The organism is Allobosea sp. GW822-FHT05A11, assembly GCF_058800455.1.
The window spans coordinates 794084-849106 of sequence record NZ_JBXAMI010000002.1; the positions used below are offsets into that span (position 1 = coordinate 794084).

Sequence of the window (55023 nt, forward strand, 5' to 3'; positions counted from 1 at the left end):
GTAGCCGAACAATTCGCTCTCGATGACGCTGTCGGGCAGCGCGCCGCAATTCAGCGCGACGAACGGTTTTTCACGGCGACGCCCGAGCCGGTGCAGCAGGCTGGCGACGACCTCCTTGCCGGTGCCGGTCTCGCCGAGCACGAGCACGTCGACATCGACATCGGCGAGCTCGCGGATGGTCTGGCGCAGCCGCGTGATCGCAGCGGTCTCGCCGATCAACGCAGTCTCCTCCTCGCCCTGCTCGGCCAGCGCGCGAAGGCGGCGATTTTCGAGGACGAGCGCACGCTTCTCGGCGGCCCGCCGGAGCGTCTCGACGAGGCGCTCGCCGGCATAGGGCTTGGCGATGAAGTCATAGGCTCCCTCGCTCATCGCACCGACGGCAGTGGCGATATCGGCATGACCAGAGATCATGATCACCGGGATATCGGGATCGAGCGCCCGCAAGCGCCGGAACAGCTCGATCCCGTCCATGCCGGGCATGCGGATATCAGTGACGACGATGCCCGCGTAATCCGGCCCGATCCGCTCCAGCGCCGCCTCCCCGGACGGCAGCCCCACCGCCCGGAACCCGGCGAGGCCCAAGGCTTGGACATTGGCGTCGCGCAGGTCGGGATCGTCGTCGACGAAGGAGACCTCGATCGCGGCGATGGAGCCTGCGGAATCGCTCATGCCGCCGCCCTTTCGAGAGTGATGACGAAGCTGGCGCCGGCGCCAGGAGCGCTTGTCGCGGTCAAGGTGCCGCCGAAGGAGACGATCATGTCCTGCGAGATCACCAGCCCGAGGCCGAGCCCCTTGGGCTTGGAGGTGCTGAACGGCGTGAAGAGCTGCGCCAGAGCCTGCTCGGACAGGCCGGGGCCGCGATCGGTGATTGCGATCTCGACCCGGTCGTCCTTCGGCGTGACCGTGATCGCGAGCGCAGACTCGCCGCCCTGCCCGCCTTCCATCAGGGCCTCGATGGCATTGCGCAGCAGATTGACGAAAACCTGTTCGAGTTCGATCGGACGGGCGATGACGTGGACCGGCTCCGGCGGAGCGATGACGTGCGGCGTCACGCCGGCTTGGCGCAGAGGGCCTTCGAGCAGGGTCAGAGCACCGTCGATGATCGTGCCGATCGGGACCGGGGCGAGCGGTTCCTTGCCGCGCCGGGCGAAGCCGCGCAAAGCCTCGGTGATCGCGCCGATCCGGTCCGTCAGCGAAACGATGCGGATTAGTGCGCCGTCGGCATCCGCGGGCTCGGCGCGCTTGAGGAAGGTACGCGCGTTCTCGGCATAGGTGCGCAATGCCGCCAGCGGCTGGTTGACCTCATGGGCGACGCCGGCCGTGATCTGGCCGAGCGTCGCGAGGCGGTTGGCCTTGGCCAGCTCCTCGCGGAGATTGGAGAGCCGTTCCTGCGCCCGCGTGCGCTTCGCCATCTCGGCCACGAGGCGCTCGTTCGCACCGGCCAGTTCGGCCGTGCGCTCGGCGACGCGATCCTCCAGCTCGGCTTTGGAGCGGGCATCGGCCTCCTGCCGAGCGAGGTTGCGCTGGCGGCGATAGAGGGCGAAACCAGCCAGCGCCGCCCCCGGCATCAGCAGGAGCGCGACCAGCGCCTGCGATTGCGAGCGCCCGGCGGTGATCGCGGCATCGACGGGCTGAAGCACCTCGAGCAGCCAATCCGTCGTCGCGACGGGCTGGCGCATGCGGACATAGCGGCCGGCGAAGGCGCCGGCGCCCTGAACGAGATCGCCGCGCTCCTGCAGGGGCAGCAAGGTCAGCGGCGCGGTGCCGAACTGTAGCGAATCCCGGATCGCCGCCGCGGTCGCCGGATCGAGTGGCGCCTCGACCCCGAAACGCCAGTCCTCGACCGTCGAGAGCAGCACGACGCCGCGCTTGTCGACGACATAGGTCTGGCCTCCGAGCGCGCGCCAATCGGCCTCGACGCGGTCGAACTCGGCCTTGACGACGATGACGCCCAGGCTGCGGCCGCCCTCCTCGATCCGCCGGGTGACATAGAGGCCGGGGCGCTGACTGACGGTGCCGAGCGCGAACTGCTCGGCCGCTCCATTCGCGACCGCGCCCCTGAAATAGTCGCGAAAGCTGTAGTCGTTGCCGACGAAGCTCGTCGGCTCGTTCCAGTTGCTGGCCGCGATCGCGACACCGTCCGGGCCGAGCAGATAGATCACCGCGGCTCGGGCCTCCTTCGCGATCGCCTCCAGCTTGAGGTCGAGCCCATGGCGGCTGCCGCCGGTCAGGGCCTGCCGCACATCAGGATCGCGGGCGAGGATCACCGGCAGGGCGCGCTGCTTCTCCAGCTCGCCACGCAGGATCGCGAGCGCCAGCGTGCCGCTATCCGTCGCGCGGCTCTCCGTCGCGGCGATGGCGCGGCTGCGGCCGATCTCACCGGCGGTGAAAAGCGAGGCGACCGCGAGCCCCGCGACGACCAGCCCGAAGACCAGCCAGCGCAGCGTCGCGGCACTCTTCCACGGATCGCGCCCGGAACGGCTCATCCATCTGTCGTTGTGCGGAATCCCGCACAAATCAAGAGGCGGGGTGCGGAATTCCGCCCGCAACGCTCGCAAAACGATTCCGAACTGAACCGCAACTCATTGGTTTATCTGGATTTCCGGAAAACGGTCTGGTTGGCACGTGGGTTGCGAAAGAGGGGCAGCGGTTTCGAACAAAACCAAGACGACCGCCGACCCAAGGAGCAGAACATGGCGACCCCGATCGACATCGCGCCCGCTCATCCGGCGCATCCCAGAAAATTCTATCAGCATCTCTATGTGCAGGTGCTGTTCGCCATCGCGGCGGGCATCCTGCTCGGCCATTTCTGGCCGGACCAGGGCACGGCGATGAAGCCGCTCGGCGACTCCTTCATCAAGCTGGTGAAGATGATCATCGCGCCGGTGATCTTCCTGACGGTTTCGACCGGCATCGCCGGCATGACCGACATGAAGAAGGTCGGGCGCGTCGCCGGCAAGGCGATGATCTATTTTCTCTGCTTCTCGACGCTGGCGCTGATCGTCGGCCTGATCATCGGCAACGTGGTCCAGCCCGGCGCCGGCCTGCATATCAGCCCGGCCAGCCTCGATGCCAAGGCCGTCCAGGGCTATGCCGCCAAGGCGCATGACGCGAGCGTCGTCGGCTTCCTGCAGAACATCATCCCGGACACGATCGTCGGCGCCTTCGCCTCGGGCGACATCCTGCAGGTGCTGTTCTTCTCCGTACTGTTCGGTCTGGCCCTGGCGATGGTCGGCGAGCGCGGCAAGCCCGTGCTCGACTTCCTGCAGGCGCTCTCGACGCCGATCTTCAAGCTGGTGGCGATCCTGATGAAGGCCGCCCCGATCGGCGCCTTCGGCGCGATGGCCTTCACCATCGGCCGCTACGGCATCGGCTCGGTCGCCAATCTCGCCTTCCTGATCCTGACCTTCTACATCACGGCGGCGGTCTTCGTGCTCGGCGTGCTCGGCATCGTCGCGCGCTATAACGGCTTCTCGATCCTGGCACTGATCCGCTACATCAAGGACGAGATTCTCCTCGTCGTCGGCACCTCCTCCTCGGAAGCGGCCCTGCCGAGCCTGATGGAGAAGATGGAGGCGGCCGGCTGCAAGCGCTCGGTCGTCGGCCTGGTCATCCCGACCGGCTATTCCTTCAATCTCGACGGCACCAATATCTACATGACGCTGGCGGCGCTGTTCATCGCCCAGGCCATGGACATCCATCTGCCGCTCGGCGACCAGATCCTGCTGCTGCTCGTCGCGATGCTCTCCTCGAAGGGCGCGGCCGGCATCACCGGCGCCGGCTTCATCACGCTCGCGGCGACGCTCTCCGTCGTTCCGGCCGTGCCGGTCGCCGGCATGGCGCTGATCCTCGGCATCGACCGCTTCATGTCGGAATGCCGCGCGGTGACCAACTTCATCGGCAATGCCGTCGCCACGGTGGTGGTGGCGCGCTGGGAAGGCGAGCTCGACGAGAACCGCCTGAAGGCGGCGCTTGCCGGCAAGCTGCCGGACTTCCTCGACGAGCCCCTGATGGCCCCGGCCGAGTAATCCGGGCCCGCTAAAAAAGACGAAAGCCGCCGCCGGCATCCCGGCGGCGGCTTTTTTTTGTTTTCGAACGCTGTCGTCTCAGAGCGTCGAGCGGCGCACGGTCAGATCGGAGCGCTCGTAGACGGCCGGCAGCAGGTCGACACCAAGGCCGGGCGCTTCCATCGGATAGACATAGCCGTTCTCGATCCGCGGCATCTCGGTGACCAGCTCCAGATACCAGCCGCGATAGAAGGCGCGCACCGATTCCTGGATCAGCGTGTTCGGCTGGCTGAAGGAGGTGTGGACCGCCGCGACGAAGCCGACCGGACCGATGCAGTCATGCGGCGCGAAGGGGCGGTGCCAGGTCTCGGCCAGCGCCGCGATCTTGCGGCCCTCGGTCAGGCCGCCGGTCCAGCACAGGTCGACCATCACGACATGGGCGGCGTCGCGCTCCAGCATGTCCTTGTAGGGCCAGCGCGAACCCAGCGTCTCGCTGGCGCAGACCCAGACATCGGTCGAGCGAGCGTATTCGGCCAGCGCCTGTGGCGAGTTCATCCGGATCGGGTCCTCGTACCAGGTCGGCTTGTAGGGCTCGAGCACGCGGGCGATCTGCTTGGCGGTCGGCAGGTTCCAGAGCGAGTGGAACTCGACCATGATCTCCATCTTGTCGCCGACGGCCTTGCGAATCTTTTCAAAGGGCTCGACCGCCTTCTTCATCTGCTCGGCGGTGATGTGGAGGCCGTGGTTCTCGATCGCGGCGGGATCGAAGGGCCAGATCTTCATCGCCGTGATGCCCTGCTCCAGGAGGCTTTCGGCAAGGACATCGGCGCGGTTCATGAAGCCGTCGAGATCCTCATAGGGGCTGGCCTCGTCGCCCAGGCTCCAGTTAGAGACCGGCTTGATGTTGCTGGAGCGGACATAGCGGGTGCCGGCGCAGGTGTTGTAGATGCGCTGCTTGTCGCGGCAGAGCCCGCCGAGCATCTGATGCACCGGCTGGCCGCAGACCTTGCCGAAATGGTCCCAGAGCGCGATGTCGATCGCCGAGGTCGCACGGGATTCCGCACCGGTCGAGGACTGCGCCATCGGCAGGTTGGTCATCTCGCGATGCAACGCCTCGATATGCAGCGGGTTCTTGCCGAGCAGGCGCCCGGCCAGCGTGTCATGGATATGCGCCTCGACCGAGCGGGCACCGTAGAAGGTCTCGCCCAGGCCGACATGGCCGGAATCGGTGTGCACGCGGACCCAGAGCACATTGCCGAATTCCTCGGCGCACAGGGTTTCGATGGCGGTGATCTTCATGGCGTTCCGTCCTGTTGGATCTTTTCGGGAGCGGGCGCCAAGGCCCCTCGCCGCTTGTTGGCTATTGGAGGCTCAAAGCACCGAGATCATGCCGCCGTCGACATAGATGATCTGGCCGCTGACATAATCGGCGGCCGAGGAGGCCAGGTAGACGCAGGTGCCGGCGAGCTCGTCCGGGCGGCCCCAGCGGCGCGCCGGGGTGCGACCCTTCACCCAGGCGTCGAAGGCCGGGTTGTTGATCAGGGCCTGGTTCATGTCGGTGAGCATGTAACCGGGGCCAATCGCATTCGCCTGGATGCCGAGTTCGCCCCATTCGGCCGCCATGGCCTTGGTCAACATCTTGATGCCGCCCTTCGCCACCGTGTAGGGCGCGACCGTGGCGCGGGCGAGCTCGCTGGTCAGCGAGCCGATATTGATGACCTTGCCATGGCCGCGCTTCGCCATGCGGCGGGCGGCCTCGCGGCCGACGACAAAGGCGCTGGTCAGGTTGGTGTCGAGCACGCGGCGCCAGTCTGCCGTCTCCAGCTCCAGCATCGGCTTGCGGAACTGGATGCCGGCGTTGTTGACGAGGATGTCGACCGCAATGCCCTCGGCATCGAGCGCGGCGAAGGCGGCCACGACCGCCTGTTCGTCGGTGACGTCGAAGTTGAGTCCGCGCGCGGTGTGCCCGGCAGCGTTCATCGCCGCCACCGCCTCCGCCAGACGACCAGCATCGGCACCGTTGAGGATGATGCTCGCGCCGGCTGCCGCGAGCCCTTCGGCCATGGCACGGCCGAGCCCGCGGGAGGAACCGGTCACGAGCGCGGTGCGCCCCGAGAGATCGAAAGGTGAGGTCACGATGGAGGTCCTATTTCGCTTTGGTCTGGAGCGCCGGGTGGGCCGGCATCGGGCCGCCCGCGGCGAGCTGGGCTGCGTAACGGCGATAGGATTCGCCGATATGCTTGCGCATCGCCTCGCCGGCCCCGGCCGGGTCCCCGGCGCGGATGCGGTCGAGGATCGCAGCATGATCGGCGCGGCGGATCGCGACGTTGGCCTCCTCGCCGCGATCCTTGTCGCGCATGCTGCGGATCGAGTTCAGCAGCGGGCTCGAGACGAACTGGAGCACGGTCAGGAAGAGTGGGTTATGCGCGGCCGTGGCAATGGCGAGATGGAGCGCCAGGTCATGGGCGGAGCTGTCCTCCCCCGCATCGTCGGCAGCATTCAGCGCGGCCTCGGCGGCGCCCATGTGCTCAAGATTCTCAGGCGTATGGCGCAGCGAGGCCAATTGCGCCGCCTCCACTTCCAGCCCGAGGCGGAACTCCAGGAATTGCAGGATCGACTGCTCGGAAGCCGCGATCTCCGCGCGCCGCAGGCGCAGGGAATCCTGCTGGTTGACGAAGAGCCCGAGCCCCCGGCGGGTTTCAACGATGCCGTCGGCCTTCAGATAGGCGATGGCCTCGCGCACCACCGGCCGGCTGACGCCGAGCTGGCGGGCGAGTTCGGTCTCGGAAGGCAAACGCGCGCCGGGCGGCAAGGCGCCCGAGCGGATCGACGTCGCCAGCGCGGTGGCGGCATCGCTCGCGAGATTGGGCCTGGATCCGATGGACGACAGCTGCATGGCGGTTTCCTGCTGAGCGCAGCATTGTCATGTTATCAGTTGTCTGACAACCATACTTCTGCCTTTTGCAGGTTCCGAACGTCATGTCGACTTATCGATCGAAGCCGGCGATGAACCTCGTTTGCGGGCAAAACTTGCCCGATTCCCGCATTGGGACCATGCTCATCCAGATGAAGCTCCTGCTCGTCCTCGGGATCGTCGTGAGCTGCGGCCTTGCGATCTGGCTGGCGCTGGATGGCAACGCCGTGATCGCGTTGCCGCTGGTCATCGTCGTCAGCGCCCTCGTGCGGACCCTGGTCCGCGTCATCAACGGCAAGCATTTCCGCCCCGCCGAAACGCCGATCGCCCAGGATTCGGAAGACTGACCGGTCGCTCACGGTCGCCCGGGCCAGCCCGTGTTGACCGCCACCGGCTGGAAGCGCGAATCCTGCGAGCTGGACGAAGCTTCGTTCCAGGTCATGAGCCATGTCATCGGCTTCGCCCCGTCGCGTCATGGCCATGCCGCGATCGGAGAATCGGGCAGGCCCGCGCGCGGCGCCCGCCGCCATCGATGGCCTCGCCACGGTGCTCGGCCGCAGCCGATCCCGGAAGCAGCGGCGCCTTCCTGGATCGCATCCGCCACCAGGCGGCACCGGATTGCATCGATCCGATCCACAGGCCGGAAGCCCGTTGGCGGCCGCGGTGAAGAAAGCCGGCTGAAGTGACTGGACAGGCCGGGCGCCTGCCTCTATATCGCCCCCACCAACACGGACGGCCTTGCGCCGCTCCCGGTTCGCCCAGGTAGCTCAGTTGGTAGAGCATGCGACTGAAAATCGCAGTGTCGGCGGTTCGACTCCGTCCCTGGGCACCATTCTTCCGCTATGCGGTCGGCTCCACAAAGACATCGGCGGCTTGAAACAGTTCGCGTGATGCGTCACCGCGCGTCCCGGCTGCCCCCTGGCTCGCGCTGCGTGATGAGTCGGGCGCTGCGGTGTCCGCTGACATAGATCCACAGCCAGTTGAGCGCGACGGCGAGCCGGTTGCGCAGGCCGATCAGGAAGAAGATGTGGGCGATGCCCCAGATCCACCAGGCCAGGCGCCCGCGCAGCTTGATCCAGCCGAAATCGACGATGGCCGCCCGCTTGCCGATCGTCGCGAGATTGCCCGCGTTTCGATAGCCGAAGGGGGGTGGAGCCGGCTTGCCCCGCAGCCGCGCCTTGATGAGGCCAGCGACATAACGCCCCTGCTGCTTGGCGGCCGGCGCGATGCCGGGCACGGGCTTGCCGTCGGCGCCCGCAACGAAGGCGGTATCGCCGATCACGAAGATGTCGGGCTCACCGGGAGCCGAGAGATCGGGCTCGACGCGGACTCGGCCCGCCCGATCGGCCGCCGCTCCCAGCCATTCCGCCGCCGGCGAGGCTGCGACGCCGGCAGCCCAGAGAATGGTCCGGGCCGATAGAAACGCCCCGCCGAGCATGATGCCGTCAGCGCGGCATTCGGAGACCGGCTGGCCGAGCCTGACCTCGACCCCGAGGCCGTTCAGCGCCCGTTCGGCATAAGCGGAAAGATCTTCCGTAAAACCTGCTAGGATGCGCGGACCGGCTTCGACCAGAATCACACGGGCGCTGCGCGTGTCGAAATTGCGGAAATCACCGCGCAATGTGTCATGCGCCAGCTCGGCGATGGTGCCGGCGAGTTCGACGCCGGTCGGCCCTGCTCCGATGATGACGAAGGTCAGCCATTCCGCCCTCCGCTCGGCGTCTGTCTCCCATTCCGCCTGCTCGAAGGCCGAGAGGATGCGCCGCCGGATGCGGGTGGCGTCCTCCAGCGTCTTCACGCCCGGCGCATAGGGCTCCCATTCGTCATGGCCGAAATAGGAATGGCGCGCGCCGGTCGCGAGGATCAGCGTATCGAAGGCGATCGGCCGCTCGCCCTCCAGCAGCACCTGCTTGTTGGCCTTGTCGACGCCCGTGACCGTGCCGAGCAGGGTCGTGACGTTCTTATGGCCGCGCAGCAGGAAGCGGATCGGCCAGGCGATCTCCGAGGTCGGCAGCGAAGCGGTCGCGACCTGATAGAGCAGCGGCTGGAACAGATGATGGTTGCGCTGGTCGATCAGCGTGATCCTGACCGGCGCGTCCGCGAGGTTGCGCGCCGCTTCCAGCCCGCCGAAACCGGCGCCGACAATAACGATGTGAGGTTCAGGACCACTGCTCATCTGTCGAACCACTCCAGAGCCGGATGGGTAAGGCTACCATCGTGGCGCAGGATGGCGACTCCCGTGAGGCGCGGCGGAAGAACTCAGTCCTCGCGCTCGCGCTCCTGCGGCGCGCCCTCTTCCGCCTCGTCGACCGGCTCGCCGGGAATCACGTAGCTGCCCTTGAGCCAGCGGCCGAGATCGATATCGGCGCAGCGCGCCGAACAGAATGGCTTGAAGCGCGCGACCGCCGGCTTGCCGCAGATCGGACAGGGCTTGGCGGCCGGCGGGGCGTTTTCGGTGTCAGTCATATTTGAGCGTGATTCCTCCATCGACGACGAGCTCGATGCCGGTGACATAGCGCGCCTCGTCGCTGGCGAGGAAGAGCGCGGCATTGGCCACGTCCCAGGCCTCGCCCATATGCCCCATCGGGACCTGGGCGGCGCGGGCGGCCCACATCGCATCGACATCGCCCTTGCCGTAGACGGCGGCAAGGCCGGCGGAATGCTCGACCATCGGCGTCTTCATCAGGCCGGGCAGGATCGCGTTCACGCGAATCTTCGGCGGGGCGTATTGCGCCGCCGTCGTGCGGGTGAGCTGGTTCAGCGCCGCTTTGGTCGCGGAATAACTGGCATAAGGGACGCCAGTGTGGCGGATCGAGGCGATCGACGAGATGTTGATGATCGAACCGCCCTCGCCCGTCTCCTCGAACTGGCGCTGCATCACCGGGATGACGTGCTTCATCGCCAGGAACGGGCCGGTGAGGTTGACCCTGAAGACGCGCTCCCAGACCTCCTCCGCGAGATCGACCACGCTGCCGACCTCGGCGATGCCGACATTGTTGTCGAGGATGTCGATGCGGCCATAGCGGCCGAGCGCATGGGCGACGAGTTCGGCGACCTGCTCGGCCTTGGTGACATCCGCCTGCATGGCGAAGGCCTCGCCGCCCTCGTTGCGGATGATACCGGCCGTCTCCTCGGCCGCGTCACGGTTGATATCGGCGCAGACCACCTTCGCGCCCTCGCGGGCAAAGGTCGTCGCCGTCGCCTTGCCGTTGCCCCAGCCCGGCCCGATCGACCCTGCCCCGGCCACGATCGCGACCTTGCCGCTCAGACGTCCCGTCATCTCCGCTTCCCCCTTGTCGGCGCGTTCCAGCGCGTCGCGTTTCCCGGCCGCAGGATCGATCGTGAAAAGCGATCAGGCAACCCGCATGGGCGCCGTGTCAGGCTGCGTTCATCCAGCCGAAGCGGATGGGGAAGCCCTCGCCGCCGAGGAGATTGACCGTCTCGTAGAGCGGCAGCCCGACGACGCCGGTATAGGAGCCGACGAGCTTGACGACGAAGGAGCCGGCGATGCCCTGCACGGCATAGCCGCCGGCCTTGCCGCGCCATTCGCCCGAGGCGAGATAGGTCTCGATATCCTCGCTGGAGAGGCGCTTGAAGCGCAGGCGCGTCTCGACGATGCGGTCGCGGACCGTGCCTGAGGGCGTCACCAGCGCGACGCCGGTATAGACGCGATGCGCCCGCCCCGAGAGCAGCCGCAGGCAGGCCGCCGCCTCGTCGACGATCTCGGCCTTGGGCAGGATGCGCCGGCCGACGGCGACGACCGTGTCGGCGGCGAGGATATAGCAGCCTTCGAGATCGGCGCGGGCCTTCGCGCCCTCACGCGCGGCCTGCGCCTTCTCGCGCGCTAACCGACGGGCCAGGTCACGCGGGCGCTCGCCCTTCAACGGAGTCTCATCGAGATCAGCGGGGAGCAGCGCATCCGGCTTCAGCCCGGCCTGTTCCAGCAGCGCGAGGCGGCGCGGCGACGCCGACGCGAGAACCAGCATCGGCCGCCAGCCGGAATGTTTGGGAGTGGAGAAAAGGCTCAACAGGCTGCTCGACAGGAATCCGGGCCGCAGGGTTTCGGCGCGGATCAAGCCTTAGAGCATTTCGGCAGGGCGATAAATCCATCCACGACGGTATCGGCCGGAACATCGCCTTCCGGGTTTTGGACGGAGCACGCCGGTTCCATGCGGTCACGGCCGACGGCTCTGGTATACTAGGCATTGCCAAGCCGGGCCTTTGACGGCAGACTCCCTTCCCCTCGGCGTTACGTCTCCTGGTTTCGTCGGCTTACCGGAGTCCTAACCATGCCGAGATCGCGCAAATCGACGGGCTCCGCCCTTGCGACCGGGGCGGAGGCGCAGGCTCTTGCGGCGCGCCTGATGTCGATGCAGGCCGACGCCGGCCTGACCATCGCCATGCGGATGCCGTTGCTGATGAAAGGCGCCTTCGGCGACAGCCGTGGTCAGCGCGAAGCCACCAAGGCCGTGATGGAGAAGGCCTCGGCCGTGTTCGAGAGCAGCCTTGCCGCCATGCAGGCGACAACCGCGTTCTGGTGGGGCCTTGCCCTCCACCCGCCCGGGCAGTTCGATCTGGCGACGGCGGCGGTCAAGGTTGCCGACAGCACGCTGGAGCCTTTCGCGCGACGCACCCGCGCCAACGCCGCCCGGCTCAGCGGATATCACCGCTAAACCGACCTGTATTCAGACGGTCAGGCCTGGCTATCGGAGGCGGTTTCCGCGACCGGCGCCGGCAGGGCATGCGCGCGCTCCAGCTTGCGGTAACGCACCACGCTGACCGGAATCAGCGCGAGATAGGCGATGACGACGACCGTCAGAACCTCGAAGGTGTAGGCGAAGAGCAGGCCTGCAACGATCACGACCGCGACGAAGATCGGCAGCACCTGGGTGCGCGGCACGCGCGTGCCGAGCGTCTTGCCGGCATAGCAGGGAATCCGCGAGATCGTCAGGAAGGCGATGAACAGGATGTAGATGCCGACGAAGAGCGCGCCGTATTCCTGCACGGGCACACCGATGATGTGCAGATAGACCGGCAGCATCGCCGTGATCGCGCCGGCAGGGGCCGGCATGCCGACGAAGAAATCCTTCTGCCAGTCCGGGCGATCGGGATCGTCGATCATCACGTTGAAGCGCGCCAGCCTGAGCGCCATGGCGCAGGCCAGCGTCAGCACGATGATCCAGCCGAAGGATTTCAGGTCGTGCAGGACGAAGATCCACAGGACATAGCCGGTGGCGACGCCGAAATTGACGAAATCGGAGAGCGAATCGAGCTCGGCGCCAAAGCGCGAAGTGCCCTTGAGCAGGCGCGCCAGGCGACCGTCTATGCCGTCCAGCGCCGCTGCGATCAGGATGCAGATCGTCGCCGTCTCCAGCTTGCCCTCGACGATGAGGCGCATCGCGGTCAGGCCGAGGCAGAGCGCCAGCAGCGTGATGACGTTCGGCGCCAGCAGCCGGAAGGGAATCGGCTTGAAGCGGGCACGCTTGGACTCGACGCGCTCGGGCTCGAAGGGAGGAAACAGGTCGCTCATGTCAGCCGGAATACGCGGTTTTTGGGACGCAGGCTAGGCGCCGGCGCGTGTCATCCCGCACGCGCTGCGGCGCGAAGTGCCGCTGCGCAGATGCGGGACCGTCATCAGGAGAGTGAGTTCTTCCCGGCAGCGTTCAGGTGGGGGCGCCCCTTTCGGGGGATGGTCCCGTGTCTGCGCAGCGGCATTCGCATGCCGCAGCGCGCACGGGATGACCCTGCCCTTCGGTCGCGCCCTCAGATGTCGCGGAAGCTGCGCGTGACCAGCTCGTTGCCGCTCATGTCAGCGAGCACGGTCTCGCCGGCGATCGCGGTCTGGCCCTCGCCGACCAGCGGCACGACATGGGTCGGCAGGTAGACGTCGACGCGCGAGCCGAAGCGGATCAGGCCGAAGCGCTCGCCGGTGCCGAGCACATCGCCTTCCTTGACGAAGGGCACGATGCGACGGGCGATCAGGCCGGCGATCTGGACGACGCCGACGATGCCGGATGTGGTCTCGATCGCCAGCGCATTGCGCTCGTTGTCGTCGCTCGCCTTGTCGAGCTCGGCATTGAGGAAGAGGCCGGGCGTATAGGCGATCTTGGCAATGCGGCCGGGCACCGGCGCCCGGTTCACGTGGCAGTCGAAGACGTTCATGAAGATCGAAATGCGCGTCATCGGCTCGGCCGGCAATTCGAGCTCCGGCGGCGGCAGGGCCTGCGCGATCTGGCTGATGCGGCCGTCGGCCGGCGAGATCACCAGTCCTTCGCGTTGTGGCGTGACCCGGACGGGATCGCGGAAGAAGTAGCAGATCCAGATCGTGACGATCGCGCCGATCCAGCCGAAAGGCGACCAGAGATTGGCGAGGATGATCGTCGCCACCAGGCCGATCGCGATGAAGACATAGCCCTCCTTGTGGATGGGCACGATCACCTTGCGGACGGAATCGACGAGGGACATGAGGGAGTTCCGTTGGCTGCCGGCGCCGGGCGCACGGGAATGGCATGGCCGCCGCCGGGGGCCGGCAGCAAGCGTTGCGCTGATTTAGGAGGTTCCGCCGCGAAGGGAAAGCCCCCGGCCGGCGTCGATGGACGGCGCGCGATGTCGCGGCTGCTCCGGTCAAGCCGCCCGGTGCGGCACCTGGACGAAACGCACCGCCACCCTCCAGGTCAGCAGCGCGAAGATGACGAGGACGATCCCCTGGGCAACGGCAAAAGGCGGCTCGGATTGCGTCGGCGCCAGGGCATGCAGGGCCGGGACCTTTCCGAAGAGCTGCGCGATCAGCACGAAGATCAGCAGATAGAAGGAGAGCACGGCCATGATCGCATAGATGCGGCGCCAGCCGCCTTCCAGCCGCCGCCCATAGAGCGCGTAGCCCGCGATCGCGACCAGCACGATATGGATCGCCCCGACAATGTGGGAGGGCAACACGCCATTGAACGGAAAGCCGAAGCCGGTCGCGCTGGTGGCGAAGGCGGTGGAGAGAAAGACTCCCGTCCAGCCCGGCCGCGTGTGTCCATGGAGCAGCCCGGCCGCCACCGGGCATCCGGCAACAATGGCGACCAGGCTCAGCCAGGTGTGGAAACCCACGAATGTGGTCGGATCGAACATGGCAGCCCCCAGCTTCACCCTGCCGGGGCAGCATGCAGGAAAGGGGCCGTGCTTGCGAGCGGTTTCAAACTGGCCAAGCACGTCATTCTCGGGCGGAGCGAAGCGCAGACCCGAGAATCTCCAGCAGAACGAAGTGCTGGAGCCTCCTCCGGCAAGAGATGCTCGGGTCAAGCCCGAGCATGACGCGCATTTTACGACAGCGTCACCCTGACGCTCTCCCCCTCGGCTTCGGTGGCGCGCTGGAGGGTCGCCTTGGCTTCGTCGACCTCGCGCTGGCGGTTCCACATCGCGGCGTAGACGCCGTTCGCAGCCAGAAGGTCGCGGTGATGGCCGCGCTCGACGATCTGGCCCTTGTCGAGCACGATGATCTCGTCGGCATTGACCACCGTGGACAGGCGATGGGCGATGACCAGCGTGGTGCGGCCTTCGCTGACCCGGTCGAGCGCATCCTGGATCTCCTTCTCGGTGAAGGAATCGAGCGCAGAGGTCGCCTCGTCGAGGACGAGCACCGGCGGCCCCTTCAGGATGGTGCGGGCGATGGCGACGCGCTGCTTCTCGCCACCGGAGAGCTTCAGCCCGCGCTCGCCGACCGAGGTGGCATAGCCCTCCGGCAGGGTGCGGATGAAGCGGTCGATCTGGGCGAGACGCGCGGCCTCCGCAACCTCCTCCATCGATGCCTCGGGGCGGCCGTAGAGGATGTTGTACTCGATCGTGTCGTTGAACAGCACCGTATCCTGCGGGACCATGCCGATCGCGGCGCGCAACGAGACCTGCTCTACATCGGCGATCGGCTGGCCGTCGATCAGGATGCGGCCCTTCTGCGGTTCGTAGAAGCGGAAGAGCAGGCGCGAGATCGTCGATTTGCCGGCGCCGGACGGGCCGACGATGGCGATCGTCTGCCCCGGCAGGACCTTGAACGAGACGCCGCGCAGGATCGGCCGCTCCGGCACATAGGCGAAATGCACGTCCTCGAAGGCGACCTCTCCCGCCGAGACCGCGAGCGGCAGGGCGCCGGGCTTGTCCTGGATCTCGGGGTCGCGGCCGATCAGCGAGAACATCTGGGCAATGTCGAGCGTCGCCTGCTTGATCTCGCGATAGACGGTGCCCATGAAATTCAGCGGAATATAGAGCTGGATCAGCATGGCGTTGATCAGGATGAGGTCGCCGACCGTGTTGGTGCCGGCCTGGAAGCCGCGCACCGCCATCACCATCGACAGCGTCAGCCCCACCGCGAAGATCGCGGCCTGGCCGAAATTCAGCCAGGCGAGCGAGGTGTAGGACTTGATCGAGTTGCGCTCGTAGCGCGCCATCGACTGGTCGTAGCGCGCGGTCTCGCGGGCCTCGGCGCCGAAATACTTCACCGTCTCGTAGTTGAGCAGCGAGTCGATCGCCTTGGCATTGGCGTCGGTATCCGACTCGTTCATCGCCAAGCGGATGGCGATGCGCCACTCCGTCGCCTTGATGGTGTAGGTCATGTAGGCCGTGACCATCGCGACCAGCACGGCGACATAGCGCCAGTCGAACAGATACAGCAGCACCGCGATGATCAACGAAACCTCGATGATCACCGGCACGAGCTGATTGAGGCCGAGGCGCACCATTTCCTCGATGCCGTTGCGGCCGCGCTCCAGCACGCGGGTGAGCCCGCCGGTCTTGCGCTCAAGATGGAAGCGCAGCGAGAGATGGTGGAGATGGCCGAAGGTCTGCAAGGCCAGCGTACGCACCGCATGCATGAAGACCGGGGCGAAGATGGCATCGCGCAACTGCACGAAGGCGGCGGCGCCGACCCGGGCGAGACCGTAGAGGATCGTCAGCGCCAGCGGCGCGCCGACCAGCCAGGGCAGCCATTTCTCCAGATTCGAATAGGAACCGGCCAGTGCATCCGTCACCCATTTGAAGGTGAAGGGCACGCCCATCAGCACCAGCCGGCCGGCCACCATCAGCGCAAAGGCCGCGACGACGCGGCCGCGCAGATCGGCGCGCTCCACCGGCCACAGATAGGGCCAGAGCGCACGGAAGGTGGCGAAGAAACCGGACCCGGGCTGGATCACGGCAGAGCGTTGAAAGCTCGACGCCGGGGGCGGCGTTGACGGCGCGGACATTTTCAAACGATTCCAGTTAGAGCGCCCGTATAGACGCAATCGGACGCCATTGCATGGGAATGTCGTTGCGTGGGGAGCATGCGACAGCTCGCCCGAAAGCTGCCTTGCCATCGCCCCATCACGGGTATCTGATCCCGATCAGGGCGCTCGACGCCTGCCATCGGGGAAGGAAACACCATGAAGGCTCAACAGCTTGTCGCCTCCGGGATCGGTATCGCCGCCGCCATCCTCCTCGCCCTGCCCGCCGTGGCACAGGGCTCCCGGCCGCATCCGCAGATCACGATCACCAACCAGCGCGCCGTGCCGCTGAGCACTTTCGCGATCGCCACGCCCGGCGATCAGCCGCGCCTCGTCGCCAAGCTCGCCAAGCCGCTGGCGCCCGGCAAGAGCATCGCGCTCAAGCTCAACAAGCCGCAGGGCTGCTCCTATACGGTGCAGGCGCGGTTCGACGATGAGGCCGAGAGCGACGCCGATATGGACCTGTGCAGGGACCGGGTCATTCGCCTGACGGAGTGAGGCGCGGATCGAGACACACCGCCGTCATGCTCGCCCTTGTGGCGAGCATCCACGCCTTGGACACCGCATTCGATCGATGAAGCGAAGACGTGGATGATCGGAACAAGCCCGACCATGACGACGCAAGGCCTCACGCCGTCGCACCGGCCTTCACCAGCTTGTAGGTGATCGAGTCGACCAGCGCCTGGAACGAGGCGTCGATGATGTTGGCGCTGACGCCGACGGTGGTCCAGCGCTCGCCGGTCTCGTCGCCGGATTCGATCAGCACGCGCGTCACGGCGTCGGTGCCGCCCTGGAAGATGCGAACCTTGTAGTCGACGAGGCGCAAGCCGCCGATCAGCGACTGATAGCGGCCGAGGTCCTTGCGCAAGGCGATGTCGAGCGCATTGACCGGGCCGGCATCGCCCTCCGCCGCCGAGATCAGCACCTCGTCGCCGACCTTCACCTTCACGATCGCCTCGGAGAAGGTGACGAGCTCGCCCAGCGCATTGTGGCGGCGCTCGACATTCACGGCGAAACGCTCGACCGCGAAATAATCCGGGACCTCGCCAAGAATGCGCTTCACCAGCAGGAAGAACGAGGCGTCGGCGCCCTCGAAGGCATAGCCCTGCGCCTCCTTGTCCTTGACCTCCTGCAGCACGCGGTTGAGCCGCGGATCGTCCCGGCCGAGCGTGACGCCGATGCGCTCCAGCTCGGCGACGAGGTTCGACTTGCCGCCCTGATCGGAGATCAGGACCTTGCGGGTGTTGCCGGTCGCCTCCGGCGCGACATGCTCGTAGGTGCGCGGATCCTTCAGCACCGCGGAAGCGTGGATGCCGGCCTTGGTCGCGAAAGCCGAGGCGCCGACGAAGGGCGCATGGCGGTTCGGGGCGCGGTTCAGCATCTCGTCGAGCGCGCGCGAGACATGGGTCAGTTCGCCGAGCTGCTCCTCGTCGACACCGAGTTCGAAGCGGTCGCGATAGCGCTCCTTGAGCTTGAGCGCGCCGATCAGCGTGACGAGATTGGCGTTGCCGCAGCGTTCGCCGAGCCCGTTCAGCGTGCCCTGGATCTGGCGCGCGCCGGCCTCGACGGCGGTGAGCGAGTTGGCGACGGCGCAGCCGCAATCGTCATGGGCGTGGATGCCGAGATTGTCGCCGGGAACGACCTTCGCGACTTCGCGCACGATCGCACCGACCTCATCAGGCAATGTGCCGCCATTGGTGTCGCAGAGCACGACCCAGCGGGCGCCAGCCTCGTAGGCGGCGCGGGCGCAGGCGAGCGCGTAATCGGGATTGGCCTTGTAGCCGTCGAAGAAATGCTCGCAATCGAGCATCACCTCGCGGCCGGCGGCCTTCGCCGCTTCGACGCTCTCGCGGATGCCGGCGAGGTTCTCCTCCAGCGAAATCTCGAGCGCGACATGGACATGATAATCCCAGGCCTTGGCGACGAAGACGATGGCGTCAGCCTTCGCCTCCAGCAGCGCGGCGATGCCGGGGTCGTTCGCGGCCGAGCGCCCTGCCCGCTTGGTCATGCCGAAGGCGGCGAATTTCGCCTGCTTCGTCGCTTTCTGCTCGAAAAAGGCGGTATCGAGCGGATTGGCGCCGGGATAGCCGCCTTCGACATAATCGACGCCGAGCCGGTCGATCAGCGCCGCGACCGCCCGCTTGTCGTCGAGCGAGAAGTCGACGCCCGTGGTCTGGGCGCCGTCGCGCAGCGTCGTGTCGAAGAGATGGACGCGTGCCGCGCTCATCGCTCCCGCCTCAATTTGAAGCGGACGACGCGCGGCACGACCATCGCCAGCATGACCAGCTTGATGGCGAAGGAGAGCGAGCCCGCCGGGCGGATCTTCGGACTCATCGCTTCACCTCCCAGCTGGTCGTGGGCTCGCCGGTGGCGGGGTCCTTGCCATCCTTGAGCGCGATGCCCATCGCGGCGAGCTCGTCGCGGAGACGATCGGACTCGGCGAAGTTCTTCGCGCGGCGGGCGTCGAGACGGGCGGCGATCAGATGCTCAATGCGTGGACGATCCGCAATGGCAAACGACCGTTCATCCAGCACTCCCAACAAATACAGGCTCCATGCCAACCAACGAGCATTTCGCTTCTTGGACTCAACGGTATTGGCCTGCCACCAATCTCCCGCTTGGCCACTCATGAGTGTGAAAGCGAGCGGGGTGTTCAAGTCATCCGCCAACAGGTCAACGATAGCATCCCTAGACCCTGGCTGCTCTTCCGCCCAGAACGGCAGCGTTTGCCAAAAATGCGCGTGCCGCACCTCTTCCGGAAAAGTCTCGACCAAAATCGAGCGCCACTTTTTAATGAGCTCACTCGCCTCATTCAGCCGCATAACCGTCCAGTCGATCGGCTGGCGGTAATGGGTCTTGAGCATCGCGAGGCGCAGCACCTCGCCCGGCCATTTGCGGCCGCCGAAGCCATCCGTTTCCAGCAGTTCGTTGATGGTGACGAAGTTGCCGAGGCTCTTCGACATCTTCTCGCCTTCGACCTGCAGGAAGCCGTTATGCATCCAAATATTGGCCATGCGCGACTGCCCCTCGCCACCGCCAAAGGCGCAGCAGGACTGGGCGATCTCGTTCTCATGATGCGGGAAGACGAGATCGATGCCGCCGCCATGGATGTCGAAGACGTTCTTCTCGGGATCGTCGCAGGTGAGACCGCCGCCGAAAGGGGTCAGCAGCTTCGCCATCGACATGGCCGAGCATTCGATATGCCAGCCGGGACGGCCGGGCGTGGCGATGCCGGCCGGCGACGGCCAGCCGGGATCGATGCCGTCACGGCTCGGCTTCCAGAGCACGAAATCCATCGCGTCGCGCTTGTAGGGCGCGACATCGACGCGGGCGCCGGCCAGCATCTCGTCGAGCGAGCGGCGGGCAAGCGTGCCGTATTTCGGCGCCTTCACGAGATGCGCCACGGCCGGGACGTGGAAGAGCACATGCTCCTCGGCGACATAAGCGACGCCGCGCGCGATCAGGCGCTCGATGATCGCCTTCATCTCCTCGATATGCTCGGTGGCGCGCGGCTCCGTCGTCGGCCGCAGCGTGCCGAGCGCATCGATATCGGCGTGGAACTGCGCCGTCGTCGTCTCAGTGACCCTGGCGATCGCCTCGTTCAGGGGCAAGCCGGGATAGTCGCGCGCCGCGCGGGCGTTGATCTTGTCGTCGACGTCCGTGAGGTTGCGGGCATAGGTGACGTGATCGGCGCCGTAGATGTGACGCAGAAGCCGGTAGAGCACGTCGAAGACGATGACCGGGCGGGCATTGCCGATATGGGCGTAGTCGTAAACCGTCGGGCCGCAGACATACATGCGGACATTCGACGGATCGATCGGCGCGAAGTCCTGCTTCGTGCGCGTCAGCGTGTTGTAGAGCCTCAGGGTCGGCGACATCGGGGCGAAATCCTGGAACGAAACGAACGGCGAAATACGAAAAAGGGCCTGGCCGCTGGCCGGGGCGCTTTTGTCGGTTCGTTTTCAGGACGAGGACGTGAGCAGCCGGCCAGCGAAAGCTAGCGGCAAATAATGCAGAGGCTGTTGATGGCGGCTCGCGTCATGGGAGGAACTGATTGCCTTTCCGCGGGCTTTCCGTCAAGAGGGCGCCCGATTGCTGCGATGCAACATCGCCTCGATATTGCCGCAGTTCATTCAAATTTAACCGGGCGGAACCATCCTCCCGATTCGCGGGCTCTCCGTCCGCGATCCATCAGGAACTTCACCTCATGCGCCGCGCCGTGGCCTTTGTCGGATTGCTCGGGGTCGTCGCCGCCGGCATCTCGCTCTCGATCATGCCGAGCAGCCGCTCAGCCGCCGCAAGCGAGCCGCGCACCTTCCTGATCCCGGCCAGCGACGGCTACGGCGTCGCCGACTGCATCTCCTCCAGGGCCGAATGCGGCCAGATCGTCGCGAACGCCTGGTGCGAATCGCAGGGCTTCGGCAAGGCGGTCACCTTCGGCGTCGCCGCCCGCGAGGATTTCACCGGATCGGTGACGAAGCAGAGCCCGGCGCAACTGGCCGAGCAGCCGCTCAGCATCACCTGCGGCGAGTAAGCAGCCCCGACAGGTCTACAGAGTCCTCATCCTGAGGAGCGCTCCGCCGGAGCGCGTCTCGAAGGATGCTTCAGGAGGCTCTGGAGATAACTGGAGCATCCTTCGAGACGCAGCCTCCGGTTGCTCCTCAGGATGAGGGCTTGCATATCCGAGCGCCGTTTGGCGGCGAGCGCCCGGCCTTCACCGAATCCATTCCGAGCATTTCGGCGGCTCGCCCGAATTGCCCCAGGGCATGATCGGCACGGTCGAGGTCGAGTTCTGCGGCGAGCCGTCGATCAGCTTGTCTGTATAGACGAGATAGACCAACACGTTGCGCTTGGCATCGCAGCCGCGCACGATCTGCATTTTCTTCCAGACCAGCGAACGGCGCTCACGGAAGACGACATCGCCCTGCTCGGCCTTTTCCTTGAATTTGATCGGACCGACCTGACGGCAGGCGAGCGAGACCTCGGAGACCTCCTCGGCAACGCCGAACATGCCGGAGACGCCGCCCTTCTCGGGCACGGTGTAGTGGCAGGCAACGCCCTCGACGATGGGATCGTCGACGCCATAGACCGCGAGCTTGTCGTTCGGCGTCAACATCTTCCAGACGGTCGACTTGCGGAAGATCAGGTCTTCCTGCGCCATCGCCGGGCCGGCGCAGGCGAGACCGAGGAGGAGCATGGCTGGCAGGCGGCGGGACAGGCTCATCGTGAACTCCGGCAGGTCTCGAACGGGGCGGGCTTCGGGCCGACGCGATATGGTAGCGCTCGCGCCGGAATGCCAGCCTCGCAGCGCGCCGTCACTGCTTGAAGAAGGTGCCGTAACCTTCCAGCGCCTTGACGCGCTCGGCGATCACCGCCGCACGGCAGAGCGGGAAGTGCAGCACCTGCCCTTCCCGCCCCCAATCGTCGCTGCGGTAGAACAGGCAGCTCGTCTCCTTGAAGGCGTTCCAGGCGCGCTGCTCGTCGAGCAGGTTCTTTCGCGTCTCGTCCGGCAGCCCGGCGAAGACCCGTTTCCAGGCTCCGTTGAGTCGCCCGTCCTCGCGCTTCAGCAGGTCAGCGCCGCAGGTGGCCCAGGATGTGTTCGTGCCGTCGGACGCGGCGATGCAGCGGTCATGCTCGGCGTCGGCCGCTGCCGGCCGAGCCAGGCAGAGGCACAGGCCGCCCCAGAGCAGAAGCGCAGGCAGTCGTCTCATCACGCATCTCCCTCGAGCGGCCATCAACCCGCCAGCGGCTTGAAGACGAGATAGGCGGCGGCGAGCGCGCCGACGACGCCGAGGGCGAAGAGGACCAGCTTCAGCCGTGTCATGGTGCTGGCGAAGGCGACATTGCCGCCATCGACCTGGGGATAGCGATCGAGCAGCCGCGCCACGGCGAAATTCTCCGCGACATCGCAGAGCCCGCCCAGAAGCCAGCCGCCGCCACAAAGCGCCGCCACCCACCAGGGCTGCCCGCGCAGGCTGAGGCCGGCGATGATCAGCGCGCCGACGATCGCATAGGTGAAGGCGCAGGCGACATCGGCTGGCAGCACGCGGTTGCGGTAACGCGCGCGCTTGTCCTCGCCGTAGAGGGTGAAGAGCTTCTCGACATCGGCGACGCTGTAGCCGTCCCAGTCGCTTTCCAGCATGCGCGGCACGCCCTGACGGTTCGACCAGACACCGACCGCCCAGAACAGCAGCACCACCAGGACCGGCCCCCAGACGAAGAAGGCCAGCGGGATGGCGGTCGAATAGAACGGCACGGTCTCGGTCATGGCGTCTCGGCTCTCGCGTCTGGGATCGGCGCTGCGGTCGCAACGTTATCCGGCCGCCCGGCTGCCGCCAAGCCGTGGCAGCCGGGAACTCGATCAACCGTGGGGCAGGATTTCCTGCTCGATCGCACCGAAGATCGAATGGCCGGAAGCGTCCTTCATCTCGATGCGGACCGTATCGCCGAACCGCAGGAAGGGCGTTTTCGCCTCGCCCTGCCGGATCGTCTCCACCATGCGCTGCTCGGCGATGCAGGCATAGCCGCGCCCGCCCTCGGCGACAGGCCGACCGGGCCCGCCATCGGCGTCGCGATTGGAGACCGTGCCGGCGCCGATGATCGTGCCGGCCGAGAGACGGCGCGTCGCGGCGGCATGGGCGATCAGCGTGCCGAAATCGAAGGTCATGTCGGCGCCGGCATCGGGCTTGCCGAAGAGCGTGCCGTTGACCAGTGCGAGCAGCGGCAGATGCAGCCGGCCGTCGCGCCAGGCCCCGCGCAGCTCATCCGGCGTCACCGTGACCGGAGAATAGGCCGAGGACGGCTTCGACTGAACGAAGCCGAAGCCTTTCGCCAATTCGCCGGGAATCCGATTCCGCAGGCTCACGTCGTTGACGAGCATGATGAGACGGATCGACCCGAGCGCTTCCTCGCGGGTCGCGCCCATCGGCACGTCGCCGGTAACGACCGCGATCTCGGCCTCGAAATCGATGCCGTCCTCCTCGCTGCGGGCCTGCACGGCCTGGCGCGGGCCGAGCGAGGCGTCGCTGCCGCCCTGGTACATCAGCGGATCGGTCCAGAAGCTCTCCGGCATCGTGGCACCCCGCGCCTTCCGGACGAGATCGACATGATTCACATAGGCCGAGCCGTCGAGCCATTGATAGGCGCGCGGCAGGGGCGCGGCGCAGTCATGCTCGTGGAAGCGGAAGGACGGGACAGAGCCGTGCTCGAGCCCCTCGGCGAGATCGGCAAGGCGCGGGGCGTGGCGGCCCCAGTCGTCGAGCGCCGCCTGCAGCGTCGGCACGACCGGAAAGGCATCGGTGGCGCGGGTCAGATCCCTGGAGACGACGACGAGACGGCCGTCACGGCCATGCGCGAGCGAGGCAAGCTTCATGTCTTTTCATTCCTTCCCGGACGCGCCAATAAAGGCATAACCAGCCTTCGGGAGGAAACCATATGGAACGTCGCAGCTTTTTGAAATCGGGGGCACTGGCCGCCGCCGCGACGACGGTCGCGATGCCGGCGATCGCGCAGTCGCAGCCCGAGGTGAAATGGCGGTTGACGTCGAGCTTCCCGAAATCGCTCGACACGATCTTCGGCACGGCCCAGCAATTCTCGAAGCTCGTCTCCGAGGCGACGGACGGCAAGTTCGAGATCCAGGTCTTCGCACCCGGCGAGATCGTACCCGGCCTGCAGGCACTCGACGCGGTCTCGTCCGGCACGGTCGAATGCGCGCATTCGCCGACCTATTTCTACATCGGCAAGGACCCGACGCTGGGCCTCGGCACCGGCATCCCCTTCGGACTCAACGCCCGCCAGCAGCATAGCTGGTGGTTCTTCGGCGGCGGCGAGCAGATCGTGAACGGCGTGCTCGACCGCTTCAACGCCTATGCGATCCCCTGCGGCAATTCCGGCTGCCAGATGGGCGGCTTCTTCCGCAACGAATTGAAGAGCATCGACGACCTCAAGGGCCTGAAGTTCCGCATCGGCGGCATGGGCGGGGCGGTTCTCGCCAAGCTCGGCGTGGTGCCGACCCAGATCGCACCCGGTGACGTCTATCCGGCGCTTGAGCGCGGCGCGATCGATGCGGCCGAGTTCGTCGGCCCCTATGACGACGAGAAGCTCGGCTTCATCCGCGTCGCCAAATACTACTATTATCCCGGCTGGTGGGAGGGCGGCGCGATGCTGCACCTGATCATCGGCAAGGATGCGTGGGCCAAGCTGCCGAAGCACTATCAGGCGATCGTCCAGAACGCCTGCGAAGCCGCCAATAACTGGATGCTCGCCAAATACGACTTCGTGAATCCGGGCGGCCTGCGCCGCCTCGTGGCGCAGGGCGCGCAACTCAAGGCCTTCCCGCTGCCGGTGATGGAAGCGGCGCTGAAGGCGGCCGAAGAATACTATGCCGAAACCAGCGCCAAGAGCCCGGACTTCAAGAAGGGCTACGATTCGATGGTCGCCTTCCGCGGCGAGAACCTGCTCTGGTGGCAGATCGCGGAACTGTCCTACGACTCGTTCATGAACCGGCTGAAGGCACGCTGAGGCGTGGCCGGATCATCGCCATGACAAGGAAACCGTCCGCCCCCCCGGAAGAACAGGCGCTCCACCTGGAGCGCTTCCTGCCCTATCGCCTCAACGTCGTCGGCACGCTCGGCGGACGCGCGCTCGGGCGCATCTATGGCGAACGCTTCGGCATCGGCATCCCGGAATGGCGGGTGGTCGCGCAGCTCGGCGAGTTCGGCAAGCTGACCTCGCGCGACATCGGCGAGCTCGCCCAGATGCACAAGACCAAGGTCTCGCGCGCCGTGGGCGAGCTGGAGAAGCGCGGGCTGGTCTCGCGCGCCGAGAACCGGCAGGATCGGCGCGAATCCTTCGTCGCGCTGACGCCGGCGGGCAAGCGCATCTACGACCAGATCGTGCCATTGGCGCTCGGCTTCGAAGCCCGCTGGATCGACGGCATCGCGCCCGACGAGCTCAAGGTGTTCGAGCGCGTGCTCTCGACGCTGACGGAGCGCGGCCGGCATCTGGCCGGGAATTATCGCGAAGAGGACGGGGCTTAGGGGTCACTGGACCGCAGCCGTCATGCTCGGGCTTGACCCGAGCATCTCATGACGCGGAGGCGCCGGAGCCTCGTCCTGCCTGAGATTCTCGGGTCTGCGCTGCGCTCCGCCCGAGAATGACGAGCCTGACCTAGAAATACTGCGCCAGATTGCGCCGGATGCGCTGCGCCGGGTCCTCGCCCTTCGGCGGATAGGCGAAAGCCGTGCCCGTGATCGCCTCATAGGCCCGGACATAGACCGCCGACGTCTGGTCGATCAGCTCCTGCGGGATCGGCGGCAGGTCCTGCGTATAAGGATCGCAGCGCGCCACGACCCAGTTGCGCACGAAATCCTTGTCGAAGGATTCGGGCTTTCCGCCGGCAGCGAAGCGCTCGGGATAGGTTTCCGCGAACCAGTAGCGGCTCGAATCCGGCGTATGGATCTCGTCGGCCAGCACGATGCGGCCCTCGGCATCGGTGCCGAACTCGTATTTGGTGTCGGCAAGGATCAGCCCGCGCTCGCGGGCGAGCTTCTGGCCGCGGGCGAAAAGCGCCAGCGCATAGGCCGAAACCTCGTCCCATTGCTTCTGCGTCAGCAAACCCTCGCCGACGATCTGCGCGGCCGAGAGCGGCTCGTCATGGCCGCCGTCGAAAGCCTTGCTGGTCGGGGTGATGATCGCCTGCGGCAGCGCCTCGTTGTCGCGCAGACCCTCCGGCAGCGTCATACCGTACATCTCGCGCCGGCCCTGCTTGTACATGGTCAGGATCGAGGTGCCGGTCGTGCCGGCGAGATAGCCGCGCACCACCATCTCGACGGGCAGGATCTCCAGCCGCCGGCCGACCACCACGTTCGGGTCCGGGTATTCCAGCACATGGTTGGGGCAGATATCGGCGGTCTGCTCGAACCAGTAGCGCGCCGTCTGCGTCAGCACCTGGCCCTTCAGCGGAATCGCGGCGATCGCCCGGTCGAAGGCGGAGAGCCGGTCGGTCGAGATCAGGATGCGGCGGTTGTCGGGCAGGTCGTAATTCTCGCGAACCTTGCCGCGATAATAGTTCGGCAGCTCCGGGATGACGGCTTCGTGAAGAGGCAGATAATCGGACATGGGCGGGGCTTGCCTCATTGGCGCTGCACGGAAGGCCGGCGCGGCCGGGCCGCTGCCACAGGTCTTCTAACCAGAACGGAAGTTTTCCACCATCGGCGCGGCGCATGCGTCCCCGGATTGCTGCGCCTGCCTGAATGTGGCATGCGAGGCCCTCGCGATGGAGCGTCCCCGCGGCCTATCAGGCGAGGCTCCGCTCCATAGTTCCGTCGTGTTTGGCGGGTGTTCTAGACCAAAGCTCCCGACAGAGCCGGCCTGCCGGCTCGACCATGGATGACGTGACCCGACCCGCGATGATGCTGCGACTTTCCAGACGCTTCGGCATGGCCCTTCTGATGCTGGCGGCCCTCGGTGGCACCGCTGTGGCGCAGTCGGCGTCCTGCAACGCCTGGCGCGCCGAGCTGGAAAGCCTGCAGGGCCGCAGCGGCGGCGATCCGCGCGCGGCGCAGGCCGCGCGGCGCGTTGGCGCCCAGCTCGCGCAACTGAGCAACCAGTATCGCTCCATGGGCTGCGACCGCGGCTTCAGCTTCTTCGACTCGCCGCCGCCGCAATGCAATTTCATCCGCCAGCAGCTCGGCCAGTTGCAGAACCAGTACGGCGCGCTGCAGAGCCAGGCGGAGGGTGGAGGCATCGAACAACGCCGGGCCCAGCTCGCGTCGGCCATCAACAACAACTGCCGGGCGCAGCCGCGCGGTTTCTTCGACACGATCTTCGGGCGCGATCCCGGCCCCGGCGAAATCGATTCGACCCTGCCCGAACTCGACCCCGAGCAGCCGACCGAGCCGGCCAAGCCGCGCCTGGGCGGCCCGCAGACCGTCTGCGTCCGCACCTGCGACGGCTTCTTCTTCCCGCTCTCGAACAATACCGGCAATGGCGACGAGATGTGCCAGGCGCTCTGCCCGGGCACCGAGACGCTGGCCTATGGCATGAGCACCGGCGGCGACATCCAGAACGCCGCCTCGCGCGCGACCGGTCAGCCCTATTCCTCGCTGGCCAATGCCGGCAAATACACCCGCAGCTTCGATGCCGCCTGCACCTGCCGCGGGCAGGGACAGAGCTGGTCGGCCGCCCTCAAGGATGCCGAATACCTGCTCGACAAGCGCAAGGGCGACGTCATCGTCAGCGAGCAGCGCGCCGCCGAACTGTCGCGCCCGAAGCCCGATCCCAAGCGCAAAGGAGCGGCTGCCCAGGCGGTGGCGCCGGCCCCGGCGCCCGTTCCGGAGATCCCGGACGAGAAGCCGATGCCATCCGAGGATTCGCCGACATCCGGCACCGAATCGGCCGGCGTCGGCCCCGATGCGGTGGGTGAGAAAGTGCTCGACAAGAAGGACGGGCTGAAGAGCGAATCGCGCAGCACGACCGGCGAGCGCCGCGCGGTGCGGATCGTCGCGCCCAATCTCGCTCCCAACCTGAGCCCGCAGGTCGCGCGGCCCTGAAGGCGAAAAGTTCCATGCCAGCGACGCATGGAAGACCACCCCGGAACGGCACGCCGGCTGCTGGACGCATAGCCGAAACCGCCGCATAACAGGGCCATCCAAGCCGCCTCCGGGAGGCCGCCAGACCCGTCCCGCGGCCCTCGCGCCGCGCGCCCGCTTCTGACGCTCCCCAGCTCAGAAGGCCGCCATGTCCGAGACAACTGCGACACCTCCCGCCCATCCCATCGAATTCGGCGATGCCAAACGCCGCCTCAAGGCGATCTTCATCGGCTCGGTCGGCAATCTCGTCGAGTGGTACGATTTCTACGCCTATACGGCCTTCGCGCTCTATTTTGCGCCGGCCTTCTTCCCCTCGCATGATCCGGTGGTGCAGCAGCTCAATGCAGCGACTTTGTTCGCGGCGGGCTTCATCGTGCGGCCGATCGGCGGCTGGCTTTTCGGCCATCTCGCCGATCGCTATGGCCGGCGGCTCTCGCTGATGGTGTCAGTGCTGATGATGTGTTTCGGCTCACTGATCATCGCCTTCACCCCGACCTATGCGACGATCGGCTTCGCGGCACCGGCCCTGCTGGCGCTGGCGCGCATCATCGAAGGCCTGAGCCTCGGCGGCGAATACGGGGCGAGCGCGACCTATCTCACCGAAATCGCCGATCCCGAGCATCGCGGCTTCTATTCGAGCTTCCAGTACGTGACGCTGATCGGCGGCCAGCTCACCGCGATCCTGGTACTGCTGCTGCTCCAGAACGTCTTCCTGACACATGAGCAGCTCGTCGACTGGGGCTGGCGCATTCCCTTCGTCATCGGCGCGGTTCTCGCCGTCACCGCCATGCTGATGCGCCGGCACATGCACGAGACCGAATCCTTCGAGGCCGCCAAGGCGACGATGAAGAAGGAAAGCTCGCTCAAGGGCCTGCTGAAATATCCGCGCGAGGTGGCGATCGTGGTCGGCCTGACAGCCGGCGGCACCGCCGCCTTCTACACCTTCACCACCTATATGCAGACCTTCGTCAAGCAGACGGTCGGCCTCTCCGACATTACCACGACCTATGTCATTGCGGGCTCGCTGATCTTCGCGGCGGTGCTGCAACCGATCTATGGCGCGATCTCCGACCGTATCGGCCGCAAACCACTGCTGATCTTCTTCGGGCTCGCCGGCACGCTATTGACCGTGCCGATCCTGACCACGCTGGCCGGGACGAAATCGGCCTTCGTCGCCTTCCTGCTGCTCTGCGGCGCCTGGCTGTTCACGGCGGGCTACACCTCGATCAACGCGGTGGTGAAGGCGGAGCTGTTCCCGACCGCGATCCGGGCCACCGGTGTTGCCGTGCCTTATGCCGTCACGGTCTCGATCTTCGGCGGCACGGCGCCCGCCATCGCCCTGTTCTTCAAGCAGCAGGGCCATGAGCAGTGGTTCTATTACTACCTCGCCGGCATCATCTTCCTGTCGTTCCTGGTCTATTCGACCATGCGCGACACCAAGCACGCCTCGGCGATGGAGCGGCATGAGTGAGGAAAGAGCCGTCATGCCCGGGCTTGTCCCGGGCATCTCGGAAACCACTGCTCTATCCTGAACGAGATTCTCGGGTCCGCTGCGCGGCCCGAGAATGACGGCGGGAGCGCTCAGGCGCTCTGGTCGGCCAGCCGCTTCAGCGCCTTCTCTCGGCCGATCAGCGGCAGCAGCGCAGCAAGCTCCGGTCCGTGGTCGAGCCCGGTCAGGGCCTGGCGCAGCGGCATGAACAGCGCCTTGCCCTTGGCACCCGTCGCGGCCGAGACGGCTTGCGTCCAGCTCTTCCAGGTCGTGGCATCGAAGGGCTCGGCCGGCAGCAACCCGGCAGCCGTGGCGGCGAAGCCGGCATCGGCGATCACCGGTGTGACCGGTCCCTGCACGACGCGCCACCACTGGGCGGCCTCGTCCAGCTTGGCGAGATTGCCGCGCACGGCCTGCCAGAACGCCTCGTCGACCGGGAGGCAGAGCGCAGCCAACCGCTCCGATACCGCTGCCAGCGGCAACTGATGCAGCGTGCGGGCGCTCAGCGTCTCCAGCTCGTGCTCGTCGAACTTGGCCGGCGCGCGCGAGACATGGGCGAGTTCGACAAGGCCTGCGAGCTCGTCGAGGCTCGCGACCGGGCGCACCGCATCGGAGGTGCCGACCAGCGTCGCGAGCGCCGCCACGGCCAGCGCCTCGACGCCGGTCTCGCGCAGGCCGCGCAGCGAGAGATGCCCGAGGCGCTTCGACAGGCCCTCGCCGCTCGCGGTCGTCAGCAGGTTGACGTGCGCCATCGTAGGCAGCCCGGCTGCGAGGGCCTCGAACATCTGGATATGCATCGCGGTGTTGGTGACATGGTCCTCACCGCGGACGATATGCGTGACGCCGGTCTCGATATCGTCGACCACGGACGGCAGATGGTAGAGATAGCTGCCGTCCTCGCGCACCAGGACCGGGTCCGAAAGCGAGGCGCAGTCGACATGCGAGGCGCCGCGGACCAGATCGTCCCAGGCGACCTCGCGGGCCTCCAGCAGGAAGCGCCAATGAGGTTTACGTCCTTCCGCCGCGAAGGCCGCCTTCTGCTCGTCGGTAAGCTTCAGCGCGGCGCGGTCGTAGATCGGCGGCAGGCCGCGGGCGAGCTGGCGTTTGCGGCGCCGGTCGAGCTCGTCTGCCGTCTCGTAGCAGGGGTAGAGCCGCCCTGCCCCGCGCAGGCGCTCGGCTGCGGCGTCATAGATCGCCAGCCGCTCCGACTGGCGGATCACCTGGTCGGGCACGATGCCGAGCCAGCCCAGGTCCTCGGCGATGGCCTCGGCATATTCCGCCTTCGAGCGGGCGATATCGGTATCGTCGTAGCGCAGCAGGAAGCGGCCGCCATGCCGGCGGGCGAACAGCCAGTTGAACAACGCCGGCCGGGCATTGCCGATATGGAGGTAGCCGGTGGGCGACGGCGCGAAGCGAACCAGAGGCCGAATTGCAGCAGACAGTGTCATGGCCCGGCTTATGGCGTGTTTGCCGGCACGCGACAATCGCGTCGTTGAGCGAAGTTCCCCATCGTTAACCCGACATTAGGGTTACCGAGGCATGAATCATCCTCGGAGCAGGGTGAAACGGGTGGAACCGGACCGCTGCTCGGGGAGATCAGGATGCGCATCCGTTCCATCGCGCCAAGCTTCGGGCTCATCGCCCTCGCCGCCACGACACTTACCGCCCCCGCGCTCGCCGCCGATTATCCGGTGCTGCGCGGCTCGCAGATTGAGGACGCGCCACCGGCTCCGTCTTTCGGCTCCTCCCCCAACTGGAGTGGCTTCTACATCGGTGGAAGCGCCGGGTACGTCACCGGGCAGTTCGACGCCGAGAAGCAATCCCAGACACTCACGAGAGCAGCTTTTGGGAACGCCGTGGTCAGAGATGCGGGCACCGGCCTCTACAACTTCGGGCGAGCGAGCAAGGACAAGGTCAACTTTGGCGGGTTCATCGGCTATAACACCGCCTTCGGCGATGCTATTCTCGGTGTCGAAGCCGAATATCTTCGCCTCAACATCCAGACAGACCAGCGCGGCTCGAACGGCGCGGTGTTCGAGAATCTGTTTCCGACCACCGTCCAGTCATCTCCGTCCACCGATCCGCTCAATACGCTAACGGCCATCGGCGTGGCCGGGCGCACGACCAACAAGATCGACGACATGATCATGCTGAAGGCCAGGGCAGGCTATGCGCTCGGCAATTTCATGCCATTCGCCAATGTCGGCCTGGCGGTCGGCCGCGTCTCGACCAATGCCGAGATGGCGCAGGGGCATGCAACGATCGAAAACTATTCGCGCTTCAATACCAGCTCCGCAGGCGGCTCCGTGACCCGCACGACCTACGCAGGTACCGGTACGATCGCCCGGCCCGACGCGACGTCCGCTACGAGTGCGACCCAGATCTCCTCGGGCTATGTCCCAGGTATCGTGCTCGGGGCCGGCATCGACGCGCTGATCGCCGACAACATCCTGTTCCGTGCGGAATACAACCGCATCTATTTCAGCGACTACAAAGGCGTGAACGCGGTCATCGATACCGCGCGCGTCGGCGCGGGCGTCAAGTTCTGACGCAGAGCATCAAGGCTCGAAAAGAAAAGGCCGGGGCAAAGCCCCGGCCTTTTCTTTTTCGTCCGCTGGCGAAGCGCCCTACTCGGCCGCCTCGACCTCGGGCCGCGCCCGGCCGGCGCGCTGGCGCTTGACCAGCTCGGCGACGATGAAGGCGAGCTCCAGCGCCTGCTCCGCGTTGAGGCGCGGATCGCAGAACGTGTGGTAGCGGTCGTTGAGGTCCGCATCGGTCATGCCGCGGGCGCCGCCGGTGCATTCGGTGACGTTCTTGCCGGTCATCTCCAGATGCAGGCCGCCGGCATGGGTGCCTTCGGCCTCATGGACGGCGAAGAAGTTCCTCACCTCGCCCAGGATCAGATCGAAGGGCCGGGTCTTGTAGCCGCTCGCGGCCTTGACCGTGTTGCCGTGCATCGGGTCGCAGGACCAGACGACGTTGCGGCCCTCGCGCTTCGTCGCCCGCACCAGCGCCGGCAGATGGTCGAAGACCTTGTCGGCGCCGAAGCGCGCGATCAGTGTCAGCCGCCCCGCCTGGTTCTGCGGATCGAGCACGTCGATCAGCTTGAGCAGGCCATCGACCGTGGTCGAGGGGCCGCATTTCAGGCCGATCGGGTTCTTGATGCCGCGGAAGAACTCGACATGGGCATGATCGATCTGGCGCGTGCGGTCGCCGATCCAGACCATGTGGCCGGAAGTGGCGTACCACTCGCCGGTCGTCGAATCCGTGCGCGTCATCGCCTGCTCGTAGCCGAGCAGCAGCGCCTCGTGGCTGGTGTAGAAGTCGGTCGTGCGCATCTCCGGATGGGTCTCCGGATCGATGCCGATGGCGCGCATGAAGTCCAGCGCCTCGGTGATGCGCTCGGCCACCTCCTGGTAGCGATGCGACTGCGGGCTATCCTTGACGAAGCCGAGCATCCAGCGATGCGCGTTGTCGAGATTGGCATAGCCGCCGGTCGCGAAGGCGCGGATCAGGTTCAGCGTCGCCGCCGACTGACGATAGCCCTCGAGCTGGCGACGCGGATCGGGGATGCGCGCCTCGGCCGTGAACTCGTTGTCGTTGACGATGTCGCCCTTGTAGCTCGGCAGCTCGACGCCGCCGATCGTCTCGGTCGGGGCCGAGCGCGGCTTGGCGAACTGGCCGGCGATGCGGCCGACCTTCACCACCGGCGAACCGCCGGCGAAGGTCAGGACGACCGCCATCTGCAAGAACAGCCGGAAGAAATCGCGGATGTTGTCGGCCGAATGCTCGGCGAAGCTCTCGGCGCAGTCGCCCCCCTGCAGCAGGAAGGCCTCGCCGGCGGCGACCTTGCTCAACGCCCGTTTGAGCTTGCGCGCCTCGCCTGCAAAAACGAGCGGCGGAAAGCCGGCGAGCTGCTGCTCGACCGCCTTCAAGGCTGCCTGGTCCGGATATTCCGGAATCTGCTGGACGGGCTTGGCCCTCCAGCTCTCTGGCGTCCACCGCTCGGACATGGGACTACGTGCTCCTGACTGTGAGATCGCGCAACGTTAACCTCTTGGTAGCGCGAAGGGGCGGCTATACACCGATGATGTGGGAATGACCACCATCTGGCGGAAGGCCGCGCTCCCGGCAGCGTCGCCGCTCAGCGAACGCATCGGGAAAGGCGATTCTCCGTAACGAGATAGCGCAAGCCGTTGGCCTATCGCGGCAACGGCTTGCCATCCAGATTCAAGCGCTTCACAAGGCGTTTCAACGCGGCGGACGCTAGCCCGCCCGCGGCGTGCGCATCGTCACCAGCTCTTCCGCTGCGCTGGGATGCAGCGCGACGGTGCGGTCGAAATCGGCCTTGGTCGCGCCCATCGTCACGGCGATCGCGACGGCCTGGACGATCTCGCCGGCATCGTGGCCGAGGATATGGACGCCGAGCACCTTGTCCGACTGCGCGTCGACGACGAGCTTCATGTAGATGCGCTCCTGCCGGCCGGAGATCGTCGCCTTCATCGGGCGGAAGCCGGATTCGAAGACGGTGACCTTGTGCCCCGCCGCTATGGCCTGCTCCTCCGACAGGCCGACAGTGCCGACCTCCGGCGTCGTGAAGACGGCCGAGGCGATGGTGGCATGGTCGACGGTCCAGTTCCGGCTGCCGAAGGTACTGTCGGCGAAGGCGTGGCCCTCGCGGATCGCCACCGGAGTCAGGTTGACCCGGTTGGTCACGTCGCCGACGGCATGGATCGAGGGCACGCTGCTGGCCGATGCCGCATCGACCTTGATCTCGCCGAGCGAGCCGAGCGCGACGCCGGCCTGCTCCAGGCCAAGGCCGCGCGTGTTCGGCCGGCGGCCGGTGGCGACGAGGACGATATCGGCGTCGATCGGCTCGCCCTTGGCGCAATGGGCGCGACGGGCACCGTCCGGCAGTTCCTCGATCCGCTCGATCGTGCTGCCGAGCCGCAGGGTGATGCCGGCATGGACGAGCGCGTCGCGCAGGCGGTTGCGGATGTCCTCGTCGAAGCCGCGCAGGATGTTGCCGCCCCGGTGCAGCACCGTCACCGCGACGCCCAGGCGGGCGAAGAGGCTGGCGAATTCCAGCGCGATATAGCCGCCGCCGACGACCAGCAGGCGCTTGGGCAGCGCCGGCAGATGGAAGATCTCGTTGGAGGAGATGCCGAGCTCGCCACCGGGGATCGGCGGATCGAAGGAGGGCCAGCCGCCGGTCGCAACGAGGATGTGACGGGCGCGGATGACCTCGCCGCTCTTCGCCAGCCTGACCTGATGCGCCCCCTCGACGACGGCGCGCTCCTCGCGAATCTCGACCTTGGCGCCCTCAAGTCCCTTGCGATAGAGGCCGGACAGACGCGTGACCTCGTTGGCCACGGCATCGCGCAATGTCGGCCAGTCGAAGACGGGCGCCTGGGGCAGCGTCCAGCCGAAGCCGGCAGCGTCCTCGAAATCCTCGGCGAAGCGGCTGGCATAGACGAAGAGCTTCTTGGGCACGCAGCCGCGGATGACACAGGTGCCGCCGATCCGGTCCTCCTCGGCGATCATCACGCGGGCGCCGTGGCCGGCGGCGATACGGGCCGCGCGCGTACCGCCGGAACCGGCACCGATGACGAAGAGATCGACGTCGAAATCAGCCATGGTCTTCTCCCTGGGACGCTGTGGCGCCCGGACCGAACCAGAGGACCGCGGCCCCCAGAACGGCAATCCACCAGCCCTGCCAGGCACCGTGCCCGACGACCGAAATCGCGAAAGCGCCGGCGAACAGCGCAAGGCGTGGCGCCATCTCCCGCGCCGACAGGCGGCGCAACCGCATCAACAGCAGCAGGCCCGCCACGATGAGGAGACCCGCTCCGATCGCCCCGGTCTCGGCCCAGGCCTGCAGGGGCATGTCATGCGGGTGGCCCGCTCCGAGAAGCTGCCGATGCTCGGGTACGACCTCCACGGCCACCGGATGATCCTGCATGCTGGCCGAGGTCCCGAACCCGGCGCCGGCAAGCGGCCGGGCCCGCGCCACCTCGCCGAAGCTGTGCCAGATATCGATGCGGGCCTGCCCGGTCATGACGGCGAAGCGGTTCAGGATCAGCGAAGGCAGCCAATTCTGGGCGGCGATGCCGAGAACGGGCGCCACGATCATGGCGAGGAGAAAGCCGCATCCTGCGGCCGTCAGCGTCAGGCGCGGCCAGAGCGCCGACAGCCCCCAGCAGAGGGCGCAGACGGCGACGCCGAGCCGTGCCGAGGAGCTTTCCGAGCGCAGCGCCAGAGCGGCCACGGCCAGGCCGAGAGCAATCGCCAGTATCCGGTCCGACCGGCGCGCGCCGGGCAGGCTCCACAGGCCATGGATCGCCGGCACCGCCAGGACGAGCGCGGTGATCGCCGGGCGGTTGAAGACGAAGCTCATCAGCTTGCCGATGCCGAGCGCGGCACGCTGCGACAGCCCAGAAGCGAGTTCGATGATCGCCAGCAGGCAGGCGAGGATGATCGCGAGCGCGAGCGCCCGCAGCCAGGCGGGCCGCGGCCGGAACCGGCCGGAAGCGGCGATGGCGAGGGCGAAGACGATCGGCAGCACAAGCTCGCCCCAGGCCCGCAGGGAGGCAAGCGGCCGGTGGCTCCACAGGATCGAGACGAGCGCCCAGGCGAGAAAGGCGGCGACGGCCAGCCCGAGCGGCGTCGCGAGAAGGCGCCACATGCGCCCGGCGAGATCGCCCACCCGGCCCGATGCGACGACCACGGCGACGAAGGGAATGACCGCCAGGCCGAGCAGAAGCGTCGAGGAGCGGTTGGCGAGCCACATCGCCATCGGCATCAGCACCATCAGCGCCACGCCGATCCCGATCAGCCGCGACGGAAACGGCCCGCGGTGCGGCGCGGAATTCTGGCGATCGGCGAGACGCGTCTGGCTCATGGCCTGCGATTACGCGATCGCGGGAAAGGCCGCCAGCGCGTTGTCACGCGAATGCGCCACAGTCGTAGGATGAAAGGTGTAGATTCTGCGGCCGCCGCCCGCCTCCGTCGAAAATTCTTGACTTCCGATTATGCAATCTGGCGCAATTGACGACCGGCGCGGCGAGGTGCCACAGGCGGAGCGCCTCAAGAAACCCGCGGGCAAAGCCCCGCAAGCGGAGGAATTCATGCTGACATCCATCCTGAAGCGCACGGCCCTGACGGCGGTGGCCCTGGCTGCCCTCTCGACGGCGGCCTTCGCCCAGCTCGCCGAGCTGAAGATCATGGCCCCCGCGGCGCCGGGCGGCGGCTGGGACGGCACGGCCCGCTCGATGCAGCAGGCGCTGACGGCCGCCGGCATCGTCAAGAGCGTGCAGGTCAACAACGTGACCGGCGCGGGCGGCACCATCGGCCTCGCCCAGCTGATCGGCGCCAAGGGCGCCGGCGACCAGCTGATGGTCAACGGCTTCGTCATGGTCGGCGCCATCCTGCTCAACAAGTCGCCGGTCAACCTGACCCAGGTCACGCCGATCGCGCGCCTCACCGCCGAGGCCGAAGTCATCGTCGTGCCGACGGAATCGCCGCTCAAGACCGCCAAGGACCTGGCCGAGCGCCTGAAGGCCGACCCGGCGAAGGTGACCTGGGCCGGCGGCTCGGCCGGCGGTACCGACCACATCCTCGCGGCGCTGTTCGCGAAGGCTGTCGGCGCCGACGCCAAGAAGATCAACTACATCCCGTTCTCGGGCGGCGGCGAGGCCCTGGCGGCGATGCTCGGCGGGCGCGTCACCGCCGGCGTCTCCGGCTATGGCGAGTTCGAGGGCCAGATCAAGGCCGGCAAGCTGCGCGTGCTCGCGGTCTCCTCGCCCAAGCGCCTCGAGAACGCGCCTGACGCGCCGACGCTGCAGGAGCAGGGCATCGATCTCGAGCTCCTGAACTGGCGCTCTGTCGTGGCGCCTCCCGGCCTCTCCGCCGAACAGACCAAGGCCCTGATCGACACGGTCGAGAAGATGGTCAAGTCGAAGGAATGGCAGGAAATCCTCAAGGCCCGCGGCTGGGATGACTCCTTCCTGGCGGGCGCGGCCTTCGACACCTTCCTGAAGGACGAGATCGAACGCGTCTCCAAGGTGATGACCGAAGTCGGCCTGGTGAAGTAAGCCAGCATCGCACCAGAACCAGCAGGGGCCGGGAAACCGGCCCCTTTTCCAACCGCCAGAAGCGCCAAGAACGACGCCGGCCACCACTGCGGGAACGCCATGACCAACGATACGCGCACGCAAGGTGCCAACAAGCCGGCCCTGCTGGTGGGCGTCCTGCTGCTGATCGTCGCCGCCTTCGTCGGCTACGACGCCTCCCAGCAGACGATCACCTCCACCTACGGCGTCGGCCCGACAGCCATGCCCTATGTCGTCGCGGCGGGGCTCGTCATCCTCGGCCTGGCGCATTTCGTGGTCGCCTTCCGCGAGGGCCTGCCGCGGCCCGAGGAGGCCGACAGCAAGGCCCTGCTCTGGATCGCGGGCGGCCTGATCTTCCTGATCGCCTGCATCGGGCTCGGCGGCGGCTTCATCATCGCCATCGCAGTGGTCTTCGCCTGCACCGCCCGCGGCATGGGCCGGCAGGGCCTGCTGGTCGACGCCGTGATCGGCTTCGTGCTCGGCCTCGTCATCTACCTCGTCTTCGCCAAGCTCCTGACGCTGATCCTGCCGTCGGGTCCGCTCGAGCGCCTGTTCCTCTGAGGAGAGCCCGACATGGATACGATGCTCTCCCTGATGCACGGTTTCGGCGTCGCCTTCGAGCCCGCCAAGCTGATGTTCTGCCTGATCGGCGTCTTCCTCGGCACGGCCGTCGGCGTGCTGCCGGGCATCGGCCCGGCGCTGACCGTGGCGCTGCTGCTGCCGGTGACGTTCAAGCTCGATCCGGCCGGGTCTCTGATCATGTTCGCCGGCATCTACTATGGCGGCATGTATGGCGGCTCGACCACCGCGATCCTGCTCAATGCGCCGGGCGAAAGCGCCTCTCTCGCGACCGCGCTCGAAGGTTCCAAGATGGCCAAGGCCGGCCGTGGCGGACCGGCGCTCGCGACCTCGGCGATCGGCTCCTTCGTCGCCGGCCTGATCGCGACGATCGGCCTTGCGTTCCTGGCGCCGTGGCTCGTCCAGATCGCGGTGAAATTCGGGCCGTGGGACTATTTCGCGCTGATGATCGTCGCCTTCGTCACGGTCTCCGCGACATTCGGCGACTCGCCGCTGCGCGGCCTGACGAGCCTGTTCCTCGGCATCACGCTGGGCCTGATCGGCATCGACAAGCTCACCGGCCAGGCGCGCCTGACCTTCGGCGTGCCGGAACTGCTCAACGGCGTCGAGGTCACGACGCTCGCCGTCGGCCTGTTCGCGGTGGGCGAGGCCTTCTACGTCGCCTCCAAGCGCTTCCGCGACCCCGAGGAGATCATTCCGATCAAGGGCTCGCTGTGGATGACCAAGGAAGACTGGAAGCGCTCCTGGGCGCCCTGGCTGCGCGGCACCGCCTTCGGTTTCCCGATCGGCGCCCTGCCGGCCGGCGGCGCCGAGGTGCCGACCTTCCTGAGCTATTCGACCGAGAAGAAGCTCTGCAAATACCCGGACGAGTTCGGCAAGGGCGCGATCGAGGGCGTCGCCGGACCGGAAGCGGCCAACAACGCCTCGGCCGCCGGCACGCTGGTGCCGCTGCTGACGCTCGGCCTGCCGACCTCGGCGACGGCGGCGATCATGCTCGCCGGCTTCCAGCAATACGGGCTGAATCCCGGCCCGCTTCTCTTCGCCGAGAAGCCTGACCTAGTCTGGGGCCTGATCGCCTCACTCTTCATCGCCAACGTCATGCTGGTGATCCTCAACCTGCCGCTGATCGGGCTCTGGGTCCGGCTGCTGGCGATCCCGCAGCCCTGGCTCTATGCCGGCATCATCGTCTTCGCGACGATGGGCACGCTGGCGGTCAACAGCTCGCCGGTCGAGCTCGGCATGCTCTTCGCCTTCGGCTTCATGGGCTATCTGATGCGCCGCTACGACTATCCGGTGGCACCGATGGTCGTCGGGCTCATCCTCGGCCCGATGGCCGAGGCGCAGTTGCGCCGCGCGCTGCAGATCAGCCTGGGCGATCCGATGATCCTGCTGGAGAACCCGATCTCGGCGACGCTGCTCGGCATCGCCTTCCTGGCACTGGTGGCACCGTTCGCGATGAAGGGGCTGAACCGCTTCAAGGCTTCCGAGGACTGACGAAGCCGAGCCGGATGAGGCTCTCGCCCGTGGCGACGAGAGCCTCCGCGGCCGGGCGCGGCTGCCAGCCCAGCATGGCCTGCGCCTTGGCGCTCGTCGCGTTCTTGCTGCGGCCGAGTTCGGGCGTCGCCGCCTGACGCGCCGTGGCGCTGAAACGCGCTGCAAAACGCACCAGCCAATCGGGCAGCACGCGGGTCGAAACCCGCGCCGCGTTCTCGCCAAGGCCATCCTTCAGCGCCTGGGCAATCGCCTGCATCGTCATGAAGTCGCCGGCCGTGGCCAGAAAGCGTTCGCCGGCTGCCGCCGCGTCGGTCATGGCGCGCAGATGCAGGTCGGCGACATCGCGCACGTCGACCACGCCGAACATCAGGCGCGGTACCGCCCAGAGCCTGCCGTCCAGCATGGTCTTGACCAGCAGGATCGAAGCCGACAGGTCCCGACCGAGCAGCGGTCCGAAGATGCCGACGGGGTTGACGACCGAAAGCTCCAGCCCCTGCCCTTCGCCGTCGACGAAATCCCAGGCAGCCCGTTCGGCCAATGTCTTGGATTTCGGATAGGCAGCCAGCCCCGGCGCAGCCGCGTTCGTCCAGTCGCGCTCGTCATAGGGGCGCTTCACGGCGCGACCATAGCCGATCGCGGCAAAGGACGAGGTCAGCACGACGCGCCTCACCCCGGCTCGCTGCGCAGCCCGCAGGACGCGCAGCGTCCCGTCCCGCGCCGGGCGGATCAGCTCGTCCTCATCCTTCGGTGCGGCGGCGGCCAGCGGCGAAGCCACGTGCTGGACATAGGCGCAACCGGATGCTGCCTCGTCCCAGCCTTCGTCCCTCATCAGGTCTGCGACCGCGATCTGCAGGCGGTCGCCGGCATCCATCCCCGCCGAACGCAACGCTTCCCGGAGAGGGGCTTCGCGGGCCGGATCGCGCAGCGTCGCGCGGACGTCGTAACCGGCTTCGAGCAGCGACAGGATGCAGTGCCCGGCAAGGAAGCCGGAGCCTCCGGTCACGAGGACGAGATCGCGGGTCATGTCTGTGGCTCCGGCTTCACGACGTCGCCCATCAGGAGGATTGATCCTGATGGTTCGATCATATCGGCCATAAGGCGAACTTGGCTCCGATGCCAGGGCGCGGGCCGGCGAACCGGCTGCAGCCACACGCCCCAACGAAAAGGCCGGCGAATGCTCGCCGGCCTTACGACAACGCGATACGCAGGTGGGCGCCGGCTCAGAAAGTGTGGCCGCGCTTGCGCATCTCCTGCGAGAAGCGGTCGAACAGATACTGGCTGGTCTGCACGGTCCAGGGCTGCAGGACGAGCAGCAGATCGTCCATCGCCTCGCGCCGCAGCGCATTGTAGCGCTGGCCGACCGGAGACTTGAAGAAGGCCGCGATCTCCTTGAGATCCGCCTCGGTCATCTTCCGGGCGAAGACCTCGGCCGCGGTATTGGCCATCTCGTCGGCGCGCTTGTCGGCTTCCGGCTTCAGGGCAGCGACGACGGCGTCCGCGTCCTTCTTCATCTCCGGCCGGGTCGCGAGGATGTCCTGCACGCTCTTCTCGAACTCGCTGTAGATATTCGTGATGCCGGCGGTGACGCCGGTCACGTCCGCGACCTCGCGCGCCACCTGCAGATGGCTCGGCGTCAGCGCCGGCGCCTGGGCGAAGGCGGGCGCTGCGCAGATGAGCGCCAGACCAAGGGCAGCCCGGGCGAGAGAACGACGGATCATGCGTTGAAACCCCTTTGTCAGCGACCCACCGCCGGAGCGCGCGATTGCGCCTCCGACAACGATGAATCGGTCATTGTGGCGCGTTCCTTAGCGTGTCTTGCGCCGGAATGGAATCATTCGATCTCGCCGAGCAGCCCGAGCCCATCGGCGCCGGCCAGGATGGCGCCCGAGGCCAGCCCGATGAACAGGCCGTGTTCGACGACGCCGGGCACGATATTCAGCGATTGTGCGAGCAACTCAGGGCGCTCGATCGTGCCGAGATGGGCGTCGAGGATGTAGTGGCCACCATCGGTGACGAGCGTCGTGCCGTCCGCCTGCTGGCGCAGCGAGAGCCGGCCTGTCGAGCCCGCGGCGGCGACGGCCGCCGCCACGGCCCGGCGCGTCGCCTCGAGCCCGAAGGGCACGACCTCGATCGGCAGCGGGAAACGGCCGAGCGTCTGCACCAGCTTGCCGTCATCGGCGATCACGATCATGCGGGCGGAAGCCGCCGCGACGATCTTCTCGCGCAGCAGCGCCGCGCCCCCGCCCTTGATCAGGCGCAGCTGGGGATCGACCTCGTCGGCCCCGTCGATGGTGAGATCCAGCTCCGGCGTCTCGTCGAGCGTCGACATCGGAATGCCCAGCGCAACCGCCTGGGCCTGCGTCGCCTCGGAGGTCGAGACGCAGAGAACTTCGAAGCCCGCCGCGACACGCAGGCCGAGCAGATCGACGAAATGCTTCGCCGTGGAGCCGGTGCCGAGGCCGAGGCGCATACCCGGCCGCACGAGCTCGAGCGCGCGGGCGGCAGCCAGCTTCTTCAGGTCGTCGGCAGTCATCAGCTTCGTCCGGCTCAACTTGTGGAAAACACCCGCCGCCCCATCCTAGCAGCCTTGGCGGACGACGGCGCTCTCCTGCCCCGCGGCCGCGTTCGAGTCCAGCGCGCGGAGGGCTCCCAGCCTCATTTCGTCTGGGGCGTGCACACCGTCTTGTCGTCGAAGACGTAGCAGATGCTCATCTCGCCGGTGCGGATATTGACGCGGAAGATGCCGCCTTCCTTCTCGTGGCGCGACGGCATCAGGCCGTAATCGCTGGGCGCCTGGGGGCCGGCTCCCTCGCCCGAGGGAAAGCAGACCGTCAGGCCGACACCGCCCTCCTTGAGCTGGAACTGGCAGGCGCCGACCTCGCCCGTCGCCTTGTCGATCCGATAGACGCGGTTGAGATCGTTCTGCGGCGCGGGCGCGAACTCGAAAGGACCGGCCCAGGCCGGCGCCGCGCCCAGCAGCGTGCCCGCCATCCCCAGCACCGCGCCTGCGATTCCCGTAATCTTCGACATGACAATCTTCCCTGTCGCCGGCCGCGCGACGAATCGCGGCAACGATACCATCCCGTGCGGCAAATTTGGGGAGGCGTCATCACGGGACTTGCCAGCCCGGCGCCGAAGACCTTTAACCGAAGCTCTTCCCCCTCGCATCGCCTCGAAAGTCCCGACCATGAGCCTGCCTCCCATCGTCGTCTTCGATCTCGACGGAACCCTTGCCGAGACGGCGCCGGACATCATGCGGGTCCTCAACGTGATCCTGGTGCGCGAAGGCCTCGCGGCGCTGCCGCTGGAGCGGGCGCGCGAACTGGTCGGCGCGGGCGCCCGGGCCCTGATCGAACGCGGCTTCAAGGTTTCGGGCCGGCCGCTCGATGCCGAAACGCTGGAGCGGCTCTTCGCGGATTTCCTGACGATCTATGCCGAGGATACCGCGGCAAACAGCCATCTCTTCGACGGCGTGCTCGAAGCGCTCGATGCGCTCGCCGCCGACGGGTATGCGCTCGCGGTCTGCACCAACAAGCCGATCCTGCACACACGGCTTATCCTTGACCATTTCGGCATTTCCGGGCGCTTCGCCGCGGTCGCCGGGCGCGACTCTTTCCCCTATTTCAAGCCGGATCCGCGCCATCTCACCCTGACGATCGCGGCAGCCAAGGCCGATCCGGCGCGGGCCGTGATGATCGGCGATTCCCGCACGGATATCGCGACCGCGCGCGCCGCCGGCATCCCGACGATCTGCGTGCCCTTCGGCTATACCGATGTGCCGATCGAGACGCTGGAGCCGGATTTCGTCATCCAGCATTTCGGCGAGCTGGCCGGGGCGGTCGACCGCGTGCTCAAATCTCCTTCCCGCGCATCCTTGACGGCATGAGGCGCGCCGACTAGGAGAGGCCGGGTTCGGGCGATTAGCTCAGCGGTAGAGCACTCCCTTCACACGGGAGGGGTCACAGGTTCGATCCCTGTATCGCCCACCATTTTCCCGGACGCTCCCAAACCTCATCATCTATCGGCGTGCGGCGTCCAGCCGCAGTCTGCCTGGGCGTCAGCCGGCCTTATCCGACGATGCCCGCTCGAGGGTCGCCACGACCTCGTCGACACTCTCCCTGACGCCGAGAAGGAAGTCCTTCCGGAAGGCGATGATCGTGTCCGGCGGCTCACCCTTGAACTGATAGACGACCGCCACCTGCTCCGGATTGACGTAGACGGGCTTGCCATCGGCAGGCGAGGTGAACTTGCAGAGCTTCGGCATGATCGGTTTCAATCCTGTGCTGATGGGCGTCCGACGGCAGCACGGCAGAGTTCGGCATGCGCCACCCATCACGCTCCAATACCGGCCGCTCCCCGCGAACGCAAAAAGCCCGCCGGCGCAAGCCAGCGGGCAAAGTCAAAAACAGGATTGTGCATCCGTGAGGTAGTCGCTGCGGCAGGGTAACCGGTTCAACGCCGCAGCTCAGGGCTTGCCGATCGACTCGGTCAGCGCAGTACGATCGCTGCGCCGTCGTCTCGCGCCGTACCCCCCTTGCCGATCTGCGCGAGTTCCTCGCCGAAGCGAGCCGCGATCGCCAGCCGGAAATGCAGCGGGTCCCAATAATTGGAATCCTGCGCCGTGATCGGCGAGGCGTGGGCGTAGTCGACGACCACAGCGCCATGGCGGCGGGCCAGCGCGGCGATATCCGCCTTGCAGCGGGCATAGCGCTGCCAGGCGGCCGAGCCCTGGCGCGGATAGGCCGCAAGATGAGCGGGCGGCAGCACCAGCATCACCTGCGTCGCCTTCGGAAAGGCCGCGACGCCCTCCTCCAGCCAGGACAGGGCCGGGAAGTGCCAGCCGGCGCTCTCGGCCGGCGCTATGGCGGCCGATGGCGACAGGGGCGCCAGATCGGCGATCGCGCCGCCATGGCTCGCATAGATATGGCTGCGCGCCCGGGCGAGATCGTAGCTCGCCTCCGGCGGTGTGAAGACCTCGTAGCCGTCGCCGCGGATGCGCTCCCGCGACCAGCCGAGCTTATAGGCCATCAGCCGGCCGGCGATCTCGAGATTGGTCAGGTTGAGCAGCTTCGGCCAGTCGCTCCAGCCGACCTCGCGGGAGAGCCAGCCCGGCACCGGTCGCGGCGTCAGGCGCCTGGCCTCATCGGTCGCGTCGGCCTCGCACCAGGTCGTGTCGATGCCCCAGATCAGGCGCTTGGGCGCCTGGACATGCTCCCGGAAGAGCCGCGCCATCTGCGTCTGTTCCCAAGGGGTTGCCGCATTCATCGCGAGATTGACGAAGCGGGCGTCGAGGCCGCGCGACAGGACTTGCGGGTCGAGCAGCCGCATCGTCGACGTGCCGATCACCGCCGCATCGAAGCGTCCGGAGCGAACGAGCTGCGGGTACATGAAGCGCTGGTTGATATCCATGATCGGCCGCGGCGCCTGTCCGGCATGAACGCGCATGCCGAAGGGATCGAGCGTCGCGACGAAGGCGAAGAGCACGCCTGCGCCGACGACCGCTGCCCCCAGGAACCATCGCGACCACTGAATCCAGGCCTTCGCCATTCCGGCCTTCCGCTGCGAGCTTCACCGAACCGAGGCACGGCCACGCGATGACCCGGCGACCGCGCGGCGTCCTCATCGCACAGGCCGGCACCTCGTCACAACGCGAAAGACGCGCCTGATGGCCGCAGGCGACCGAACATGGCAGAGAGGGCGGATGATGCCGGGCCGTTTCCACCGTTCGATCCGCTTGCCGCGCGGGCTTGCAGCCCTGCTGCTCGCCTTCGCGCTGTCCTGCCCTGCACAGGCGGCGGAAGAGCCGTTGCCGGCATCGTCCGGCATCCAGGATGCGCTGTGCCGTCTGATCGACGACGCCGCGAAGGCGCAAGGCGTGCCCGCCGCTTTCCTGACCCGCCTGATCTTCCAGGAATCGAGCTTCCGCTCTGGCGTCACCAGCCCGGCCGGCGCGCAGGGTGTCGCCCAGTTCATGCCCGGTACGGCGCGCGAGCGCGGCCTCGCCGATCCCTTCGATCCCGAGCAGGCTGTGCCCAAGGCAGCGCATTTCCTGGCGGAACTGCGCGACCGCTTCGGCAACTGGGGCCTTGCCGCAGCAGCCTATAACGGCGGGCCCAACCGCATCGCGGGCTGGCTTGCGGCGCGCAAGGCCGGGCAGGCCCGTTTCCTGCCGGGCGAGACCGAAAACTACGTGTTCACCATCACCGGCCGGACCGCCGAGGACTGGGCCGACGAGGCGATCGACCGCGCCAATGGCGACGGGCGCTCGCCGCCGATGCCGCCGGCAACGCGCGACAGCGATGCGCAGGCGAGCTGTGCGCCGACGCTCGTCGCGATCCGACGGTCTCGCCCTGCCCTTCCCGCTATCGCGGAAGCGCCCTTCGCACCCTGGGGCGTTCAGCTCGCCGGCAATTTCTCGAAGGCGCGGGCGCTGGCGACCTTCCAGCGGGCCGGAGCCCGCCACCGCGCCATCATCGGGGCGTTGCCGCCGATGGTGATCGGGACGCGCCTGCGCAGCCGCGGCACCCGTGCCTTCTACCGGGTGCGCCTGCCGGCCGCGACGCGGGCCGAGGCGATCGCATTGTGCCGGCGCATCCAGTCCGATCGCGGTGCCTGCGTCGTATTGCGGAGCTGACGGCAATCCAGCGATGTTGCATGCGCGCAACGCATCGCGGCAAAGCTCGATGGCTCCCGGCGATGTGATTGCGGCGCGATTGCACGGTCACGGGGAAGCTGACAGGACGTTGATGAGACGTTGACTTTTCTGCGTCATTCTCGCGATCCGCCGTCCCGACCCGCCCGAGGTTCCTCCGATGATTCGCTCCCTCCGCCTGGCCTTGCTCGCGGGCCTTGGCCTGCTCGCTCTGGGCTCCGCCGCCCGAGCCGAAATCGACCCTCTGACCCGCCAGCCGCTGGTCCAGTATGTGGACCCGGCCAAGGCACAGGCCACAGCCATTCCGCGCGAGATTGTCGACTATCCGACGAAGCAGAGGCCGGGCACGATCGTGATCGATTCGGCCGAGCGGCGCCTGTATTTCGTGATGGCCGATGGCAAGGCGATGCGCTACGGCGTCGGCGTCGGCCGCCCGGGCTTCGACTGGGCGGGGACGCAGACCATTTCGCGCAAGCAGGAATGGCCGACCTGGACGCCGCCGGCCTCGATGCTGAAGCGTCGCCCCGACCTGCCGCGCTTCATGGCCGGCGGCCCGGACAACCCGATGGGGGCGCGCGCGCTCTATCTCGGCTCGACCCTCTACCGCATCCACGGCTCGAACGAGCCGGAGACGATCGGCCAGGCGGTCTCCTCGGGCTGCATCCGCATGCTGAACGAGGACGTGATCGATCTTTACGAGCGCGCCAAGGTCGGCACCCGCGTCGTGGTCGCCCGCTGAGCGGAACGCACGGTTGGAACGAGGCCGGCGGCGACGCCGGCCTTTTTCGTTGGCCGCCCCTGCCCGGAACGACCATCCCATGGCGCTTGCCCGCTTTCTCACCAGCCGGCTGCATAAGCTGCTGGAACCCTGGCAATCCGCAGCGCGCAAGTCGCGGTTGCGGAATTTCGACCTCTCGCCCGGCGCCGCCCTGCCGATTGCCCATATCCGTGCGGAAGCGCCTCACCGCTGCGACCATCCGCTCTGCGGGCTCCTCGTCGACGACGCGATCCGGTTTCACAGCCGCAACGCCCCGCGGGCGGGTTTTCGGCGCCGGGGCGTGCCGACGGCGATGCTCATCGACATCGCGCGCTATCCCACGGCCGAGGCCTATCTGCGCGCCGTGTCCAAGCGTTCGCACGGCAATATCCCGCGGGCTGCAAAGAAGGCGGCGCGCCTCGGGATCACCTGCGCGCCTATCCGCCCCGAAAGCTACAGGGCGAGCATCGCGGCGATCGGCGCCTCGAAGCGCTTCCGCTCAGGCGGGCCGGTGCTGAGCGCATGGTTCCGCCCGGCTTCCATCATCGCCGATACGCGGGAGCCGCCCTCGTCCCCACCCTGTCCCAGCCACTGGACGATGACCTGGGGCGCCTTCGTGCAGGAAGAAAGCGGCCCGCGACTGGTCGCCCATCTCTCGTTGCGGCGCGTCGGCGACCTCTGCCGCACGCATGACATCATGTGCCATGGCGACTACCTGCAATCGGGCGCGATGAAGCTGTTGTTCCTTGAGACCACACGCTGGCTGCTGGACCGGCAGGCGCCGGAAACCCAAGGCCTGCGCTGGTTCATGTATGGCGCCATGGAGCACGGCTCGCCCGGCCTGCATGAGTGGAAGCGGCTGATGTGCTTCGAACCCGCCAATCTCGCTTTCGAGCGCCATCTCCACTCCGGCGGCGTGGCACCATCCTGAGCTGGCGCCGAAGCGGCGCCGGCCGAAAGCCGGAGCCTTTCCTTACCGCCGCCGCTCGCGCGACAACCCCTTCTCGGCCAGGGCCGCGACATAAGCCCGCATCTTCTCCTCGCCCTGCTCGCCGAGATCGCGCAGATAATCCCAGGCATAGATGCCGGTATCGTGCATGTCGTCGAAGCCGAGCCTGACGGCGTAGTGGCCGACCGGTTCGACCCGGAGGATCTCGACCTCGGCCTTGCCGGGCACGATGGTCTTCTGACTGGGATGGTGGCCCTGGACCTCGGCCGAGGGGCTTTCGACGCGCAGAAGCTCGGCCGGCAGTGCGAAATGAGCGCCATCCTCGAAGGCGACATGGAGGGTCCGGCGGTCCTTCGAGAGGCGCAGTTCGGTCGGCCAGGATGACATGGGCGGTATTCGTCCTTCGCAGGCTACCATGATCAGGCGCTTGACCTTCACGGGCGCAGTGCCAATGTCATGCTATAGCAATGTGAAGGCGCGCCCGCATCCTGTGCGGACCGGCCGCTCCACAATGCGGGAACGTGAGGCAGACGTGCTGCTCGACGACATGAAGCCGCTGACGCGGTCGCCCCTGGTCGACCCGTTCGGCCGCAAGATTTCCTATCTGCGCATCTCGGTGACGGATCGCTGCGATTTCCGCTGCGTCTATTGCATGTCCGAGGACATGAAGTTCCTGCCGCGCAAGGAGCTGCTGACGCTCGAGGAGCTCGACCGGATCGCCAGCGCCTTCGTCGCGCGCGGCACCCGCAAGCTGCGCCTGACCGGCGGCGAGCCGCTGGTGCGCCGCGATATCATGAGCCTGTTCCGCTCGCTCTCGCGCCATCTCACTTCCGGCGCGCTGGACGAATTGACGCTGACCACCAACGGCTCGCTGCTGCATCGCTATGCCGCCGAACTCGCCGGATACGGCGTGCGCCGCATCAACGTCTCGATCGACACGCTCGACCCCGACAAGTTCCGCGAGATCACCCGCCGAGGCGATCTCAAGGTCGTGCTCGACGGCGTCGAGGCGGCGCGCAAGGCCGGCATGCGGGTCAAGATCAACGCGGTGGCGCTGAAAGGCGTCAACGACGACGAGATCGAGCACCTGATGCTGTGGTCGCATGGGCTCGGCATGGACCTGACCCTGATCGAAGTCATGCCGATGGGCGAGATCGAGGTCGGCCGCGTCGACCAGTACCTGCCGCTCTCGGTCGTGCGCGGGCGCCTGATGGACAAGTACACGCTGGTCGACGATCCCTACCGCACCGGCGGGCCGGCGCGTTATGTCCGCGTCAAGGAAACCGGCGGGCTCGTCGGCTTCATCACGCCGCTGACCCATAATTTCTGCGAGAGCTGCAACCGCGTGCGGCTGACCTGCACCGGCACGCTCTATATGTGCCTCGGCCAGGAAGACGCCGCCGACCTGCGCGCACCCGTCCGGGCCTCGCAGGATGACGCCCTGCTCTTCCGCGCCATGGACGAGGCGATCGCGCGCAAGCCGAAGGGCCACGATTTCATCATCGATCGCCGCCATTCCGGCCCGGCCGTCGGCCGTCACATGAGCGTCACCGGCGGCTGAGCCCGCCGAGGCGCCCGCCCCTCGCTTGACCCTTCGGCCGAATGCGGTCACCGTCCGGGCCGACGGGTGGAGTTGCATGCGGTCACAGTTCAAGGCGATGGCCCGCCGGATCAAGGCGGCCGCGAGCGCGATCGATGATGCCATCAGGCAGACCCATGCGGCACGGCTCGCCATCATGGCTGCTAGTCTGCGGCGCGCCCTGCCCCTTCTCGCCATGCTTCTTCTCGCGACGCTGCTGTTCTGCCTGTTCCTGGCCTGGTCTTCGGCGCGCAGCGTCTTCCTCGTGCTGTCGCCAGCCTCCCCGACCGGAATCATGGCCGGTATCGCGGCTGTCGTTGCGGGGCTTGCCGTGCTCGAACTCTGCGCGGCCTTCGCCATCGTCATCATGACCGCGGCCCTGCAACTCGCCTACGACACCGGGCGCCACTGTGTCCTCGCCTTGCTGGCGATCGCGAGCGCGCTCGGGCTGGCGCTGATGGCTTCTCATCTGTCTGCCGAGGGAATTCCAGCTCTTGCCGGCGCGGTCCTGCCGACGCTCGGCCTCTGCGGGCTCGTGGCACTGACGATCTGGTTCAAGCGCGCCTATCTGCGCCCGGCCTATCCCGGCTTCCGCGACTTCTGGGTCGATGTCGTCGAGGCCCGCCATTTCCTGATGCGAGCCGCCCATGGCGAATGACGATGGCGCAACCTCGCGAGTCGTGCGCATGACACCTGCTCCGACGGCCCATCATCTGGCCGAGTCGGTCAAGGCCGGGCATCACGGCGCGAGCGATGCGGTCGAGAACCAGCCGCCTGCGCACGCGACGATGCTCTCGCAGACCGAGCAGACGCTGGTCGCCCGGGCGCGCGAGCATTTCGCCACGCTGCGGCAGGAGGCGGCGGAGCGGCTCAATGCCATCCAGGCGCAGATCATCAGCCGGCGCGAATTGTTCACGCAGCAGCGCTTCGAGGGGCGCGTGCGCGGCGTCGAGGCGACGATGCGCGCGATGCTCAGCAAGCATGGCGGCGAGCTGGAGCAGCGCGTCTACGATGCGCTCCGTGCCAAGCGCGAATACGCCTTCTTCAATTACGAGAACAAGCGCCGGGCCGATCCCAAGCTCGACAAGTGGCAGTTCATCCTGTTCTTCCTGGTCGTGCCGCTGGTGATCGAGAGCCTGCTCAACGGCAATTTCTTTGCCGAGGCCAGCGATTTCGGCCTGGTCGGCGGTGCTGCGACCGCGGTCATCATCTCGGCGCTCAACATCGCGCTCGGCTTCTTCATGGGTGTCGGCCCAGCGCGCTACTGCCAGCATGTGAAGAGCTCGCACCTGTTCTGGGCCCTGCCAGCCTATGCCGGAATGATCGGGCTGATCGTGCTGTTCAACCTCGCCGTCGGGCATTACCGCGAGATGCTGATCGCCAATCCGGATGCGCGCTCCTTCCAGGTCATGCCGCGCATGATGGAAAACCCGTTCGCGATCTTCGACATCAAGTCGGTCGCGCTCGTCATCATCGGTTGCCTCGTCGCCTTTATCTCGGCGACCAAGGGCTATACCGCCTTCGGCACCTATCCCGGCCATGCCACCGCCTATAAGCGCTGGCGCCAGCGCTGGAGCGCGGTCGAGGAGGAGCGGCGCCGGCTCGATGCCGAATTGCTGCCGGAGCTGGAAGCGATCCGCACCCAGGTCGACGGCTTCCGCGAGGATTGCCGTGACGAACTCGGCAAGCTGCAGGGCGTGAAGGCGGCAGCCGAGAAGGCGCGCGACCTCTATACCTCCCGCCTCGGGCAACTGCGCGCCGCCAAGGACGCCGCGATGATGCAATATCGCGAGGCCAATCTCAGGGTCCGCACCGACCTGCCCCCGGCCTATTTCACGCAATCGCTCAATCTGGCCGAGATCGACCAGCCGGCGGAGCTGCCGGAATATGTCGCCGCTCGCCGCCAGATCGACGACTTCGAGCAGCAGCTCACCAGCATGCCGGCCCTGATCGAGGCCAAGCTCAAGGACCGGCTGGTATTGCTGCGCGGCGTCGACCTTGCCGGCGAGATCGAGCAGGTGAAGCTCAGGGCGGCGCAGGCGGGGCGCGAGGCATTCGAGCAGGACGAGGCGGCCCAGAAGCAGGCGGCGGAGGATTTCGCCGCAATGCCGCGCTAAAGGTCGACAGATGAAGACCGAGAACTGGGCGATCGTCGCCTCCGTGCTCGCCGGGCTTGGCCTCGTCGGCTTCTTCGCGGCCCCCTCCCTGCTGCGCGGCCCGCCGCGCGACCAGGAGACTTTGTGCCCGAAGAGCGGGCCTGTCGGGCACACCCTCATCCTCGTCGACAAGAGCGATCCATGGAGCGAGGTGCAGGCCGGGCGTCTCAAGACATTGGTCAAGCAGGTCGGCGACGAATTGCCGACAGACAGGATGCTGTCGATCTATGTGTTCAACGACGTGTTCGAGCCGGGTTTTCCTGCGCTGGTCTCGCTCTGCAATCCCGGCAAGACCGCGAGCGAACTGATCGGCAATCCGCGGCGCGAATACGTCAAATGGGTCGAGAAATTCGGCCGCCCGCTCGACGAGGCTTTGACCGTGCTGACCCAGCCCGGAAAGGGCAATCAGTCCCCGATCGTCGAGGCGATCGGGGATGTCGTCTCGCGCCGCGAGAACCGCGTCCCGAGCGGAGACCGCAAGCTCCTGCTCGTCTCCGACATGCTGCAGAACTCGGGTCAGTTCACGATGTTCGGCAATGCCGCCGGCGCGCGCGATCCGGAGCGTTTGCGGCGGCTGCTCGGCAAGGTCTGGCAGGATTCGGGCGCAGGGACCTGGGAGCTGAGCGTGCATCAAGTCCAGGGCGTCTACGATCCGGCCCGGCTCGAGCAGACCGCCACGCTGTGGAAACAAGCGTTCCAGAAGCTGAATATCAGCGTGAACTGGGACCGGTTGTAAACCGTCACATGCGCTGTCATCCCGTGCGCGGTGCAGCGCGAAGCGGTGCTCCGCAGACACGGGACCGCGTGACGAGAAGGCGCCTTTTCCGGAGAACGGTCCCGCATCTGCGCAGCGGCACTCCGCGCCGCAGCGCGTGCGGGATGACAGGCGGGACCGGGTCACGCCCTCAAGCGCGACGATGTCCCATCAAAGCCGATAGGCCATCCGCACGCCGCCCCAATGGCGGCCACGGACGCGCAGCGGGGCATTGATCTCGCTCAGCAGTTCGGCGCGGCCGTCCTCATGCTCGTACCGACTGAGCTGGACGAGGAAGGGGCGGACCGAGCGCCCGGCGCTCAAGCCCGCGCGGCTGTCGACGATCCGGCGATTGCGGGCGTGAGCGGCGTTCCAGGCGGGATCGCCGGGGCGCGGCGGCTGGGACCAGCCGGCATGATGCACCGGGACATAGCCGTTGCGATCGCTCGGCAGAGCAAAAACCAGACGTTTGTCCGAGCCGAGCGCATCGGCGAGCAAAGGCGGCAGGACCGTTTCGAGCACCGGCAGGCTCGGGCTCAGATATTGCCGCGGCTCGACTTCGGGGACCGGCACATAGCGGAGATCGAACAGATCATTCTCGGAGAGCAAACCGCGGTCGATGGCGTCTTCCATCGCCGCCGCGGTCTCCCGTGCGAAATCCTGGGCGCGCTCGATCAGCGGACGCCAGGAGCGCTCGATCTCCTCGATCATGCCCGCCAGTTCGCCGCAGCCGGCAGCGGCATCGCCCGCGAAGGCAAGGTGCAGGCCGAACTCACTGGTGCCCGTCATGCGGCAAGGTAGCGGCGGCAAGCCCTCGATCGTGACCACGCCGGCGCCACCGATCGGCAACCGGGCCTGATGCGAGCCGGCCAGCAAGGCCCCGCCCCGGCCGAGGTCGACCAGCCGGCCGGACACATCGGCACTGCCGAGCGCAAGATGCGCGCTACGGGCCGTGGGAAAGCGGTCGAAGCGGCGCCGGTCCGCGAAGGCCGAATGGCGCAGCACGGGCTTGAAGCGCCTGAGCATGTTGCCGACCAGGCGGCTGCCCTTCTGCGTGGCCCGGCGGGCGCGCTCGTTCTCGGCCACCGTCTCATGCGCGACCCGGTCGATCTCGTCGGCCCGCTGCGCAACGCCCTCGACGAAGAGCGCCGTTTCCCGCGCGTTGCGGGAGAGTTCCGCGGTCGAATTCACCTGCTCCTGGGACGCCCGTCCGATCGTCGCCATGATCGGATTGACGCCCCGGACGATCTCCAGGGTGTCGTTGACGATACCGGTCGAGCCCTGAGCGGCACGGGTCAGCCGGTCGACACGCTCGCGGATATGGCCGACGGCGTCGCTGACCTCCACCGCGAGGGTCTTGACCTCGTGGGCGACGACCCCGAACCCCCGCCCGGCCTCGCCGGCGCGGGCGGCCTCGATCGCCGCGTTGAGCGCAAGGAGATTGGTCTGGCGCGCGATCTCGGCGATCGAATCGACGATGCCCCTGATCTCCCCCGTTGCATCGGCCAGGCCATCCAGCATCACCGCAGCCTCGCCGGCCCGCGATACGGCGGCATCAAGCCTGTCGCGAACGCTGACCACCGCTCCGTCGACCTGCTCCGCCGCCTGCGAAACCTGATGAGTCGCGGCAGCAAGAGCGGAGGCGTTCTCGCTGGCGGCACCGACGGCGCTGCGCATGCTGCCGGCATTCTCGAGGATGGCACGCGAGCCGCTTTCGGACTCGGTCGAACGCTGCTCGGCCTCGCCCAATTCCTTCGTCAGTCGCTGCATCGCGAACAGGATGTCACGCTCGATATCGTCGACGGCATCGTGGGCGGACACGTCATAAGGCTGGGTCGCGGCGGTCTGCCGAGGCGTGACGTCCTCCACAGGCAAGGGCGCTGCGGGGACTTCCTCCACCGGAGTTCGGGCGCCCAACCAGCGTCGAATCCTGCCCTGCATCCCCTACCCAGTCTCACCATAGGTCAAGCTCGGGTCCGGTTATGGTCCCGGCTGGTTAACAAAGGCTTCCACGCTGCCGCGCGCCGCCCCTGCCGGAGACGCATTGGACCCGCATCGCCAGCCCCTGTATGGCTGAGTTTCCGCGCCATACGGACAGGCTGCCGGCCTGAAGCCTCCCGAACAGGATTTCCATCCCTTGGCCAGCGCTGCCGAAAACCGCCGCGGCATCATCTTCATGCTCGTCGCGATGTCGCTTTTCGTCGTCAACGACGTGTTCATGAAGCTCGCTCGCGAGATCTATCCGGCCGGACAGGCGATCGCACTCAGGACCGGTTTCGCGGTCGTGGTCGGACTCGCGCTCGTTTTCGCGGCGCGGGAAAGCGACCGGCTGCGTCTGGCGTTCCGTCCGCGCGTGCTGCAGCGGGGCATTCTCGAGGCCTTCAGCGCGCTGACCTTCGGCTGGTCGCTGGGCCTGATGCCGCTCGCCAACCTCACCGCGATCAACATGGCCTCTCCGCTGCTCATCGTCGCGCTGGCGGTGCTGCTGCGGATCGAGAGCGTCGGCTGGCGGCGCGCGATGGCGCTGACCGTCGGCTTCATCGGCGTGCTGTTCGTGGTGCGCCCGGGTGCCGAATCCTTCAATGCCGCCGCCATCGTCGCCGTGATCAGCGCCTGTCTCGTCGCCGGCCGGGACCTGACGACCCGCACCATCGGCGCCGAAGTCCCCTCGACCGTGGTGTCGCTGACGACGACGATCCTGGTCGGCCTCGTCGCGCTCGCCTATGGCCTCACCGAAGAGTGGCTGCCGGTCTGG

The 55023-nt window shown here is 67.1% G+C and carries 53 protein-coding genes, 2 tRNA genes and 1 pseudogene (2 of these 56 only partly in view); 24 read left to right on the forward strand and 32 right to left on the reverse strand.

Annotated features, from left to right (window positions below):
* Together AC1RLU_RS09005 and AC1RLU_RS09010 are read right to left on the reverse strand one after the other, a co-directional pair.
* A protein-coding gene (locus AC1RLU_RS09005; RefSeq protein WP_492795080.1) for a sigma-54-dependent transcriptional regulator crosses the window boundary here: on the reverse strand, window positions 1-669 show its start. 699 nt of this gene lie to the left of the window's left edge; the window shows 669 of its 1368 coding nt (coding positions 1-669); it begins with the start codon at window positions 667-669; the stop codon falls past the left edge of the window.
* On the reverse strand, window positions 666-2486 hold the full coding sequence (locus AC1RLU_RS09010) for a sensor histidine kinase (protein WP_492795082.1): 1821 nt from the start codon (window positions 2484-2486) through the stop codon (window positions 666-668). The genes AC1RLU_RS09005 and AC1RLU_RS09010 overlap by 4 nt, the downstream gene beginning before the upstream one ends.
* Before the next feature lie 207 nt (window positions 2487-2693).
* Here AC1RLU_RS09010 and AC1RLU_RS09015 point away from each other — a divergent pair, with 207 nt between their 5' ends.
* Window positions 2694-4028, forward strand: a complete 1335-nt coding sequence (locus AC1RLU_RS09015; RefSeq protein ID WP_061964231.1) for a dicarboxylate/amino acid:cation symporter — start codon at window positions 2694-2696, stop codon at window positions 4026-4028.
* A 78-nt stretch (window positions 4029-4106) separates the two neighbouring features.
* On the opposite strand, the gene AC1RLU_RS09020 is transcribed toward AC1RLU_RS09015, so the two are convergent.
* The 3 genes from AC1RLU_RS09020 to AC1RLU_RS09030 all read right to left on the reverse strand — a co-directional run bounded on the left by AC1RLU_RS09020 (window position 4107) and on the right by AC1RLU_RS09030 (window position 6903).
* The gene (locus AC1RLU_RS09020; RefSeq protein ID WP_113586100.1) at window positions 4107-5306 is read right to left on the reverse strand and encodes a mandelate racemase/muconate lactonizing enzyme family protein; all 1200 of its coding nucleotides are present in this window, start codon (window positions 5304-5306) and stop codon (window positions 4107-4109) included.
* A 72-nt stretch (window positions 5307-5378) separates the two neighbouring features.
* Window positions 5379-6146, reverse strand: coding sequence for an SDR family oxidoreductase (locus tag AC1RLU_RS09025; protein ID WP_492795252.1), 768 nt, complete (start codon window positions 6144-6146; stop codon window positions 5379-5381).
* Between the two features lie 7 nt (window positions 6147-6153).
* Entirely contained in the window at window positions 6154-6903 is a 750-nt protein-coding gene (locus AC1RLU_RS09030) for a FadR/GntR family transcriptional regulator (RefSeq protein ID WP_492795084.1), read from the reverse strand.
* 158 nt (window positions 6904-7061) lie between these two features.
* Between AC1RLU_RS09030 and AC1RLU_RS09035 the strand changes: the two genes are divergently transcribed.
* Together AC1RLU_RS09035 and AC1RLU_RS09040 are read left to right on the forward strand one after the other, a co-directional pair.
* Window positions 7062-7268 carry a hypothetical protein gene (locus AC1RLU_RS09035; RefSeq protein ID WP_091855625.1) on the forward strand — a complete coding sequence of 69 codons (207 nt, stop codon included), beginning with the start codon at window positions 7062-7064 and terminating at the stop codon, window positions 7266-7268.
* Between the two features lie 409 nt (window positions 7269-7677).
* A tRNA-Phe gene (locus AC1RLU_RS09040) sits at window positions 7678-7753 on the forward strand.
* A 63-nt stretch (window positions 7754-7816) separates the two neighbouring features.
* Here the strand turns inward: AC1RLU_RS09040 and AC1RLU_RS09045 are convergent.
* From AC1RLU_RS09045 to AC1RLU_RS09060, 4 genes are all read right to left on the reverse strand, one after another.
* A complete protein-coding gene (locus AC1RLU_RS09045; protein WP_492795086.1) occupies window positions 7817-9097 on the reverse strand; it encodes an NAD(P)/FAD-dependent oxidoreductase in 1281 nt (426 codons plus the stop codon).
* 83 nt (window positions 9098-9180) lie between these two features.
* Window positions 9181-9387, reverse strand: a complete 207-nt coding sequence (gene yacG, locus AC1RLU_RS09050) for a DNA gyrase inhibitor YacG (RefSeq protein ID WP_061964244.1) — start codon at window positions 9385-9387, stop codon at window positions 9181-9183.
* Window positions 9380-10201 carry an SDR family NAD(P)-dependent oxidoreductase gene (locus AC1RLU_RS09055; protein ID WP_492795088.1) on the reverse strand — a complete coding sequence of 274 codons (822 nt, stop codon included), beginning with the start codon at window positions 10199-10201 and terminating at the stop codon, window positions 9380-9382. Before AC1RLU_RS09055 ends, yacG begins: the two co-directional genes overlap by 8 nt.
* 97 nt (window positions 10202-10298) lie before the next feature.
* Entirely contained in the window at window positions 10299-10907 is a 609-nt protein-coding gene (locus AC1RLU_RS09060) for a Maf-like protein (RefSeq protein ID WP_061965502.1), read from the reverse strand.
* Between the two features lie 303 nt (window positions 10908-11210).
* On the opposite strand from AC1RLU_RS09060, the gene AC1RLU_RS09065 reads away from it, so the two are divergent.
* Window positions 11211-11594, forward strand: coding sequence for a hypothetical protein (locus AC1RLU_RS09065; protein ID WP_113586090.1), 384 nt, complete (start codon window positions 11211-11213; stop codon window positions 11592-11594).
* A 20-nt stretch (window positions 11595-11614) separates the two neighbouring features.
* Here the strand turns inward: AC1RLU_RS09065 and AC1RLU_RS09070 are convergent, their stop codons facing one another.
* From AC1RLU_RS09070 to AC1RLU_RS09085, 4 genes and pseudogenes are all read right to left on the reverse strand, one after another.
* Entirely contained in the window at window positions 11615-12451 is an 837-nt protein-coding gene (locus AC1RLU_RS09070; protein ID WP_113586089.1) for a CDP-alcohol phosphatidyltransferase family protein, read from the reverse strand.
* Window positions 12452-12684: 233 nt separating this feature from the next.
* Window positions 12685-13389 (reverse strand): annotated as a pseudogene (locus AC1RLU_RS09075) (phosphatidylserine decarboxylase); the annotation flags it as partial.
* Window positions 13390-13545: 156 nt separating this feature from the next.
* A complete protein-coding gene (locus AC1RLU_RS09080) occupies window positions 13546-14037 on the reverse strand; it encodes a hypothetical protein (protein ID WP_492795090.1) in 492 nt (163 codons plus the stop codon).
* Window positions 14038-14228: 191 nt separating this feature from the next.
* Entirely contained in the window at window positions 14229-16139 is a 1911-nt protein-coding gene (locus tag AC1RLU_RS09085) for an ABCB family ABC transporter ATP-binding protein/permease (protein WP_492795091.1), read from the reverse strand.
* Between the two features lie 177 nt (window positions 16140-16316).
* On the opposite strand from AC1RLU_RS09085, the gene AC1RLU_RS09090 reads away from it, so the two are divergent.
* Complete coding sequence (locus tag AC1RLU_RS09090; protein ID WP_492795093.1) at window positions 16317-16655, forward strand: hypothetical protein; 339 nt, start codon at window positions 16317-16319, stop codon at window positions 16653-16655.
* A gap of 130 nt (window positions 16656-16785) precedes the next feature.
* Here the strand turns inward: AC1RLU_RS09090 and cimA are convergent, their stop codons facing one another.
* Together cimA and cysS are read right to left on the reverse strand one after the other, a co-directional pair.
* A complete protein-coding gene (cimA, locus tag AC1RLU_RS09095) occupies window positions 16786-18384 on the reverse strand; it encodes a citramalate synthase (protein WP_492795095.1) in 1599 nt (532 codons plus the stop codon).
* A gap of 103 nt (window positions 18385-18487) precedes the next feature.
* Window positions 18488-20035, reverse strand: a complete 1548-nt coding sequence (cysS, locus tag AC1RLU_RS09100) for a cysteine--tRNA ligase (RefSeq protein WP_492795096.1) — start codon at window positions 20033-20035, stop codon at window positions 18488-18490.
* 329 nt (window positions 20036-20364) lie between these two features.
* Between cysS and AC1RLU_RS09105 the strand changes: the two genes are divergently transcribed.
* The gene (locus AC1RLU_RS09105; RefSeq protein WP_061964262.1) at window positions 20365-20691 is read left to right on the forward strand and encodes a hypothetical protein; all 327 of its coding nucleotides are present in this window, start codon (window positions 20365-20367) and stop codon (window positions 20689-20691) included.
* Between the two features lie 180 nt (window positions 20692-20871).
* Here AC1RLU_RS09105 and AC1RLU_RS09110 read toward each other — a convergent pair whose 3' ends face one another.
* The 4 genes from AC1RLU_RS09110 to AC1RLU_RS09125 form a co-directional block, all read right to left on the reverse strand.
* A complete protein-coding gene (locus tag AC1RLU_RS09110) occupies window positions 20872-21381 on the reverse strand; it encodes a CreA family protein (protein WP_061964264.1) in 510 nt (169 codons plus the stop codon).
* Between the two features lie 91 nt (window positions 21382-21472).
* Window positions 21473-21868 (reverse strand): lysozyme inhibitor LprI family protein, encoded by a 396-nt coding sequence (locus AC1RLU_RS09115; protein ID WP_492795098.1) that lies wholly within the window; start codon window positions 21866-21868, stop codon window positions 21473-21475.
* Between the two features lie 23 nt (window positions 21869-21891).
* Complete coding sequence (locus AC1RLU_RS09120) at window positions 21892-22425, reverse strand: hypothetical protein (protein WP_492795100.1); 534 nt, start codon at window positions 22423-22425, stop codon at window positions 21892-21894.
* Window positions 22426-22518: 93 nt separating this feature from the next.
* A complete protein-coding gene (locus AC1RLU_RS09125) occupies window positions 22519-23529 on the reverse strand; it encodes a fumarylacetoacetate hydrolase family protein (RefSeq protein ID WP_492795101.1) in 1011 nt (336 codons plus the stop codon).
* A gap of 62 nt (window positions 23530-23591) precedes the next feature.
* On the opposite strand from AC1RLU_RS09125, the gene AC1RLU_RS09130 reads away from it, so the two are divergent.
* Both AC1RLU_RS09130 and AC1RLU_RS09135 read left to right on the forward strand, forming a co-directional pair.
* Window positions 23592-24677: a TRAP transporter substrate-binding protein gene (locus AC1RLU_RS09130; protein WP_091855655.1), complete on the forward strand. Its 1086-nt coding sequence runs from the start codon at window positions 23592-23594 to the stop codon at window positions 24675-24677.
* A 20-nt stretch (window positions 24678-24697) separates the two neighbouring features.
* Window positions 24698-25195 carry a MarR family winged helix-turn-helix transcriptional regulator gene (locus AC1RLU_RS09135; RefSeq protein ID WP_061964274.1) on the forward strand — a complete coding sequence of 166 codons (498 nt, stop codon included), beginning with the start codon at window positions 24698-24700 and terminating at the stop codon, window positions 25193-25195.
* A gap of 130 nt (window positions 25196-25325) precedes the next feature.
* Here the strand turns inward: AC1RLU_RS09135 and AC1RLU_RS09140 are convergent, their stop codons facing one another.
* The gene (locus tag AC1RLU_RS09140) at window positions 25326-26276 is read right to left on the reverse strand and encodes a phosphoribosylaminoimidazolesuccinocarboxamide synthase (RefSeq protein WP_061964276.1); all 951 of its coding nucleotides are present in this window, start codon (window positions 26274-26276) and stop codon (window positions 25326-25328) included.
* 320 nt (window positions 26277-26596) lie between these two features.
* Between AC1RLU_RS09140 and AC1RLU_RS09145 the strand changes: the two genes are divergently transcribed.
* Both AC1RLU_RS09145 and AC1RLU_RS09150 read left to right on the forward strand, forming a co-directional pair.
* On the forward strand, window positions 26597-27709 hold the full coding sequence (locus AC1RLU_RS09145; RefSeq protein WP_492795103.1) for a DUF2865 domain-containing protein: 1113 nt from the start codon (window positions 26597-26599) through the stop codon (window positions 27707-27709).
* A 187-nt stretch (window positions 27710-27896) separates the two neighbouring features.
* The gene (locus tag AC1RLU_RS09150; RefSeq protein ID WP_492795105.1) at window positions 27897-29219 is read left to right on the forward strand and encodes an MFS transporter; all 1323 of its coding nucleotides are present in this window, start codon (window positions 27897-27899) and stop codon (window positions 29217-29219) included.
* A 110-nt stretch (window positions 29220-29329) separates the two neighbouring features.
* Here AC1RLU_RS09150 and gltX read toward each other — a convergent pair whose 3' ends face one another.
* On the reverse strand, window positions 29330-30685 hold the full coding sequence (gltX, locus tag AC1RLU_RS09155) for a glutamate--tRNA ligase (protein WP_492795107.1): 1356 nt from the start codon (window positions 30683-30685) through the stop codon (window positions 29330-29332).
* Between the two features lie 153 nt (window positions 30686-30838).
* On the opposite strand from gltX, the gene AC1RLU_RS09160 reads away from it, so the two are divergent.
* Window positions 30839-31786 carry an outer membrane protein gene (locus AC1RLU_RS09160; protein WP_492795109.1) on the forward strand — a complete coding sequence of 316 codons (948 nt, stop codon included), beginning with the start codon at window positions 30839-30841 and terminating at the stop codon, window positions 31784-31786.
* A 78-nt stretch (window positions 31787-31864) separates the two neighbouring features.
* Here the strand turns inward: AC1RLU_RS09160 and AC1RLU_RS09165 are convergent, their stop codons facing one another.
* The 3 genes from AC1RLU_RS09165 to AC1RLU_RS09175 all read right to left on the reverse strand — a co-directional run bounded on the left by AC1RLU_RS09165 (window position 31865) and on the right by AC1RLU_RS09175 (window position 36138).
* Complete coding sequence (locus AC1RLU_RS09165; RefSeq protein ID WP_061964286.1) at window positions 31865-33250, reverse strand: class II 3-deoxy-7-phosphoheptulonate synthase; 1386 nt, start codon at window positions 33248-33250, stop codon at window positions 31865-31867.
* Window positions 33251-33503: 253 nt separating this feature from the next.
* Window positions 33504-34874 carry a glutathione-disulfide reductase gene (gene gor, locus AC1RLU_RS09170; protein WP_492795111.1) on the reverse strand — a complete coding sequence of 457 codons (1371 nt, stop codon included), beginning with the start codon at window positions 34872-34874 and terminating at the stop codon, window positions 33504-33506.
* A complete protein-coding gene (locus AC1RLU_RS09175) occupies window positions 34867-36138 on the reverse strand; it encodes an O-antigen ligase family protein (protein WP_492795113.1) in 1272 nt (423 codons plus the stop codon). Before AC1RLU_RS09175 ends, gor begins: the two co-directional genes overlap by 8 nt.
* A gap of 226 nt (window positions 36139-36364) precedes the next feature.
* On the opposite strand from AC1RLU_RS09175, the gene AC1RLU_RS09180 reads away from it, so the two are divergent.
* From AC1RLU_RS09180 to AC1RLU_RS09190, 3 genes are all read left to right on the forward strand, one after another.
* On the forward strand, window positions 36365-37330 hold the full coding sequence (locus AC1RLU_RS09180; protein ID WP_492795114.1) for a Bug family tripartite tricarboxylate transporter substrate binding protein: 966 nt from the start codon (window positions 36365-36367) through the stop codon (window positions 37328-37330).
* A 99-nt stretch (window positions 37331-37429) separates the two neighbouring features.
* Window positions 37430-37909: a tripartite tricarboxylate transporter TctB family protein gene (locus AC1RLU_RS09185; protein ID WP_061964292.1), complete on the forward strand. Its 480-nt coding sequence runs from the start codon at window positions 37430-37432 to the stop codon at window positions 37907-37909.
* 12 nt (window positions 37910-37921) lie between these two features.
* Entirely contained in the window at window positions 37922-39421 is a 1500-nt protein-coding gene (locus tag AC1RLU_RS09190) for a tripartite tricarboxylate transporter permease (protein WP_492795116.1), read from the forward strand.
* Here the strand turns inward: AC1RLU_RS09190 and AC1RLU_RS09195 are convergent.
* From AC1RLU_RS09195 to AC1RLU_RS09210, 4 genes are all read right to left on the reverse strand, one after another.
* Window positions 39402-40445, reverse strand: coding sequence for an SDR family oxidoreductase (locus AC1RLU_RS09195; RefSeq protein ID WP_492795117.1), 1044 nt, complete (start codon window positions 40443-40445; stop codon window positions 39402-39404). The two genes, AC1RLU_RS09190 and AC1RLU_RS09195, sit on opposite strands and share 20 nt — an antisense overlap.
* 196 nt (window positions 40446-40641) lie before the next feature.
* Window positions 40642-41139, reverse strand: coding sequence for a DUF2059 domain-containing protein (locus tag AC1RLU_RS09200; RefSeq protein WP_492795118.1), 498 nt, complete (start codon window positions 41137-41139; stop codon window positions 40642-40644).
* A 113-nt stretch (window positions 41140-41252) separates the two neighbouring features.
* Window positions 41253-41954 (reverse strand): ribose-5-phosphate isomerase RpiA, encoded by a 702-nt coding sequence (gene rpiA / locus AC1RLU_RS09205; protein WP_492795120.1) that lies wholly within the window; start codon window positions 41952-41954, stop codon window positions 41253-41255.
* A gap of 122 nt (window positions 41955-42076) precedes the next feature.
* A complete protein-coding gene (locus tag AC1RLU_RS09210) occupies window positions 42077-42451 on the reverse strand; it encodes a hypothetical protein (RefSeq protein ID WP_142115148.1) in 375 nt (124 codons plus the stop codon).
* Window positions 42452-42608: 157 nt separating this feature from the next.
* Here AC1RLU_RS09210 and gph point away from each other — a divergent pair, with 157 nt between their 5' ends.
* Both gph and AC1RLU_RS09220 read left to right on the forward strand, forming a co-directional pair.
* The gene (gph, locus tag AC1RLU_RS09215) at window positions 42609-43307 is read left to right on the forward strand and encodes a phosphoglycolate phosphatase (RefSeq protein ID WP_492795122.1); all 699 of its coding nucleotides are present in this window, start codon (window positions 42609-42611) and stop codon (window positions 43305-43307) included.
* Between the two features lie 28 nt (window positions 43308-43335).
* Window positions 43336-43410: transfer RNA gene (locus AC1RLU_RS09220), tRNA-Val, on the forward strand.
* A 68-nt stretch (window positions 43411-43478) separates the two neighbouring features.
* Here the strand turns inward: AC1RLU_RS09220 and AC1RLU_RS09225 are convergent.
* Both AC1RLU_RS09225 and AC1RLU_RS09230 read right to left on the reverse strand, forming a co-directional pair.
* On the reverse strand, window positions 43479-43685 hold the full coding sequence (locus AC1RLU_RS09225; RefSeq protein ID WP_061964306.1) for a hypothetical protein: 207 nt from the start codon (window positions 43683-43685) through the stop codon (window positions 43479-43481).
* Between the two features lie 224 nt (window positions 43686-43909).
* Entirely contained in the window at window positions 43910-44968 is a 1059-nt protein-coding gene (locus AC1RLU_RS09230) for a hypothetical protein (protein WP_492795124.1), read from the reverse strand.
* 154 nt (window positions 44969-45122) lie between these two features.
* Here AC1RLU_RS09230 and AC1RLU_RS09235 point away from each other — a divergent pair, with 154 nt between their 5' ends.
* The 3 genes from AC1RLU_RS09235 (at window position 45123) to AC1RLU_RS09245 (ending at window position 47761) form a co-directional block, all read left to right on the forward strand.
* Window positions 45123-46055 (forward strand): lytic transglycosylase domain-containing protein, encoded by a 933-nt coding sequence (locus AC1RLU_RS09235; protein WP_492795126.1) that lies wholly within the window; start codon window positions 45123-45125, stop codon window positions 46053-46055.
* Window positions 46056-46233: 178 nt separating this feature from the next.
* Window positions 46234-46812: a L,D-transpeptidase gene (locus tag AC1RLU_RS09240; RefSeq protein WP_492795128.1), complete on the forward strand. Its 579-nt coding sequence runs from the start codon at window positions 46234-46236 to the stop codon at window positions 46810-46812.
* 79 nt (window positions 46813-46891) lie between these two features.
* Window positions 46892-47761, forward strand: a complete 870-nt coding sequence (locus tag AC1RLU_RS09245; protein WP_492795130.1) for a hypothetical protein — start codon at window positions 46892-46894, stop codon at window positions 47759-47761.
* 42 nt (window positions 47762-47803) lie between these two features.
* On the opposite strand, the gene AC1RLU_RS09250 is transcribed toward AC1RLU_RS09245, so the two are convergent.
* Window positions 47804-48166 carry a gamma-butyrobetaine hydroxylase family protein gene (locus tag AC1RLU_RS09250; RefSeq protein WP_061964315.1) on the reverse strand — a complete coding sequence of 121 codons (363 nt, stop codon included), beginning with the start codon at window positions 48164-48166 and terminating at the stop codon, window positions 47804-47806.
* A 160-nt stretch (window positions 48167-48326) separates the two neighbouring features.
* On the opposite strand from AC1RLU_RS09250, the gene moaA reads away from it, so the two are divergent.
* The 4 genes from moaA to AC1RLU_RS09270 all read left to right on the forward strand — a co-directional run bounded on the left by moaA (window position 48327) and on the right by AC1RLU_RS09270 (window position 52250).
* Window positions 48327-49340 (forward strand): GTP 3',8-cyclase MoaA, encoded by a 1014-nt coding sequence (moaA, locus tag AC1RLU_RS09255; RefSeq protein ID WP_170843325.1) that lies wholly within the window; start codon window positions 48327-48329, stop codon window positions 49338-49340.
* Window positions 49341-49416: 76 nt separating this feature from the next.
* Window positions 49417-50016, forward strand: a complete 600-nt coding sequence (locus AC1RLU_RS09260) for a hypothetical protein (RefSeq protein WP_113586040.1) — start codon at window positions 49417-49419, stop codon at window positions 50014-50016.
* Window positions 50017-50044: 28 nt separating this feature from the next.
* Entirely contained in the window at window positions 50045-51475 is a 1431-nt protein-coding gene (locus AC1RLU_RS09265; protein ID WP_492795132.1) for a hypothetical protein, read from the forward strand.
* Window positions 51476-51485: 10 nt separating this feature from the next.
* Entirely contained in the window at window positions 51486-52250 is a 765-nt protein-coding gene (locus AC1RLU_RS09270; RefSeq protein ID WP_091855669.1) for a hypothetical protein, read from the forward strand.
* Window positions 52251-52439: 189 nt separating this feature from the next.
* Here the strand turns inward: AC1RLU_RS09270 and AC1RLU_RS09275 are convergent, their stop codons facing one another.
* Entirely contained in the window at window positions 52440-54185 is a 1746-nt protein-coding gene (locus tag AC1RLU_RS09275; protein WP_492795134.1) for a methyl-accepting chemotaxis protein, read from the reverse strand.
* A 220-nt stretch (window positions 54186-54405) separates the two neighbouring features.
* On the opposite strand from AC1RLU_RS09275, the gene AC1RLU_RS09280 reads away from it, so the two are divergent.
* Window positions 54406-55023 carry the 5' portion of a DMT family transporter gene (locus AC1RLU_RS09280; protein WP_492795136.1) on the forward strand. The gene runs 285 nt beyond the window's last position, so only the first 618 of its 903 coding nucleotides appear in the window; it begins with the start codon at window positions 54406-54408; its stop codon lies beyond the right edge, outside the window.

Coding starts and splice junctions, on each gene's coding strand:
- rpiA (WP_492795120.1), bottom strand. CDS start 41,954: ATGACTGCCGACGACCTGAAGAAGCTGGCTGCCGCCCGCGCGCTCGAG.
- AC1RLU_RS09165 (WP_061964286.1), bottom strand. CDS start 33,250: ATGTCCGAGCGGTGGACGCCAGAGAGCTGGAGGGCCAAGCCCGTCCAG.
- AC1RLU_RS09120 (WP_492795100.1), bottom strand. CDS start 22,425: ATGACCGAGACCGTGCCGTTCTATTCGACCGCCATCCCGCTGGCCTTC.
- AC1RLU_RS09035 (WP_091855625.1), top strand. CDS start 7,062: ATGCTCATCCAGATGAAGCTCCTGCTCGTCCTCGGGATCGTCGTGAGC.
- AC1RLU_RS09210 (WP_142115148.1), bottom strand. CDS start 42,451: ATGTCGAAGATTACGGGAATCGCAGGCGCGGTGCTGGGGATGGCGGGC.
- AC1RLU_RS09135 (WP_061964274.1), top strand. CDS start 24,698: ATGACAAGGAAACCGTCCGCCCCCCCGGAAGAACAGGCGCTCCACCTG.
- AC1RLU_RS09250 (WP_061964315.1), bottom strand. CDS start 48,166: ATGTCATCCTGGCCGACCGAACTGCGCCTCTCGAAGGACCGCCGGACC.
- AC1RLU_RS09130 (WP_091855655.1), top strand. CDS start 23,592: ATGGAACGTCGCAGCTTTTTGAAATCGGGGGCACTGGCCGCCGCCGCG.
- AC1RLU_RS09085 (WP_492795091.1), bottom strand. CDS start 16,139: ATGTCCGCGCCGTCAACGCCGCCCCCGGCGTCGAGCTTTCAACGCTCT.
- AC1RLU_RS09240 (WP_492795128.1), top strand. CDS start 46,234: ATGATTCGCTCCCTCCGCCTGGCCTTGCTCGCGGGCCTTGGCCTGCTC.
- yacG (WP_061964244.1), bottom strand. CDS start 9,387: ATGACTGACACCGAAAACGCCCCGCCGGCCGCCAAGCCCTGTCCGATC.
- AC1RLU_RS09140 (WP_061964276.1), bottom strand. CDS start 26,276: ATGTCCGATTATCTGCCTCTTCACGAAGCCGTCATCCCGGAGCTGCCG.
- AC1RLU_RS09010 (WP_492795082.1), bottom strand. CDS start 2,486: ATGAGCCGTTCCGGGCGCGATCCGTGGAAGAGTGCCGCGACGCTGCGC.
- cysS (WP_492795096.1), bottom strand. CDS start 20,035: ATGTCGCCGACCCTGAGGCTCTACAACACGCTGACGCGCACGAAGCAG.
- AC1RLU_RS09190 (WP_492795116.1), top strand. CDS start 37,922: ATGGATACGATGCTCTCCCTGATGCACGGTTTCGGCGTCGCCTTCGAG.
- AC1RLU_RS09245 (WP_492795130.1), top strand. CDS start 46,892: ATGGCGCTTGCCCGCTTTCTCACCAGCCGGCTGCATAAGCTGCTGGAA.
- AC1RLU_RS09160 (WP_492795109.1), top strand. CDS start 30,839: ATGCGCATCCGTTCCATCGCGCCAAGCTTCGGGCTCATCGCCCTCGCC.
- AC1RLU_RS09225 (WP_061964306.1), bottom strand. CDS start 43,685: ATGCCGAAGCTCTGCAAGTTCACCTCGCCTGCCGATGGCAAGCCCGTC.
- AC1RLU_RS09020 (WP_113586100.1), bottom strand. CDS start 5,306: ATGAAGATCACCGCCATCGAAACCCTGTGCGCCGAGGAATTCGGCAAT.
- cimA (WP_492795095.1), bottom strand. CDS start 18,384: ATGAGCGCGGCACGCGTCCATCTCTTCGACACGACGCTGCGCGACGGC.
- AC1RLU_RS09260 (WP_113586040.1), top strand. CDS start 49,417: ATGCGGTCACAGTTCAAGGCGATGGCCCGCCGGATCAAGGCGGCCGCG.
- gph (WP_492795122.1), top strand. CDS start 42,609: ATGAGCCTGCCTCCCATCGTCGTCTTCGATCTCGACGGAACCCTTGCC.
- AC1RLU_RS09185 (WP_061964292.1), top strand. CDS start 37,430: ATGACCAACGATACGCGCACGCAAGGTGCCAACAAGCCGGCCCTGCTG.
- AC1RLU_RS09230 (WP_492795124.1), bottom strand. CDS start 44,968: ATGGCGAAGGCCTGGATTCAGTGGTCGCGATGGTTCCTGGGGGCAGCG.
- AC1RLU_RS09110 (WP_061964264.1), bottom strand. CDS start 21,381: ATGAGCCTGTCCCGCCGCCTGCCAGCCATGCTCCTCCTCGGTCTCGCC.
- AC1RLU_RS09090 (WP_492795093.1), top strand. CDS start 16,317: ATGAAGGCTCAACAGCTTGTCGCCTCCGGGATCGGTATCGCCGCCGCC.
- AC1RLU_RS09115 (WP_492795098.1), bottom strand. CDS start 21,868: ATGAGACGACTGCCTGCGCTTCTGCTCTGGGGCGGCCTGTGCCTCTGC.
- AC1RLU_RS09265 (WP_492795132.1), top strand. CDS start 50,045: ATGACACCTGCTCCGACGGCCCATCATCTGGCCGAGTCGGTCAAGGCC.
- AC1RLU_RS09200 (WP_492795118.1), bottom strand. CDS start 41,139: ATGATCCGTCGTTCTCTCGCCCGGGCTGCCCTTGGTCTGGCGCTCATC.
- AC1RLU_RS09015 (WP_061964231.1), top strand. CDS start 2,694: ATGGCGACCCCGATCGACATCGCGCCCGCTCATCCGGCGCATCCCAGA.
- AC1RLU_RS09060 (WP_061965502.1), bottom strand. CDS start 10,907: ATGCTGGTTCTCGCGTCGGCGTCGCCGCGCCGCCTCGCGCTGCTGGAA.
- AC1RLU_RS09065 (WP_113586090.1), top strand. CDS start 11,211: ATGCCGAGATCGCGCAAATCGACGGGCTCCGCCCTTGCGACCGGGGCG.
- AC1RLU_RS09125 (WP_492795101.1), bottom strand. CDS start 23,529: ATGAAGCTTGCCTCGCTCGCGCATGGCCGTGACGGCCGTCTCGTCGTC.
- gltX (WP_492795107.1), bottom strand. CDS start 30,685: ATGACACTGTCTGCTGCAATTCGGCCTCTGGTTCGCTTCGCGCCGTCG.
- AC1RLU_RS09070 (WP_113586089.1), bottom strand. CDS start 12,451: ATGAGCGACCTGTTTCCTCCCTTCGAGCCCGAGCGCGTCGAGTCCAAG.
- gor (WP_492795111.1), bottom strand. CDS start 34,874: ATGGCTGATTTCGACGTCGATCTCTTCGTCATCGGTGCCGGTTCCGGC.
- AC1RLU_RS09175 (WP_492795113.1), bottom strand. CDS start 36,138: ATGAGCCAGACGCGTCTCGCCGATCGCCAGAATTCCGCGCCGCACCGC.
- AC1RLU_RS09195 (WP_492795117.1), bottom strand. CDS start 40,445: ATGACCCGCGATCTCGTCCTCGTGACCGGAGGCTCCGGCTTCCTTGCC.
- AC1RLU_RS09045 (WP_492795086.1), bottom strand. CDS start 9,097: ATGAGCAGTGGTCCTGAACCTCACATCGTTATTGTCGGCGCCGGTTTC.
- AC1RLU_RS09150 (WP_492795105.1), top strand. CDS start 27,897: ATGTCCGAGACAACTGCGACACCTCCCGCCCATCCCATCGAATTCGGC.
- AC1RLU_RS09180 (WP_492795114.1), top strand. CDS start 36,365: ATGCTGACATCCATCCTGAAGCGCACGGCCCTGACGGCGGTGGCCCTG.
- AC1RLU_RS09235 (WP_492795126.1), top strand. CDS start 45,123: ATGATGCCGGGCCGTTTCCACCGTTCGATCCGCTTGCCGCGCGGGCTT.
- AC1RLU_RS09145 (WP_492795103.1), top strand. CDS start 26,597: ATGGCCCTTCTGATGCTGGCGGCCCTCGGTGGCACCGCTGTGGCGCAG.
- AC1RLU_RS09055 (WP_492795088.1), bottom strand. CDS start 10,201: ATGACGGGACGTCTGAGCGGCAAGGTCGCGATCGTGGCCGGGGCAGGG.
- moaA (WP_170843325.1), top strand. CDS start 48,327: ATGAAGCCGCTGACGCGGTCGCCCCTGGTCGACCCGTTCGGCCGCAAG.
- AC1RLU_RS09030 (WP_492795084.1), bottom strand. CDS start 6,903: ATGCAGCTGTCGTCCATCGGATCCAGGCCCAATCTCGCGAGCGATGCC.
- AC1RLU_RS09270 (WP_091855669.1), top strand. CDS start 51,486: ATGAAGACCGAGAACTGGGCGATCGTCGCCTCCGTGCTCGCCGGGCTT.
- AC1RLU_RS09105 (WP_061964262.1), top strand. CDS start 20,365: ATGCGCCGCGCCGTGGCCTTTGTCGGATTGCTCGGGGTCGTCGCCGCC.
- AC1RLU_RS09080 (WP_492795090.1), bottom strand. CDS start 14,037: ATGTTCGATCCGACCACATTCGTGGGTTTCCACACCTGGCTGAGCCTG.